Raw genomic sequence first — 56,127 nt, forward strand, 5'->3', positions numbered from 1 at the left:
ACCTCTCGCGGACGACGCACCGGCTGGCCGAGCTGCTGCCCGAGGCGCCCGCGGCGGAGCTGGTGCTGGGCAACCTCGCCGACGACGACCCGGCGGAGCTCCGACCCTGGGAGGCCCGCGTCCTGCGGCTCGCCTGACGCCGGCCGCGGCGATGCCCTTGTGGCGGCATTGCGCGCCGCAGAATGTCTCTCCCAGGGATAGTGCCGCGACGCTTGACCCTCGACCCGGTCGAGGCCCGACGGTGCTGGACGTGGAGGAGCGCATGCGGGGGATCGGCCAGATGGCGCGCGACAGCGGCCTGACGGTGAGCGCCCTGCGGTTCTACGACGGCGCCGGCGTGCTCGTGCCGGCACACGTTGACCCGTGGACGAACTACCGCTGGTACGGAGACGACCAGGTCGTCGTCGCGCGGTTGCTCGCCCGGCTGCGACGGGTGGGTCTGCCGCTCGCCGAGATCAGCCGGGTGCTCGAGCACCGGAACGACCTCGCCGTCGTCGACGCCGTGCTGGAGGCGCACCTGAGGCGTCTCGAGGACGGCCTGGCCGATGCCCGCCGTGAGCTCCTCTCCGCCCGTTCCCTACTGGTTCAGGAGAGCCCGATGACCTCGATCGCCACCACCGCCCCCGCGCTGCTCGCGGCCCTGCGCGCCGTCCGCTTCGCCGTCGGCACCGACCCGGAGCTGCCGATGCTCACCGGCGTCCTCCTCGACGCCGACCCCGATGCCGTGCGGGTGGTTGCCACCGACCGCTACCGGCTGGTCGTGCGGCAGCTGCCCGGCGCGGTGCTCGACGGAGCTCGGATCAGCGTGATCGTGCCGGTCGCCCTGGTCGACGAGCTGCTGAGCAGCACGGCGAGCGGTCCGGTGACCGTGCGCGTTGACGGGGACGACGTCGTCGTGCAGGGGTCGGACCTCGCGCTGCGGGGCCGCCGGGTGGACGCCGACTTCCCCGACTACCGGCCACTGGTCCGCGAGCCGGGCAGCGCGCAGATGGAGCTCGACGTCGCCCGCTTCCGCGACGAGCTCGCCGCCGCGCCCACCCGCGCGGTGCCGACGGGACCCGACGGCGCGGAGGAGACCGCGACCGTGCTCACCCTGGGCGAGGTCGAAGTGGGCGTGAACCGCGAGTTCCTGCTGCAGGCGCTCGACGCCGACGACGCCGGCCAGCTCGTGCTGGACCTCGACGGGCCGCTCGCGCCGCTGGCCATCCGCGACCCCAGCCGCCCCGGCGACGTCAGTCTGCTGATGCCCATCCGCCTCCCCGCCTGACGATTGCGGGGTGCGTCAGGAGAGCGGAGAGCGGGGCAACAGGCGGTCGCTGATGATCCGCTTCTGGATCTCGCTGGTGCCCTCGAAGATCGTGGTGAGGCGGGCGTCGCGCCAGTGCCGCTCCACCTGCCGCTCGGTGGTGTAGCCGTTGCCGCCGTGCAGCTGCATGGCCTGGTTGGTCACCCGGATCGACATCTCGGTGGCCTCGAGCTTCACCATCGAGGCCTCCTTGTGCACCGGGAGCCCGAGGTCGAGCAGGTGGGCGACCTGCCGGTAGAACGCCCGGGACTGCTCGATCTGCGACGCCATCTCGGCGATGTTGAACCGCAGCGCCTGGAAGTCCGCGATCGGGTGGCCGAACTGCTCGCGCTCCTGGAGGTACCGGATCGAGTCCTCCAGCGCCGCGCGGGCGAGCCCGACCGCCCGGGCGGCGGTGTGCACGCGCGCGGTGTTGAGGAACTTCTGCGCCTCGGCGAAGCCCGCCTGCTTGGCCGCCTCACCCTCGGCGTCGCTCTCCTCGCGGGCGGCCCGGGCCTCGTCGATGACGTTCTCGCGCGGGATGCGGACGCCGTCGAAGGTGAGGTCCCAGGTGAGGAAGCCGTGGTAGCCGATCTTGTCGATCGGGTGCCCGGACAGCCCCTCCGGGAACGAGCCGCGCTCCTTCTCGAGCAGCAGGTTGATCAGGCCGGCCGAGCGGGACTCCCCGGGCTCCGGATCGCGCTCACGCACGAGGACCTGGATGAAGTCGGCGGCCTTCGCGTTGCCGCACCAGCGCTTGTGCCCGGTGACGACCCACTCGTCGCCGTCCAGGACGGCGCGGGTGGAGACCCCGGCCAGGTCGGACCCGGCGTCGGGCTCGGACAGCGCGATCGCGCCGATCCACTCACCGCGCGCGCTGCGGCCCAGCAGCTCGTGCCGGCGGTCGGCGTCGGGCACGGCGGTGCCCAGCCCCTGGGAGCGGGCCAGGATGCTGGCCGTCGACATCCAGGCGCGGGCCAGCTCCTCGCTGACCATGCAGTACTCGAACACGCCCAGCCCGAGGCCGCCCTGCTCGGCGGGCACCGTGATGCCGAAGTAGCCGAGCTCGGCCAGCCGGGACAGCAGCGACGCCGGGATCTCGCCCTTCTGCGGGTCCAGCTCGTCGGCGACCGGGAGGACCTCGTCCATGGCGAACCGGCGGGCCTGCTCCTGGAGCTTCTCCCGCTCGGGGGTGTGCCACGGCGGCAGCAGCGCCGGCGGCTGCGGCTCCCAGATCTCGTTCTCGGTCTCGTCCGAGCTCGACGTCATCGTCGGGTCTCCACTCGCTCGCGGCGGATGATCGCACTCACCTTGGCGACTGGACCTTCCCGCCGCACGTCGTCGTCACCCGTCCGGTGAGCAGGCTCACCCCGGTCGCTGAGCCGGACCGGCCGACGGAGAACCGCGCCGTGGCGCGGCTCCACGTCAGCCGGTGCTGGTCGAGCCGCGCCCCTGGGCGAGGCGGATGAAGTGCTCGACCAGCGCGGCGTCGTCGACGGTGCCGGTGTTGACGGCCTTCGCCGGGTCCACGCCCTGGAACAGCCGCTTGAGCGGCACCTCCAGCCGCTTGCCGGTGCGGGTATGCGGCACGCCGGGCACGGCGATCACCTCGTCGGGCACGTGCCGCGGGCTCGCCTGCTCCCGGATCGCCGAGCGCAGGCGGGCCACCAGGTCGTCGGTCAGCTCCTCCTCCGGCGCGAGCTGCACGAACAGCGGCATCCAGTAGCCGCCGTCGGAGAGCTCGACGCCGAGGACGACGCAGTCGACCACCTCGGGGAAGGCCTCCACGGCGGCGTAGATGTCGGCGGTGCCCATGCGCACGCCGCCGCGGTTGAGCGTGGAGTCGGAGCGGCCGGTGATGATGCAGGTGCCACGCTCGGTGATCTCCAACCAGTCGCCGTGCCGCCAGACGCCGGGCCACGGCTCGAAGTAGGCCGCCCGGTACCGCGCGCCATCGGGGTCGTTCCAGAAGTACAGCGGCATCGAGGGCATCGGCTCGGTCACGACCAGCTCGCCGAGCTCGCCGGTCACCGGCTCGCCGTCGTCGTTCCACGAGGCCACGGCCACCCCGAGGTTGGGCCGCTGCAGTTCGCCCGCCGTCACCGGCAGCAGCGGGCTGGACCCGATGAAGCCGGTCGCGACGTCGGTGCCGCCGGATGCCGAGGTCAGCTGCAGGTCCGTGCCGACGGCGTCGTAGACCCAGGAGTAGGTCGCGACCGGAAGCGGCGAGCCGGTGCAGCCGAGGACGCGGATCGAGGAGAGGTCGTGGTCCTCGCCCGGCCGGACCCCGGCCTTCTGCACCGCGGCGAGGTAGCCGGGGCTGGTGCCCAGGTGCGTGAGGCGGAGTTTCGCGGCGAGGGCGAACTGCGCGTCGACCACCGGGTAGGCCGGCGCCCCGTCGTGGACGACGGCCGTGGCGCCCGACAGCAGCGAGGACACCACGACGTTCCACATCATCCAGGCGGTCGAGGTGTACCAGTAGAAGCGGTCGCCGGGGCTCAGATCGCTGTGCAAGGTGCCCGACTTGCGCTGCTCCAGCACCACGCCGCCGTGACCGTGCACGATCCCCTTCGGCAGCCCCGTCGTGCCCGAGGAATAGAGGATCCACAGCGGGTGGTCGAAGGGCGTCGGCTCGAACACCGGCTCCTGCTCGTCGGCCACGGCCTCGGCCCACGGGAGCGCACCGTCGGGCACGTCGTCCGGGAAGAGCCGGGGGACGGCGATCGTCGTCCGCACCGTCGGCAGCGCGGCCCGGAGCTCCGCCACGACGTCCCGCCGGTCGTGCGCCCGCCCGTTGAACCGGTAGCCGTCGACGGCGACCAGCACCGTGGGCTCGATCTGGGCGAACCGATCCAGGACCGCGCGGGTGCCGAAGTCCGGCGCGCAGGCCGACCACACCGCGCCGATCGAGGCCGCGCCTAGGAACGCGACGATCGCCTCGGGCACGTTGGGCAGGTAGCCGACCACCCGATCACCGGAGCGGACGCCCAGCCGGCGCAGCGTCGCGGCGAAGGCGCCCACCTGCCCGCGCAGCGTCGCCCAGGAGATCTCCCGCGGCTCGCAGTCCTCCGCGACCGCGATGACCGCGGGATAGGCGTCGGTGGCCGAGCGGAGCGCCTGCTCGGCGTAGTTCACCGTCGTCCCGGGGAACCAGACCGCTCCCGGCATGCTCCGGTCGGGCAGCACCCGGTCGTCGGGGACATCGGGCAGCACGCCCGTCCAGGTCGCGAGGTCGCCCCAGAACTGGTCGAGGTTCTCCACCGACCAGCGCCACAGGGCGTCGTAGTCGGGAGGATCGCCGAAGGAGACGCCGCGGCGCTCCTCCACCCAGCGGGCGAAGGTCGCCATCCGGGTGTGCCGCATGCGGTCGGGGTCCGGTCGCCAGAGCTCCTCGGGGGTCTCGCTCACCCCCGCACCATGCCATCCTCTGTCCGCGCCGACCACGCCGTCCCGACCCCCGAGGAGCGCCCGTGTCGCCCGAACACGCCGACGAGCGCAACGTGCTCGGCGGCCCGCTGGAGCCGTGCGGCACCGATCCGGTCACCGGCTTCTACCGCGACGGGCACTGCAGCACCGGCCCCGACGACGTCGGCCGGCACACCGTCTGCGCCGTCGTCTCCGCGGAATTCCTCGCGATGCAGCGGGAACTGGGCAACGACCTGTCCACCCCACGGCCGGAGTACGGCTTTCCGGGACTGCGGCCGGGCGACCGCTGGTGCGTCGTCGCCGTCCGCTGGCTGCAGGCCTACCAGGCGGGGGTCGCCTCGGGTGTCGTGCTCGCCGCCACGAACGCCCGCTCGCTGGAGATCGTGCCGATGGAAGCGCTCCGGCAGCACGCCGTCGACGTCCCCGACGACATCCGCGGCCTGGAATGAACGCCGCACGGGAGGCGCTGCCGCCGGCATGAGTGACCTCCTCGACGTCCCCGTGACCACCCTCCAGGGCGAGCCGACGACGTTCGGCGCGCTCACCGGCGGTCGCCCCGCCCTCGTGGTCAACGTGGCCAGCAAGTGCGGGCTCACCCCGCAGTACACGGCGCTCGAGGCGCTGCACGAGGAGTACGGCAGCCGCGGCTTCACCGTCGTCGGCGTGCCCTGCAACCAGTTCATGGGTCAGGAGCCGGGCACCGCGGAGGAGATCGAGCAGTTCTGCTCGGCGACCTACGGCGTCACGTTCCCGATGACTGAGAAGGTCGACGTCAACGGCGCGGACGCCCATCCGCTGTTCCAGCAGCTCACCGCCGTCCCCGACCTGGACGGCGCCGCGGGTGATGTCTCCTGGAACTTCGAGAAGTGGGTCGTCTCGGGCTCGGGTGACGTGGTGGCCCGCTTCCGGCCGCGGACGCTGCCCGACGCTCCCGAGGTGCGCGCCGCGATCGAGTCGGTCCTCCCCGCCTGACACGGGGGGCGAGGGCGAGGCACCCGGCCTACCGTCGGGCCATGAGCGACGCCGACCTCCGCTTCTGGTTCGACCCGGTCTGCCCCTTCGCCTGGATGACCAGCAAGTGGGTCCGCATGGTGAGCGAGCAGCGGCAGTACGCCGTCGAGTGGCGGTTCATCTCGCTGCGGCTGCTCAACGCGCACATCGACTACGACGCGCACTTCCCGCCCGAGTACGAGGCCGGGCACACCTCGGGGCTCCGCCTGCTGCGGGTCGCCGCCCGCGTCCGGGCCGAGCACGGCCCCGAGGCCGTCGGCCCCCTGTACGCCGCGCTGGGCGGGCAGATCTTCGAGACGGCGAACGAGCCCGGTCACGAGGTCCGCCGCGGCACCCGCGATTTCCTCGAGCCGCTGCTCGCCGACCTGGGGCTCCCGACCGACCTCGCCGCAGCCCTGGACGACGACTCCTGGGATGCCCAGATCCAGGCGGAGACCGACGAGGCGCTGGCCCTGACCGGCAAGGACGTCGGGACGCCGATCCTGCAGTTCCGCCCGCCGGACGGCGTCGCCTTCTTCGGCCCGGTGATCAGCCGGCTGCCCGCCGAGGCCGAGGCGGTGCAGCTGTGGGACCACGTGATCGGGCTGGCCTCGTTCCCCGGGTTCGCCGAGCTCAAGCGCAGCCTGCGCGAGCGGCCGCAGCTGGTCGGGTTCGGCTGGCGGCCGGAGGAGCAGCAGGCCCAGGAGGACTGGCACGGCGGCAGCCGGCGGCAGAAGAAGTGACGGCGCCGGTGGAGACCCCTCCTCGGTGGAGGTAAGGTAAGCCTTATCTGACCTGCACCACCGTCCGTTCCGGGAGCTGCTCGTGGCCACCACGGTCGACGTCCCGGTCCGGGACGCAGCCCGCCCGCCCGCGCGCTCCCCGGGCGGCCGGCGGCTGGCCACCCTGCTCGTCCTGCTCGTGCTGGTCGTCGCGGCCGCGCTGGCCAGCATCGCCGTCGGCACCCGGTCCATCGGCCTGGGCGAGGTGTGGCGGTCGCTGCTCGACAGCGACCTGGCCACCGAGGAAGCGGTGATCGTCCGCCAGCTCCGGGTCCCGCGGACCGTGCTCGGCCTGCTGGTGGGGCTGGCGCTGGGCCTCGCGGGCGCGCTGATGCAGGGCCACACCCGCAACCCCCTCGGCGACCCCGGCCTGCTCGGCATCACCGCCGGCGCCAGCCTCGCCGTCGTCCTGGCCATCTCGGTGCTGGGGCTGAGCTCGCCGTCGGGCTACGTCTGGTTCGCCTTCGCCGGCGCCCTGGCCGGCACCGTGCTGGTCTACGCGATCGGCTCGGCCGGCCGCGGCGCGGCCACCCCGCTCACCCTCGCCCTGGCCGGCGCGGCGCTGTCGGCGCTGTTCTTCGCCCTGGTCCGGGCCATCCTGGTCAGCGACCAGCAGACCCTGGACAGCTTCCGGTTCTGGGTCGTGGGCTCCCTGGCGGGCCGCGGCGCCGAGGTCGCCTGGCAGGTGGGCCCGTTCATCGCCGCCGGCCTGGTGCTCGCGCTGGCCAACGCGCCGGCGCTGAACCTGCTGGGCCTGGGCGAGGACGTCGCCCGCGGTCTGGGCCAGCGGATCTGGCTGGCCCGCGTCGGCGGCCTGGGCGCCATCACGCTGCTGTGCGGCGCGGCCACCGCGGCCTGCGGGCCCATCGCGTTCGTCGGCCTCGTGGTGCCGCACATCGTGCGGGCGCTCACCGGCCCCGACCACCGGTGGCTCCTGCCGTGCTCGGGCCTGCTCGGCGCCGCGCTGCTGCTGGGCGCGGACGTGATCGGCCGGGTGGTCGCCCGGCCGGCCGAGCTGCAGGTCGGCATCGTCCTGGCGCTGCTCGGCGCACCCTTCTTCATCGCCCTCGTGCGCCGGACCCGGGCGGCCGGGCTGTGACCGCCGTGACCCAGGTGCGCGGCGGTCGGGCGGTGCGCGTCGGCCCGGTGTCGGCGTCGCTGCGCTGGCGCGACGCTGCGGTGCCGGTGCTCGCCTTCGCCGCCCTGGTGATCCTGTCCGCGGTCAGCATGGGTCGCGGCGACTTCCCCCTCGCCGTGCCCGACGTCCTGCGCACCCTGGTCGGCCTCGGGAAGGGGCCGCAGGAGTTCATCGTCCTGGAGCTGCGCGCCCCGCGGGTCGTCGTCGGCGTGCTGGTCGGGCTGGCGTTCGGCGTGGCCGGCGCGCTCTTCCAGACCTTCGCCCGCAACCCGCTGGCCTCCCCCGACACGCTGGGCATCACCACCGGCGCCTCCGCCGGGGCGGTGGCCGCCATCGTCCTGACCGGCGGGACGTCGACCGGCGCGGTCCTCGGCGGGCTGGGCATCCCGGTGGCGGCGCTGCTGGGGGCATTGCTGTCCGGGCTGCTGCTCTTCGCGCTCACCTGGCGGGCCGGCGTCGACGGGTACCGGCTCGTGCTGGTCGGCATCGCCCTCTGGTCGATCGGCACGGCGCTGGTCGACTGGCTGCTCACCAATGCCGAGATCTACGACGCGGCGTCGGCCTACGTCTGGATCACCGGCTCGCTCAACGCCCGCACCTGGGACCACGCGCTCCCGCTCGCGCTGGCGCTCGCCGTGCTGCTGCCCCTCGCGCTGGCCGCCACCCGCACGCTGGCGGTGATGCAGTTCGGCGACGACACCGCCCGCGGGCTCGGGGTGCGGCTGTCCGGCGCGCAGGCCGCCGTCGTCCTGATCGCGGTGGGGCTGGTGGCCTTCGCCGTCTCCGCCGCCGGGCCGATCGCGTTCGTCGCGCTGATCGTCCCGCAGGTCGCCGTGCGGCTCACCGGCGGATCCCGCCCTCCGCTGCTGGCCTCCGGCCTGGTCGGTGCGCTGCTCGTCGTGGGGGCCGACCTGGTCACCCGCACGGTGCTGCCCGAGGCGCTGCCCGTCGGCATCCTCACCGCCGCCATCGGCGCCCCCTACCTGCTCTGGCTCCTGGTCCGCGGAAGGCGGGGAAGCACGCTGTGACGATCGAGACCGGACTCGCGCCCCCCACCACGGCTACGGCGCCCGTGCGGCTGGCCGCCGAGCACGTGCGGCTGGCCTACGACGACCGCGTCGTCGTAGACGACCTGGACCTGGAGCTCACCGAGGGCTCGTTCACCGCGATCGTCGGGCCCAACGGCTGCGGCAAGTCCACGCTGCTGCGCGCACTCGGCCGGCTACTGCGCCCCACCGCGGGCCAGGTGCTGCTGGACGGCCGGGCGATCTCCCGGACGCCGACCCGCGAGGTGGCCAAGATCCTGGGCCTGCTGCCCCAGACGCCGGTGGCTCCGGAGGGCCTCACCGTCGGCGACCTGGTGGCGCGTGGCCGGCACCCGCACCAGACCTGGCTGCGCCAGTGGTCCCGCGACGACGAGGCCGTCGTCGCCGAGGCGCTGGCCTGGACCGACATGACCGAGCTGGCCTCCCGGCCGGTGGACGCGCTGTCCGGCGGCCAGCGGCAGCGGGCCTGGATCTCGATGGCGCTGGCCCAGGGCACCGATCTGCTGCTGCTCGACGAGCCCACCACCTACCTCGACCTCTCCCACCAGATCGACGTGCTCGAGCTGGTCGAGCGGCTGCACGCCGAGCGGGGCCGAACCGTCGTGGTGGTGTTGCACGACCTGAACCTGGCGGCGCGCTACGCGGAGCGCCTGGTGGCCATGAAGGACGGCGCGCTCGTCGCCTCCGGCACGCCCGACGAGGTGCTCACCGAGCAGCTGCTGGCCGACGTGTTCGACCTCGAGGCCCGGGTCCTGCCCGACCCCGTGGCGGGCACCCCGATGGTCGTGCCGGTGCGACGCCTGCGCTGACGCCCTCCTGCGGGTGGGGCAGGACGCGGCCAGCTGCACCCGTGGACGTGCATCGGCCCGGACCACGTCGCCCAGGCCGCCTCCATGGCGGAGCTCGCCGGCTACCTGACCGCGTGGGAGGACGTCAGCGCTTGAAAGAGGACCCCGTTCACCTCACCGCTCGCACGCTCGCGGCGAGCCTCTGGACGGGGCCGCCCTGCCCCCTCGTCAGGACGACAGCGGGGCCGGGGACTCAGGCAGCAGCGGCGGCTCGGCGCGATCGGCCGAGCCCGCCCGCGCGGTCTGGGCCAGCGCGATCCCGGTGAGGACGACGACGCCGCCGGCCACCTGCCAGCCGGTGAGCACCTGCTCCACCCACAGCCAGGCGACGACGGAGGCGAACACCGGCTCCACGGTCGCGACCAGCCCCGCCGTCGTCGGCGGCAGGTGCGGCAGCGCGCTGATGGAGAGCCAGAACGGCGCCACCGCGCCCAGGACGCAGATCCACCCGACCAGCACCCACAGCGGCGCCCGCAGATCGCCGATCGAGACCGGCACCGCCTCGGCCAGCACCCCGGCGTCGAAGACCCACCAGGGCGCGGCCACCGCCCAGAACAGCGCCGCGGCCACGAAGCTCCAGCAGGTGAGCGTCACCGGGTCGCGGCCGGTCGTGCCGCGCTCGCCGACCAGGTAGTAGGTGGCCAGGCACAGTGCCGCCCCGAAGGCAGCCACGACCCCGAGCCCGTCCAGCGAGCCACCGCCCTGCCAGACCTGGGCCACGAGCACGAGGCCGGCCAGCGAGAGCAGCAGCGCGAGCCACAGCCGGCTGCGCACCGCCTCCCGCCGGACGAGCCACACGTACAGCGCGATGAAGACCGGCGCGGTCATCTCGAAGACGAGCGCGATGCCGACCGGCAACCGTCCGATCGCCACGTAGTACAGGAACTGGGTCATCGCCACGCCGACCACGCCGAACACGGCCAGCAGCGGCAGCTCCCGGCGCCGCACCCGCAGCCGGTCGCGCGAGAACACGGCCAGCGCCGCGAGCAGCACCAGCGCGGCGCCGGTGCACCGCAGCGCGGTCAGCCGAGTGGGCGGGATCCCGGCCTCCAGCGCCAGCGTGGACACTGTGCCGTTGATCGCGAACAGCCCGGCGGAAGCCAGCGTGAAGGCGTAGCCCAGGACGGGGCGGGCGGTGCGGGACACCGGCGCACGGTAGCGGGCAACCCGACCCGAGGCACCTACCTCCCCGGGTGTTCACAGGCACCGCCGGTACAACGGGGAGGACACCCCATCCGGGAGGAGTACATCCGTGCCGCACCGACCGCCGTGGTCCGACCGCCGTCGCCGCACGCTCATGCTGCTGGCGCTGGGCATCGTGCTGGGCGGGCTCGGCGGTCTCGGTCTGCCCGCCGAGTACGGCGTCACCGCCGGGATCCTCGCCGCCCTGTGCGCGTTCCTGCTGGTCGCGGCCACGGTCGTCTTCCTCGCCGTCCCCGGGCCCGGTACCGCCGGCACCCTCGCGCGGTCGGTACCGGTGGCCGGGTCCGCCTTCGTCGTCGCCGTGCTGCTCCTCTTCTCCACCTCCGCGGACCTGCGGCTGCTCTGGTCGGGTGTCGCCGTCGCGGCGGCCGGCTGGACGGCGTACGCGGTCCGGGAGACCCGGCGCGGCGACGTCGGAGGCTGACGCCAGACTGCAGGGCATGGAGCTGCCCCGCGCCCTCTACCTGCCCGACGGCGACGACCCGACGGGGACGGCCTTCACCGCCACCGCGCTGACGATCGGCCCGTGGGACGTCGGCCTGCAGCACGCCGGCCCCCCGGCGGCGCTGCTGCTGCGCGAGGCCGAGCGGGCCGGCGGCATCGCGGGCGGGCAGACGGTGCGGCTGGCCTACGACATCTTCGGGCCGGTCCCGGTCGGCCCGGTGCGGCTGACCAGCACCGTCGTCCGGCCGGGCCGCCGGGTGGAGCTGATCGAGGCGGTCCTCGACGCCGGCGACGGCCGACCGCTCATGCGGCTGTCGGCCTGGCGGATGCGCACCCGGGAGGGCGCCGAGGCGAGCGCGCAGCCGCACCCCTGCCCCCGCCGACCGGAGGAGAGCCGCGCCGAGACCGCGGCCTTCTTCACGACCGAGGTCGCCTACCATCGGGCGCTGGACTGGCGGTTCGCCGAGGGCAGCTTCAACGCGCCGGGTGCGGCCACCGCCTGGACCCGACCGGAGTGCGAGCTGGTGGCCGGTGAGCCGATGACCCCGCTGCAGCACCTGCTGGTGATGACCGACGCGGCCAGCGGCATCTCCGCGACGCTGGACTGGACCGAGGCGACGTTCGCCAACGTCGACCTGGCGCTCGCGCTGCACCGCCCGCCGCAGGGCGAGTGGCTGGGCATGGCGGCCGAGACCGTGCTGGGCGGTGCCGGCGCGGCCCAGTGCTTCGCGGTCCTCTTCGACGCCGACGGCCCGATCGGCCGCTCCAGCCAGTCGCTGTTCGTGGAGCCGCGCGCCGCGGCGTGACCCATCTCGCCCGGAACCTGCCGGTCCCACTGGCATCGGACGGCCGGCGTCGGGAAGGGTGGTGGAGTCGACTTCCCCCGACGATCGGAGTGCTCCGCCCGTGGACGCGTTGAGAGATCTGCAGGACTGGTTGTCCGGCCGAGGTCTCGAGGTCGTGCTGATCATCCTCGGCTCGGTGCTGCTCGCCCGGTTCATCTCCTGGGGCGGCAACCGGATCACCGACCGGATCGACCGCAACGCCACCGGAGGCGACGCCCTGGTCCGCTCGGAGGCGGCCAAGCACCGGCACTCGCTCACGCAGGTGATCCAGTGGGCGGCGATCGTGCTCATCTACTCGATCGCGGTGTTCTTCGTGCTGGACCGGCTCGGTGTCCCGGTGACCGGCCTGGTCGCCCCGGCCACGGTGCTCGGCGTGGGGCTGGGTTTCGGCGCCCAGCGGATCGTCGGCGACGTGCTCGCCGGCTTCTTCATCATCACCGAGCGGCAGTACGGCTTCGGCGACGTCGTCTCCATCCAGGTGGTGGGCGGTGGCGACCCGGCGGCGGGCACGGTCGAGGACGTGACCCTGCGCGTGACGCGGGTCCGCTCGGCCAACGGCGAGGTCGTCACGGTGCCGAACGGGCAGATCGTCAAGGTCGTCAACCTCTCGCGCGACTGGGCGCGCGCCGTCGTCGACGTCCCCGTGCCCTCGTCGGTTGACGTGAACCGGGTGAACGAGATCCTGCGCGAGGTGGGCCGGGAGGCGTTCCGCGACCCGGCGATGCGGCCGCTGCTGCTCGACCCGCCGACGGTCATGGGCGTGGAGACCCTGGGCCTGGACGAGGTCAACGTCCGGGTGGTGGCCCGCACGCTGCCGGGCAAGCAGTTCGAGGTGGGCCGTGACCTGCGCGCCCGCGTCGTCCTCGCCTTCCGCCGGCAGGGCCTCCAGGTGAGGCAGCCGACCGGGCCCGAGGCCCCGAGCGACGGATCGACCGCGGTGCAGGAGGGGGTCCGATGAGCAGCCCGGAGCAGTCGACGCCGACCGGGGACGCCGCGACGCCGACGGTGAGCACCGCACCCGCGGCCGCGCCGCAGCACCGCTGGTGGTCCTCGATCCCCTCCCACCTCGGGCGCGCCCGCACGTCCACGGTCGTGCTGGCCGTGCTGTTCGTGGGCATCTTCGCCCTCTACCTCCAGGTGAAGCCGCCGGCGCCCGGCTCCCCCGTCACCGGGAACACCTCCGTGGAGCAGCCCGCCGCACCGACGACCGCGCCGCCTCCGACGCCGCCGGCTCCCACCGAACCCGAGCCGACGATCGAGCCGGAGGAGGAGGAGCAGGAGGAGCAGGAGACGACGACGCCGACCCGCACGACGGCACCGACGCCGCGCACCACTCCGCCCACCACCGAGCCCGAGCAGACCACGGAGCCGGAGGAGCCGGTGTCCACCGCGCCGGAGGAGGAGTCCCCCGGCGGGGCGAGCGCCCCCACCACGGTGAGCCCGCCGCGCTGAGGCTCAGAACGAGGTGACGACGGCGATGCCGGGCCGCCGCCCGACCTCGGCCAGGGCGGCGCCGGCCTCGTCGAGCCCGAGCTCGCGGGTGATCAGCGGTCGCGGGTCGAGCCGGCCCGCCGCGATCAGGCCGAGCAGCTCGGGATAGGCGTGGGCGGCCATGCCGTGGCTGCCCAGCACCTGCAGCTCCAGGGCGATGACGCGCTCCATCGGCACGTCGGCCCGCCCCTGGTCCGGCGGCAGCAGCCCGACCTGCACGTGGCGTCCGCGCGGGCGCAGGCCGTGGATCGAGGAGGCGCAGGTGGCCGGGGCGCCCAGGGCGTCGAGGGAGACGTGCGCGCCGCCGCCGGTCAGCTCCAGGATCGCGGCCGGGACGTCGCCGGCGCCGTCCACGGTGTGCTCGGCACCGAGTGCGCGGGCCAGCTCCAGCGCGCCGGGGGCGACGTCCACGGCGATGACGCGGGCGCCGGCAGCGGCGGCGATCTGCACCGCGGAGAGGCCGACGCCCCCGCAGCCGTGCACTGCGACCCACTCCCCCGGCCGCACCCGGCCCACCTGGACGACCGCCCGGAAGGCGGTCGCGTACCGGCAGCCGAGCGCCGCCGCGGTGGCGAGGTCCAGCTCCTCGGGTATCGCGACCAGGTTGACGTCGGCCGCGTCCAGGGCGACGAACTCGGCGAGCGAGCCCCAGTGCGTGAAGCCGGGCTGCGTCTGGCGGGCGCACACCTGGTGCTCCCCCGCGGCGCACTGCGCGCACCGACCGCAGGCGTTGACGAAGGGCACGGTCACCCGGTCGCCCACGCGCCAGGTGCTGACGCCCTCACCCACGGCAGCCACCGTGCCGGCCAGCTCGTGCCCGGGCACGTGCGGCAGGACGACGTCGGGATCGTGGCCCTGCCAGGCATGCCAGTCGCTCCGGCAGATCCCGCTGGCGCCGACCTGCACCACCACGCCGCCCGGTCGCGGCTCCGGATCGGGGACGTCCCGGACCGAGAGCGGGCCGCTGAAGGACTCGAAGAGAAGTGCGCGCACACCCCCAGCCTGCCCGTCATGATGCTGATGTTTCACGTGTGACAACGCGGCCCTAGTATCGGCAGTGGCTCACGAGAGGCAGCGACAAGCACCTGGCTGGCTGCCCGGCAACCTCAACTCCGTCTGAGGTGCTCCAGGGGAAGAGCCGGCTGGTCGGCGTCCGCCGTCCGGCAAGGACGGAGTTCCTGCGCGCCGCGGGATCTCCCGCGAGCGTGAAGGAGACGGCGCATGACCGACCCGCAGAGCTGGAGCTTCGAGACCCGGCAGATCCACGCCGGCACGAGCCCCGACCCCACGACCGGCGCCCGCGCGCTGCCGATCTACGCGACCACCGCCTACCAGTTCCGCGACAGCAAGCACGCCGCGGACCTCTTCGCGCTGGCCGAGATGGGCAACATCTACACGCGGATCATGAATCCGACGCAGGACGCGCTGGAGCAGCGCGTGGCCTCGCTCGAGGGCGGCGTCGCGGCCCTGGCGGTGTCCAGTGGCCAGTCGGCCACCACGCTGGCGATCCTCAACGTCGCCGAGGCCGGTGACCACGTCGTCGCGTCCGCCTCGCTCTACGGCGGCACCTACAACCTGCTGCACCACTCGCTGCTGAAGATGGGCATCTCCGTCTCGTTCGTCGAGGACCCCGACGATCCGGAGAACTGGCAGTCGCTGGTCCAGGAGAACACCCGGGCGTTCTACGCCGAGACGATCGGCAACCCGAAGGGCGACCTCCTCGACATCGAGGCCGTCGCCGGCGTCGCCCACCGCAACGGGGTGCCGCTGATCGTCGACAACACCATCGCCACACCGTTCCTCATCCGGCCCTTCGAGCACGGTGCCGACGTCGTCGTGCACTCCGCCACCAAGTACCTGGGCGGGCACGGCACCGTCATCGCCGGCCTCATCGTCGACGGCGGCTCGTTCGACTGGACCGGCGGCAGGCACCCGATGTTCACCACACCGGATCCGACCTACCACGGCGTGGTCTACGCCGACCTGGGCGCGCCCGCCTTCGCGCTCAAGGCCCGCGTGCAACTGCTGCGCGACCTGGGTCCCGCCGTCTCGCCGTTCAACGCCTTCCTCGTCGTCCAGGGCATCGAGACGCTCTCCCTGCGCATGGAGCGGCACGTCCAGAACACCCTGCGCGTGGCGCAGTTCCTCGAGGCGCACGACGCGGTGGAGCGGGTGAACTACCCGGGGCTGGAGTCCTCCCCCTGGCACGCGGCGCAGCAGAAGTACGCGCCCAAGGGCGCCGGCGCCGTGCTGACCTTCGAGCTGCACGGCGGGCGCGAGGCCGGCCAGCGGTTCGTGGAGGCCCTCGAGCTGCACAGCCACGTGGCCAACATCGGCGACGTGCGCAGCCTGGTCATCCACCCGGCGTCGACGACGCACTCGCAGCTGACGCCCGAGGAGCAGCTGACGACCGGCGTCACCCCGGGACTGGTGCGCCTGGCCGTCGGCCTGGAGGGGATCGAGGACATCCTCGCCGACCTCGAGGCCGGTTTCCGGGCCGCCAAGTCGGCCTAGGTGCGGAGCGCCTGATGGGCGGGTGGGTCGAGGGGGATCCGGTCGGCGACCGGGTCTTCCTCGACCTGCCCGCGTTCCGCCCCGAGCGCGGCGGCCTCCTGCCCTCGGTCCGGGTCGCCTACGAGACGTGGGGAACGCTCGCCCCCGACGGCGGCAACGCGGTGCTGGTGGAGCATGCGCTCACCGGGGACAGCCACGTCGTCGGCGACGCCGGACCCGGGCACGCCACGCCCGGCTGGTGGACGGGGATCGTCGGGCCCGGCGCGGCGCTGGACACCGACCGGTACTTCGTCGTCTGCGCCAACGTCCTCGGTGGCTGCCAGGGAACGACTGGGCCCTCCTCGCCCGCACCGGACGGCCGGCCGTGGGGCTCGCGGTTCCCGGAGATCACCGTGGGCGACCAGGTGCGGGTCGAGACGGCGCTCGCCGACGCGCTCGGCATCGACCGCTGGGCCTGCGTCGCGGGCGGCTCGATGGGTGGCATGCGGGCGCTGGAGTGGGCCGTCGCCGCGCCCGAGCGGGTCGGTGCCCTGTTCTTCCTGGCCTCGGCGGCGGTCGCCTCGGCCGACCAGATCGGCACCCAGACCACCCAGCAGGCGGCCGTGCGCGCCGATCCGCGCTGGGCCGGGGGCGACTACCCGCCGTCCGGTCAGCCCGCCGACGGCCTCGGGACCGCCCGCCGGATCGCGCACCTCACCTACCGTAGCGGCCTGGAGCTCGAGGCGCGGTTCGGCTCGGGTGTGCAGGACGACGGGCGCTACGCCGTCGCCTCCTACCTCGACCACCACGCCGACAAGCTGGCCCGACGGTTCGACGCCGGCAGCTACGTCGTCCTCACCGAGGCGATGAACAGCTGGGACGTCGGCCGCGGCCGGGGCGGGGTCGAGACGGCGCTGGGCCGCGTGACCGCGCGCGCGGTGGTCGCCGGCGTCGACACCGACCGCCTGTACCCGCCCGATCAGCAACGGCGGGTGGCCGAGGCGCTCGGTGTCCCGCTGCGGCTGATCGCCTCGCCGTACGGGCACGACGGGTTCCTTCTCGAAACCGGCGCGGTGGACGGGCTGCTGCGCGAGCTGCTCGACCGGCGAGACTGAGCGCGTGGACGACGACCTCCGGGCCCTGCGCTCGGCCTGCGACCGCGCCCTGGCCGGGCACGGCGAGTGGCGACCGGAGACCCTGCTGGCCGCGATCCCCGCGGACACGGTGCCCGACCGCTACGGCGACGGCGGTGTCGTGGCCGAGCTGGAGGCGGAGGTCGCCGAGGTGCTCGGCAAGCCGGGCGCGGTGTACCTGCCCAGCGGCGTGATGGCGCAGCAGGCGGCGCTGCGGGTGCACGCCGACCGCCGCGGGCGGCGCACCGTCGTCTGCCATCCCGAGAGCCATTTGATCGCGCACGAGGAGCAGGCCTTCGAACGGCTGCACGGCATGGTGCTGCGGCCGGCCGGCAACCGGTACGGGCTGCTGCTGCGCGCCGATCTCGACGCGATCGCCGAGCAGCCCGCGGCACTGCTGGTGGAGCTGCCGCAGCGCGACCTCGGCGGTCAGCTGCCGCCGTGGGCCGACCTGGTCGAGCAGGTCGGCTGGGCCCGGCAGCGCGGGGCTGCCGCACACCTGGACGGCGCCCGGCTGTGGGAGGCCTCCGCCGGGTACGACCGCTCCCCTGCCGACGTCGCCGGGCTGTTCGACACCGTCTACGTGAGCTTCTACAAGGGCCTGGGCGCGCTGGCCGGGTGCTGCCTGGCCGGACCCGACGACGTCGTCGCCGAGGTCCGCGAGTGGCGACGGCGGCTCGGCGGCACCCTGTTCGGGATGTGGCCGGGCGCCGCGTCCGCGCTCACCGGTCTGCGCGGCCGGCTGCCGTTGATGCCCGCCTACCTGGAGCGGGCCCGCGAGATCGCCGACGCCGTGCGCGACCTGCCCGGCGTCACCGTCGTCCCCGATCCGCCGCAGACGCCGATGCTGCACCTGCTGCTGCGGACCACCCCGGAGGCCTTTCCCGCCGCGGCCCGCCGGCTGGCAGCCGACGAGGGGTTGTGGACCTGGCCGCAGGCGGCGCGCACCGGCGACCCGGGCGTGGTGCGGGTGGAGCTGCCGGTGGGCGACGCCACGCTCGCCCTCACGGTCGGGGAGATCCGGACCGCCGTCGCCGCGCTGATCGCTCACGGCTAGCGTCGGCCGGGTGAGCTTCGACGTCGCCGCCCTGCGCGCCTGCTTCCCCTCGCTCGCCAGCGGCACCGCGCACTTCGACGGCCCCGGCGGCACCCAGGTCCCCGAGGCCGTCGCGGGAGCGGTGGCCACGACGCTGACCTCGCCGATCAGCAACCGCGGCTCGGTGACCGCCGCCGAGCGGTTCGCCGACGAGACCGTGCTCGCCGCGCGGAGCGCGATGGCCGATCTGCTGGGCGCCGACCCGGGCGGGGTCGTGTTCGGCCGCAGCGCCACCGCGCTGACCTTCGACCTGGCCCGCACGCTGGCCGCCGGCTGGGGCCCCGGGGACGAGGTCGTGGTCACCCGGCTGGACCACGACGCCAACATCCGGCCGTGGGTGCTGGCCGCCGAGGCCGCCGGGGCCACCGTGCGCTGGGCGGCCTTCGACCCGGCCACCGGCGAGCTGACCGCCGACGACGTCTCCGCGGTCCTCACCGCCCGGACCCGGCTGGTCGCGGTCACCGGCGCCTCCAACCTGATCGGCACCCGGCCGCCGCTGGCCGAGATCGCGGAGCGGGTGCACGCGGCCGGCGCGCTCCTCGCGGTCGACGGGGTGCATCTCACCGCGCACTCGCCGGTGGACCTCGCGGCCCTGGGGGCGGACTTCTACACCTCCTCCCCGTACAAGTTCCTCGGCCCGCACTGCGGCGTGCTGGCCGCGGCCCCGGCCACGCTGGAACGGCTCCGCCCGGCCAAGCTGCTTCCCTCGACCGACGCCGTCCCGGAGCGCTTCGAGCAGGGCACCCTGCCCTACGAGCTGCTCGCCGGGACGACGGCGGCAGTCGACTTCCTGGCTGCCGTGGTCCCGGGCCCCGGTCCGCGGCGGGAGCAGCTGGTCGCGTCCATGACCGCCATCGAGGAGCACGAGGACCGGCTGCGCGAGCGCCTGGAGGACGGTCTGGCCGCGCTGCCCGGCGCCCGCCTGTGGTCCCGGGCGGCACACCGCACGCCCACGCTGCTGGTCACGTTCGAGGGCCGGGACGCCACGGCGGCCTACCGCTTCCTGGCCGCCCGCGGGGTCAACGCCCCGGCGGGCAACTTCTACGCGATCGAGGCCAGCCGGTGGCTCGGCCTCGGCGACACCGGCGGCCTGCGGGTGGGACTCGCGCCCTACAGCGACGCCGACGACATCGACCGGCTCGTCACCGGCCTGCGGGAGTGGCTCGCCGGCTGATCAGAGCCGGCGCACCTGCCGCGCTGCGTCCAGCCGGTCGGTGTAGCTGATCGCGTTGCCCTGGATGTGCAGCTGGTCGTCATCGGTCGCCTCGCGCAGCACCTTCGCGGGGACGCCGGCAATGAGCGAGCGGGGCGGGAACACCTTGCCCTGGGTGACGACGGCGCCCGCGGCCACGATCGAGCCGGACCCGATGTGCGCGCCGTTCATCACGATGCTGCCCATGCCGACGAGCACGTCGTCGTCGATGCGGCAGCCGTGCAGGACGACCCGGTGCCCGACGGACACCCGCTCCCCCACGACCAGCGGGAACCCGGGGTCGGAGTGCAGGGTGGAGCCGTCCTGGATGTTGGAGTCCGCGCCGATCGAGATGGTCTCGGCGTCGGCCCGGGCGATCGCGCCGTACCAGATGCTCGCCCGCGGGCCCATGGTCACCGCGCCCACCACCACCGCCGTGGGCGCGACGAACGCCGTGTCGTCGATCTGCGGGGTACCGGACTCCAGGGCTCCGACGAATGCGTCCATCGGGCGAACCTAGATCAGCCCGTGCGCGTGCACCGCCTCGGCCACCTGCAGGAATCCCGCCACGTTGGCGCCGAGCACCAGGTCGCCGGGTGAGCCGTACTCCTCGGCCGTCTCGTGGCAGCGCGAGTGGATGTCCCGCATGATCTCGGCCAGCCGGGCCTCGCTGTGCTCGAAGGTCCAGCGGTCGCGGGAGGCGTTCTGCTGCATCTCCAGCGCCGAGGTCGCCACGCCTCCGGCGTTGGCCGCCTTGCCGGGCGCGAAGGCCACGCCGGCCTCGCGGAAGGCCTTCACCGCCGCCGGGGTCGCGGGCATGTTCGCCCCCTCGACCACGTAGCGGCAGCCGTTCCCCGCCAGGGTGCCCGCGGCGTCGCCGTCGAGCTCGTTCTGCGTGGCGCTGGGGATCGCGACGTCGCAGGGGACGTCCCAGATGCTGCCGCCGGCCACGAAGCTCGCGGAGCCGCGCCGCTCGGCGTAGTCGGCGATCCGCCCGCGCTCGACCTCCTTGACCTGCTTGAGCAGGTCGAGGTCGATGCCCTTCTCGTCCACCACGTAGCCGCTGGAGTCCGAGCAGGCCACGGCGGTCCCACCCATCTGGTGCACCTTCTCGATGCCGTAGACGGCGACGTTCCCGGAGCCGCTGACCACGACCCGCTTGCCGTCGAAGGACTCCCCGCGAACGTCCATCATCGCCTCGGCGAAGAAGGCGGCCCCGTAACCGGTGGCCTCGGTGCGCACCAGGGCGCCGCCCCAGCCCAGCCCCTTGCCCGTGAGGACGCCGGACTCGTAGCGGTTGGTGATCCGCTTGTACTGGCCGAAGAGATAGCCGATCTCCCGAGCGCCGACCCCGATGTCGCCGGCCGGGACGTCGGTGTACTCGCCGAGGTGCCGGTAGAGCTCGGTCATGAACGACTGGCAGAACCGCATGACCTCGGCGTCCGAGCGGCCCTTGGGGTCGAAGTCCGAGCCGCCCTTGCCGCCGCCGATGGGCATGCCGGTGAGCGCGTTCTTGAAGATCTGCTCGAAGCCGAGGAACTTGACGATGCCGAGGTTCACCGACGGGTGGAACCGCAGACCACCCTTGTACGGACCGAGTGCGGAGTTGAACTCGACCCGGAAGCCGCGGTTGATCTGCACCTCGCCCGAGTCGTCCTGCCACGGCACCCGGAAGATGATCTGCCGCTCGGGCTCGCAGATCCGCTCGATCGTCTTCATCTCGGCGTACTCGCTGTGTCGGCCGAGGACGACGGCCAGCGAGTCGAGCACCTCGCGGACGGCCTGGTGGAACTCGTCCTCGCCCGGGTTGCGGCGCAGGACCGCGTCGTAGATCTCCTGCACCTTCGCCGGCACGTCCACGTGCATCCAGGGCCTCCTGCTGCTGATCGTCGCGGGCTCTCAACGTACGTGGGGTGCGCGGGGAGCGCCCTCGGTGCCGGTCCTCAGCCGGTGATCTCGGCGAGCGCGCGCGGGATCTCCGCCGGCAGCTCGCGCGCCAGGAAGCCCAGCCGGCCGACGGAGGAGGAGAGCCGCTCGCCGGTCCGGCCGTGCAGGAAGGCGGCCCAGACGGCGGCCTGCGCCGGGTCGGCGCCGCGGGCCAGCAGGCCACCGGTGATGCCGGCTCGGACGTCGCCGGAGCCGGAGACACCCAGGCCCTGCTCCCCGCTCTCGTCCCGCCACACGGTGCCGTCCGGGGCGGCGATCCAGGAGACCGCCCCGCCCAGCCCCACGACGGCCTGGGCACGGTCGGCGAGCTCGAGCGCCGAGGCTGCCGGGTCCTTCTCGATCACGTCGTCCCCGACGTGCAGGGCGTAGGCCAGTTCCGTGGGGTTCGGGGTGAACACCACCCGGCCGTCCAGGTGGTGCACGGAAGCGTCGTTCGCGGTGACGCAGGCCAACCCCAGGGCATCCAGCGCCAGCGGTCCGGTCAGGTGCGGCAGCAGCCGCTCCCCGAACGCCTGGGTCTCCTCCGTGTCGGCCATCCCCGGGCCGATGAGGACGGCGTCGGCGGCCTCGGCGAGGTCGCGGACGGTGTCGGCGGCCTTCGCGCTGACGGCTCCGCCCGGCGTCTCGGGAAGGGCACGGACGAGCGCCTCGGGCAGAGCGGTCGCGACGAACGGGGCAAGGGACTCCACCGTGGCGACCTGCAGCTTGCCCGCACCCGCCCGCATCGCGGCCTCGGCGGCCAGCAGGACCGCACCCAGGGTCTCGGTGCTGCCACCGACCACCAGGATGGAGCCGCGGGCGTTCTTGCTGCCCCCGGGCTCCGGCAGCGGCCAGGCCCGCAGCAGATCGGGCGTGACGTGGATCGGCTCAGGCACATGGCGCGGCATCGGGCTCCTCGGTGACGTTCTCGGACTGGTCGAGCAGGTGGTCCACGACGTTGAACACGCGCAGATGGAGCGTGCCGTCGTCGTCGGCCTCGTACCGGGTGAGGGAGGCATTGGCCACCTGGTGGTGGGCGTCGATCTCGAGCAGCTCCTGCTCGGTGAGCTCCTCCAGCACGTAGCGGAACACCATGACGACGGCCTGGTGGGCGACGACCAGCAGCCGCTGCCCGTCGTGCCGGAGCGCCTCGGTGGCCAGCAGGCTGCGGATGCGCAGGGCGACGTCGGCCCAGCTCTCGCCACCGGGCGGGCGGTAGTAGAACTTGCCCAGCAGGTCCCGGCGTCGCGCCTCGTCCGGGAACTGCTCCCGGATGCCGGCGCCGGTCATCCCGTCGAAGGCGCCGAAGTCGCGCTCACGCAGCCGCTCGTCGGCGCGCACGGGCAGGTCCAGCTCCGCGGTGGCCAGCTCCGCGGTGGCCAGGGCGCGCGTGAACGGCGAACTGAGGACGGCCGTGGGCCGCTCCTCGGCGGGCAGCGCCGCGAGGTACCGGCCGAGGGCCTCGGCCTGCGAGCGGCCGGTACCCGACAGCGGGACGTCGGGGTCGCGGACGTCGAGCTGGAGGCGCCCGGCGCCGTCGGCGCGGGCCTGGGCGTCGGCGACGTTCCCGAGGCTCTCCCCGTGCCGGACCAGCCACACCGCAGCCGGTCCCGGTCCCCGGTCGCCCACGCGGTCCCCCTCCTCCGTCCCCACCTCCGCCGGGCGGTCCCCGCACGCCGGTAGCCGCCGCACCGGGGCTCGAAACCGTCGGATCCGCACAGCAGGATGACGGCGTGACCGAACCTCCGGATCTGCAGGTGCTGGCGTTCGCCGACCAGGCCGCACTCGAGGAGTGGCTGGAGGAGCACTCCGCCACCGCTCCGGGCCTCTACGTCAAGATCGCGAAGAAGGGTTCCGGAGTGCCGTCGGTCGACTGGGCCGGGATGGTCGAGGTGCTGCTGTGTTTCGGCTGGATCGACGGCCGGGCGAACCGGCTCGACGACTCCTGGTATCTGCAGCGGGTCACGCCGCGACGGCCGCGCAGCGTGTGGTCCCTCAAGAACGTGGAGACCGTCGCCCGGCTCACGGAGGAGGGCCGGATGCGGCCGGCAGGTCTCGCGGCGGTCGAGGCGGCGAAGGCGGACGGGCGCTGGGAGCGGGCCTACGCCGGACCGGCCACCATCACGGTGCCCGACGACCTGGCGGCGGCTCTGGACGCCGCGCCCGCGGTCCGCGCGGCGTTCGACGCGCTCAGCGCTGCCGAGCGCTACGCGGTGCTGTGGCGGGTGCAGACCGCGGCGACCGCGCAGACCCGGGCGAAGCGGATCGCGGCCGCGCTGCGGTCGCTGGCCGACGTCAGCCGGTGAGGCGGACGCCGTACCGGAAGCCACCCTGGTCGACCGTGGTGACCGACAGCGGCGTTCCGTAGGTGCGGGCGTGCACGATCTGCCCGTTCCCGATGTAGAGCGCGACGTGGCTGATCGGCGTGTAGTAGAAGACGAGGTCGCCGGGCTGCAGCTCGGCCCGGGAGACCTGTCGGCCGATCTGCGCCTGGGCCCGGCTGCTGCGCGGGAGCGTCACGCCGGCGGCGGCGTAGGCGTAGGACGTCAGGCCGGAGCAGTCGAACGCGCCGGGGCCGGCGGCGCCCATGCGATAGGGCAGACCCACCTTGGAGAGCGCGACCTGGATCGCGGTCGCCGCGGCACCGCTCGGGGCCACCGGCAGGTCGGAGGCGTCCGGGGTGGCCAGCCTCGGACCGGCGACCAGCGTCGAGACGCGGTCCTGCTCGGCGGCCGACAGGCGGGCGAGGTCGGACTGGTACTCGGAGGCGCGGCGCTCGACCTCGGCCTGCTGCTGCTTGAGCTGCTCGAGGCCGGCCTGGGCGTTCGCGGTGGCCTGGTCGGCGGCGGCCTGGGCCTGCTCGGCGGCGGAGCGGGCCGCGGACACCTCGGCGATGACGCTGTTGGTGTGGGCGGCGATCATGTCCAGCGTCGCCATCTGCTGCACGAGGTCCTCGGCGGAGGCGCTGGTGAGGAACGCGGCGACGCGCGACTCCTGCTCGCGGAAGGTGCTCTTCGCGATCGCGCGGATCTGCGGCTCGTGGACGGCGAGGGCCTGACGGGCGGTCTCGGCCTGCGCGGCGGCGGTGGCGGCGGCGGTCTGCTGGGCAGCGACGATGTCCTCCGCCTCGTGCACCTGCGCCTCGATGACGGTCAACTGCTGCGCCGCCTTGGCGACGAGGTCAGCGGCCTCGGCCACGCTCCCGGGGGCGGCGGTGGCCGCCGTCGGGCTGAGCGTCGCCGTCGCGGCCGCCATCAGCGCGGCGCCGACCGCGAGGACGGCGCGCGAGCGGCGACGAGGAGTTCTGCGCTGCGACTGCACCGTGGCCTCCGATCACCTGCGCCGGGCCCGGGGAAGGGGCCTCAACCATGCGCGTCAGCACGGAACGTAGGGAGGCAGTGTCGGCAGGTAGTGGTCGGCGCGCCCAACGCAAGACCTACGACCACCTCATCCAGCACATGGGCCCCACGAGTGCGCAGCCGTCCCGCGCGCGGCGGTCAGCGGGCGCGCGGTCCTCGCGCCGTGCCGTCGGGGCGGCGGTCCGGCGCGAGCGGCACGAACCGGTCCGCGAGCGCGCCGGTGACGAAGGAGTAGACAGCCTTGTGGCCGACGTCGACGACCTGGTCGCGACGGGACCAGGTCCAGGGCGGTGCGCCGACCCCCGTCGCGTTCTCCAGGGTCTGGTCTGTGGCCAGCCGCACGGAGGTGTGCCAGGCCGACGCCCGCCAGCCGCGCAGACCCGAGGCGGCCCAGATGCCACGAAGGGCCCCGGCGGCGGCGCCGGTGCCCCAGTGCATGACGTGGTTGCGCACCGGCGGGCGGGCGGAGCCCGGCAGGCGGCGGCGGGTGGTGAGCGCGGTGAGGGTGCGCGCCGGCACGTAGCTGTCCGGACGCCCGGTGACGGCCTGCTCCGCCTTCTCCCCGAGCGTCATCGCGGCGACGCCGGCCAGACCGGCGAGAGCACCCCTCAGGGCAGCGCGTCCCAACATGGGCACACGCCTACCCCATCGGGAACGTGCTGGAACGGCCTTCTCGCAGGGCCCCGGCCCGAGCACGTGAGGTGCAGGAACGGCCCCGTCGCAGGGCCCCGGCGCGAGCGCAGCGAGTGCCGGGGGGCGACGGGGTCCTTCAATCAGCCGGCGAGGGGCTCCTGGGCCTCCAGCCCGGCGAGGGACTGGAAGTCGCGGAGGATCGCCGAGAGCTCCTCGGAGGTCCACGGCTCGCAGCAGTCGCACCCGTCCTCGCGGAAACTGGCCAGACCGATGGAGCCACCGGCCTGGTCCTCGACGATGGCGAGGTGGCCGGCGGACGGGTGGCGGTGGCAGGCGCAGCCCGCGGCGCAGAGGCCGAGGCCCCAGCCGGAGATGACGACGGTGTGCCCGTCGTCGCGGACCTTGCCCACCTGGAAGACGGACGGCTTGCGGCTCCTGCTCACGGAGTTCTCCCCTCGAACGGTCCCCGGGAAGCGGGGCCCGGTGCGATGAACGGAAAATTCGAGCTACGGAAGGTTTCGGCAGATCCAGGTCTGGGGTAAAGCTCTCCGACCGCTCATTCCGCAACCGAGCGTAATTCCTCGTTCACGTGTCGTCGCCGTCAGTTTCCGCCAGCCGTGCCGAGATCCACTTGTGGGAACTGTGACGGAACGCCCCCACCCCGATCAGCTCGCGGGGCTGACGCTGCTCATGTTGAAGTCCGGCACCCGCAGCGTCGGCATGGCCGTGCGCGTGAACCAGTCGTTCCACTCCCGCGGGAGTGTCCGCTCGGTGACGCCTGCCTGGACCGCCCGCCCGAGCAGGTCGACCGGCGACTCGTTGAACCGGAAGTTGTTGACCGCCCCGGTGACCTCGCCGCCCTCCACGAGGAAGACGCCGTCCCGGGTGAGCCCGGTCAGCAGGAGCGTCTGCGGGTCGACCTCGCGGATGTACCAGAGCGTCGTCAGCAGCAGGCCGCGGTCGGTCGCCGCGATCATCTCCTCCTGCGTGGCCGTGGCCGTCGGGTCCTCGAGGATCAGGTTGTCGACGGCCGCCGTCGCCGGGGCCGTGGTCCTCAGCGCCCAGGCGCGCGGGCGGACCAGGTTGGCGAGCACCCCGCCCGAGATCCAGTCCACCGCCGGCGTCGCCATGCCGTTGTCGAACACCGACGCCCCACCCGAGGAGGCGGCGACGACCTGGAACGGCGAGGCCTCCAGGCCGGGGTGGCGCGGATCGCTGCGCAGCGTCAGCGGCAGCTGCGTCAGCCGATCGCCTATGCGGTTGCCCCCGCCGGGCCGGGCGAAGACGTTGCGCCCCTCGTCGGCGTCGCGGGCCTCCATGGTCCAGTAGAGGTAGATCATCAGGTCGCTCACGGCCGACGGCGGCAGCAGCGTCTCGTAGCGGCCGGCGGGCAGGTCGACGCGCCGCTGCGACCAGGCCATCTTCTTCTGCACGTCGGCCGCGAGGTCCGCGACCGACACGTCGGCGAAGTCCCGCGTGCTCGTGCCGGCCCACACCGAGCGGCTGAAGTCGGGGGTCTTGCCGTTGAGCTCCACCCGCCCGGTGGGCTGGTCGTGCCGCAGGCGCAGGCCGGTGGAGCTGCCCAGGTAGGTGGTGCGCATCGTGTGCTCGGCGAAGCCGTAGAGCAGCTCGCCGCGGTCACCCGCCTCGCCGAACGCCTGTCCCAGCGCCGGTGCGAAGTCGGCGAACACGCCGATCGAGGTGCCGGCGGGGTCGGCGTCCCAGTCTCCGGAGCCCGGCGGCACCCCGCCGTCGGGATCAGGGCCGATGAGCGGCATGGCGTCCTCGGCCGGTCCGGCGTCGCGGGCGGACTGCTCGCTGGCGGCGACGAGATCGGCGATGTCGGGCGTTCCGCTCCGGGTCACCGTGCCGGCCGCCATGCCGGTGCCGCCGTCGACGAACGAGACGACGACAATCTGCCGGGAGCGCATGGCCCCGTTGGTGGTGAGGCTGTTGCCGGCCCACCGCAGGTTGGCCTCGGAGCCGTCGACGACGACGGTGACCTGCCCGTCGGCGGTGGACGCGGCCAGCGCCTGCTCGACCAGGTCCTGCGCGCGGTGCTGCGTCATCGCTCGACTCCGGTCTCGTTCCGCTCCTCGGTCGCTGGCGCTCCCTGCGATGCTCGCTCGACCGTCGCCCTCGGCATCATCGCCCGGCCTCCTCGACCGTGTTGAGGATGGTCACGTTCTCGAACAGCGCGGTCGGGCAACCGTGGCTGACCGCCGCGGTCTGGCCGGGCTGGGCCTTGCCGCAGTTGAAGGCGCCCCCGAGGACGTAGGTCTGCGGGCCGCCGACGACGCGCATGGAGCCCCAGAAGTCAGTCGTCGTCGCCTGGTAGGCGACGTCGCGCAGCTGTCCGGCCAGCCTGCCGCCCTCGATCCGGTAGAACCGCTGGCCGGTGAACTGGAAGTTGTAGCGCTGCATGTCGATCGACCAGCTCTTGTCGCCGACCACGTAGACGCCGCGCTCGACCCCGGCGATGACGTCCTCGGTGGACGGTCCGTCGGGGGCCGGCTGCAGCGACACGTTGGCCATCCGCTGCACCGGCACGTGCCCCGGCGAATCGGCGAACGAGCAGCCGTTGGAGCGCTCCATGCCCTGCAGTCGGGCCATGTTCCGGTCGACCTGGTAGCCCACGAGGACGCCGTCGCGGACGATGTCCCACTGCTGGGCGGCGACGCCCTCGTCGTCCCAGCCGACGCTGGACAGCCCGTGCAGGGCGGTGCGGTCGCCGGTGACGTTCATCAGCGGTGACCCGTACTGCAGCGTGCCGAGCAGGTCGGGCGTCGCGAACGAGGTGCCGGCGTAGGCCGCCTCGTAGCCCAGCGCCCGGTCGAGCTCGGTGGCGTGGCCGATGGACTCGTGGATCGTGAGCCACAGGTTCGACGGATCGACGACGAGGTCGTAGCGGCCCGCGGTCACAGACGGGGCCTTGGTCTTCTCCCGCAGCAGCTCCGGGATCTCGGCCAGTTCCGTACGCCAGTCCCAGCCCGTGCCGGTCAGGTACTCCCAGCCGCGGCCGGCCGGCGGGGCGAGAGTGCGCATGCTCTCGAAGGACCCGGTGGCCCGGTCAACGGTGAGCGCGGTGAAGTCGGGGTGGATGCGCACGCGCTGCTGGGTGGTGCGGGTGCCGGCCGTGTCCGCGTAGTACTTCTGTTCCTTCACGAGCATGCAGGCGGCCTGCACGTGCTCCACACCGTCGGCGGCGAGCAGCTGCTCGGAGAGCTCGGTGAGCAGCCCGGACTTCTCGGCGTCGGGCACCGTGAACGGGTCGACGTCGTAGGCCGAGACGTAGGTGACGTCGGCGTACACCGGCTCGGGCGCGAGCTCGACGCGGTCGCGGTTCAGGGCCGCGGCCACCTGCGCGACGGCGACCGCCTCCTCGGCCAGGCGCACCGCCTCGGCCGCGGTGAGGACGACGCCGGCGGCGAAGCCCCAGGTGCCCTCGTGCACCACCCGGACGGCGAGGCCCAGGTCCTCCCCGTCGGTGAAGGACTCGGGGCGGGCGTCCCGGAGGCTGATCGTCTGGGTGCGGATGCGCTCGACGCGGAGATCGGCGTGCTCGCAGCCGAGATCGACCGCCCGGGTCAGGGCGGCGTCGGTGAGGGCGGACAGCGGCAGCGCGAGGAACGCCTCGTCGACGGCGCGGAGAGCTGGCACGGCCTCCTGTCTACCAGCGTCGCGGTAGGGGTGAGGTCGCAGCGCCGGGGTAAGCGCCTGCGCATGGCGGACCTGGACGACCGGCGCGCGGGCGACGTGACGATGACCTTCGGCGGCAACGCCACGATGTTGCTGCGCATCGGGGCGTTCACCCTGCTCACCGACCCGAGCTTCCTGCACCGCGGTCAGCGGGCCTACCTCGGCAAGGGCCTGTGGACCCGGCGGCTCACGGACCCGGCGCTGCAGCCGACCCAGCTGCCGCCGCTGGACGCGATCCTGCTGTCGCATCTGCACGGCGACCACTGGGACGACATCGCCACCCGTCACCTGGACAAGGAGACGCCCGTCGTCACCACCCAGGAGGCGGCGAAGGCGCTCAACCGCAAGGGCTTCGCCGCGACGTCGGACCTGCGGCCGTGGCAGCAGCACGTGCTCGCCCAGGGCACGGACGAGGAGCTGCGCATCACCTCGGTGCCCGGCGTGCACGGGCCGGGGCCGCTGGCGAAGGTGCTGCCCCCGGTCATGGGCAGCGTCCTGGAGCTGGTGCGCGGCGGGGAGGTGAGCTGGCGCGGGTACATCAGCGGCGACACGCTGTTCCGGCCGTTCCTCGGCGAGGTGCTGGAGCGGTGCGGGCCGCTGGACGTCGTCATCCCGCACCTCGGCGGGACCAAGGCGCTCGGGCTGACGGTGACGATGGACGGCCGGCAGGGCGCGGACCTCGTCGAGCTGCTCAAGCCGCCGGTGACCGTGCCGGTGCACTACGACGACTACGACCGGTTCGCCTCGCCGCTGGGGGACTTCGTCGCCGAGGTGGCCCGCCGGCGGCTGCCCGGCACGGTCCGGCCCGCGTACCGCGGCGAGACCATCAGCCTGCGGGCGTAGCTCTCCGATCATCCCGCGGGCCGACGCGCGAGGATGTCGCCCTGCCAGAGGCTCGACGCATGGCGAGCAGAGCGACGAAGACGGTGCTGGGCGGGGCGTTCGTGGCGGCGATGGTGGCGGCGACTGGCCCGACCTCGGCGCGGGGCAGGCGCTGCTGTGCGACGGCTGGGTGACCGTCGTCCTGGAGGACCGGCTCTACACCTGGACCGACGACGCACTGCTCGCCGCCTGGTGACCGGTTCCGGCCAGGAGCGCGTCCAGCTGGGCGTCGACCACGTGGCCGAGGAAGCTCAGCCCGCGGCGAGACGGGCCGAGCGCACGGCGACCTCGGTGCGCAGCGCGTCGACGTCGACCCTGGTGCTCGCGCCGTCCCGCACGACGGCGCGGCCGCCCACCCACACGTCGCGGACGTGCCGCCCGGCGCCGGACCAGACGAGGTGGGCCAGCACGTCGCCGGGATCGCCGACCGGCTCGAAGGCGAGGTCACGGGTGTCGACGTGCACGAGATCGGCGCGGCGTCCGGCCTCGAGCTGCCCGAGATCCGGACGGCCGACGGCGTCGGCAGCGCCACCGGTGGCGAGCCAGAACGCCTCGGCCGCGGTGAGCGCGGTCGCGGACCGCTCGCGGAGCCGAGCCATGCCGGCGGCGAGCCGGAGGTCGGCGAACAGGTCGAGGGAGTCGTTGGAGGCAGGCCCGTCGGTACCCAGGCCCACCCGGATGCCCCGGTCGAGCATGGGGCGCAGGGGTGCGACGCCGCTGGCCAGCTTGGCGTTGCTGGCCGGGCAGTGAGCGACGGCGACGTCGTACTCCTGCCAGAGCTCCTGGTCGGCGTCGTCCATGTGCACGCAGTGGGCGGCGAGGACCCGGCCACCCAGCACGTCGTACGAGGCGAGGAGTGCCGGCACCGACAGTCCGTGCGCGGCGAGGAGCTCCTCGCCCTCGGTGGCGGTCTCGGCGACGTGCAGGTGCAGCAGCAGGCCGTGCTCGCGGGCGGCGCGGGCCGCGTCGGCGAGCACCGGGAGCGGCACGGTGTAGGCCGCGTGCGGTCCGATCCCGTACTCGAGGTGCCGTCGTCCGGGGCGCTCGCGGCCAGGGCGACGGCGGCCTCGAGCTGCTCGGCCACCGGAGGCATCCCGGGCAGCGGGAGCAGCGGCGTCGCGATGATGGCCCTGGCGCCGGTGGCGGTGACCGCGGCGGCGATCCGCTCGGGCTGGAAGTACATCTCCACGGTGGTGGTGATGCCGTTCCCCAGCATCTCCGCCGATGCCGCCGTCATGGCCACCTCGACGTCCTCGGGAGTGAGCCGGGCCTCGCGCGGCCACATGACCTCGCGCAGCCAGCGGTCCAGCGGCAGCCCCTCGCCCTGGCTGCGGAACAGCACCATCGCGGCGTGCGAGTGGGCGTTGACCAGCCCGGGGGTCAGCACCCCGGGCAGCGCGAGGACGTCGGCGTCCGCGGCGTCGGGCGCCTCCCCGGCCGGGCCCACCCAGGTGATCCGCCCGTCGGCGACGTCCACGACGGCGTCCGGGACGACGGTCCCGGCGCGGTCGCCGAGAACGGCGGCCCGGGCGGTGAAGCGCTGGCGCATGCCTGCCGACGGTAGTGCCGTTCGCAGACCGCGTCGCGGCAGCGCACCGCACCGCACCGCACCCGCCGATACCGTGGGCGGCATGGACCTCCTCGCCGCAGCCACCGACGAGGGTGGGATCACCGGTTTCCTGCTTCGGCTCGTGGAGATGCTGGGCCCGGTCGGCGTGGGCCTGAGCATCCTGGCCGAGACCGTCATCCCGCCGATCCCCAGCGAAGCGGTGCTGGGTCTGGCCGGCGTCCTGATCAACCAGGGGCGGATGTCGGTCGTCCCGGTGATCCTGTTCGCCACGCTGGGCTCGATCCTCGGCGCGATCTTCTTCTACTACGTCGGACGGGCGCTCGGCCCGCGCCGGTCGCACGCCTTCCTCGACCGGTTGCCGCTGGTCGAGACCGAGGACGTGGACCGGACCTTCGCCTGGTTCGAGCGGCACGGGCGGTCGGCGGTGTTCTTCGGCCGGATGGTGCCGATCGTGCGCAGCTTCATCTCCGTGCCGGCCGGGGTGGTGCGCATGCCGTTCGGCCAGTTCCTGCTGTTCAGCGCGGCTGGCAGCCTCATCTGGAACAGCGTGCTGATCGGCCTGGGCGTGGCGGCCGGGGACTTCATCGAGAAGAACCTCAAGTACCTGGACTACGTCGTCGTGGCGGGGGTGGTGCTCGTGGTGGCCTGGCTGGTCTACCGGAAGGTCAGCGGGAGGATGCACCGGCCCCCGACGGCCGGCGCCGACCTCCCGCCGGACGAGCGCGACCAGCCGGCATGACCCGCCGCCGCCCGGAGGTCGTGGCCTTCGACGTCAACGAGACGCTGCTGGACCCGTCCCCGGTGCGTGCCGCACTGGTGGAGGCCGGGCAGCCCGGATCGCTCCTGGGCACGGTGTTCGCCGCGCACGGCTGGGACGTGCTGGGCGCGCAGCGGGCCGGGCTGACCGGGGCCTGGTTCCCGCGCAGCGACCGGGCGTACCCGGCGGTGTACGAGCCGGCGCACGTGCGGGCCCAGGACCTGGCGGGTGCGGTGGACGCGCTGCTGGCCCTGCCGGCATGAGTGCGGCCGAGACGCTGGCGGTCGAGACCCCGCACGGGCCGGCCCGCGTGCTCACCGCCGGCGACGGCGGCGCGGGCACCCTCGTGCTGGGCCACGGGGCGGGCGGCGGCTCGGAGTCCGAGGACCTGGCGATGCTGGCGGCCGAGGCCGTCGACGCCGGCTGGCTGGTGCACCGGGTGGACCAGCCCTGGCGCGTGGCGGGCAAGCGGATCGCGCCGGCCCCGCCGCGGCTGGACGAGGCATGGCACGTGGTCCTGGACCGCTTGCGGGTGCTGGACCGACTGCCCGGGCGGCTGGTGCTGGGCGGCCGGAGCGCGGGCGCGCGGGTGGCCTGCCGGACGGCGGCGGACCAGGGAGCGGTCGGGGTGCTGTCGCTGGCGTTTCCGCTGCACCCGCCGGGGAGGCCGGAGAAGAGCCGCGCACCCGAGCTGGTCGCCGTGCCGGTGCCGCTGGTCGTCGTGCAGGGCGAGACCGACGCGATGGGACGGCCCGAGCACGTGGCCGCAGCGCTGCAGGGCCACCCGGGCGCGTCGGTGTACGCCGTGCCCGGCGACCACTCGCTGAAGAAGAACCCGCACCTGGTGGCCGCTGCGGCGATGTCCTGGCTCACCGAGGTCCTCCCCGCCTGAGCCCACGCTCGGGAGAACCACCCACCGTCCTTCAGAACGGCGGCGGCTCCGCCCCGGCCGACGACCCGGATCGCCCCGACCCGGCGTGGAGCGGCTCTGCGCCGCACGGTGGATCGAGCGATCGAGCGCCGTCGAGTGCCATCGCCATCCCTGGTGGGCGGGTGACCCGGCGCACGCCGCTCGGGGTGGTCACGGTGAGCACCCCGTCGTCGTCCATCTCGAAGCGCCAGCCGGGTGCGTGGGTCTCCAACCGGTGGTGCCGGCGGCACAGGCAGCAGAGGTTCTCACAGCTGGTCGCGCCGCCCTCGGCGTGCGGAACCACGTGGTCGAGGTCGGCCCATCCGGCGTGGTTGCCACAGCCGGGATGGCGGCAGGTGCGGTCGCGGACGGTGGTGAAGCGGCGCTGCGGCGCCGACGGTCGGTACCGGTCCGTCCCGGGCGGCCGGTCGACGACCGGGCAGCGGCAGTGCCCATCCGGGTGGATCGTGCAGCCCCGCCGGGCGAGGCGTTCCAGCTCGCTGCGGGTGACGCTGGCCCGCAGCGCGCCGGTGACCGGGTCGACGACGGCGATGTCCAGAGAGCCACCTGCGGGCGCGCGCAGGCCACCGGGGCAGAGCGCGTCGAGCCGCTGCAGCAGTTCGCGGAGCTGCGCCGCCGTGACCGGCTGCCCGTCGACCTCGGCCGGCGAGGAGCCGGTCACCGGACCTACCTCAGCGGCGCCCTCCGCGGTGCACCGGGGTTCGAGCGCGGGCAGGGGCGCGACCACGGTGAGGTGGGCCGTGACCGGTGGGCGACGGGTGTCCCAGGGCCGCAGCACCAGATCGGCGAGGACTCCGGCCCGCAGCTGCCCGATCGGCCGGTCGTCGCCGTCCGGGCGTAGTGGTCGACGGTGTCGCGAAGCGCGGCCGCCAGGGGCTGGGGCAGGAACGCGGACAGCTCGGCCATGCCGTCACGACCCGCGCGCACGGTGACGTCGGCGCAGCGCTCCGCCTGGCGGCGCCGGCGTTCGGCCGCTGCTTCGTCCCGCCGCAGCAGCTCGGCACGGGCCGCCGCCCGGAGACCCGACACGGACAGCCGGTCCGCACGGAGCAGCACGGCGACCTCCACCTGGGACAGCACCTCGGGCTCCACCTCGCCAGTGACCGGTCCCAGCTCCGCGGCCGGCGCACGCGCACGGGGCCAGTCCAGCCGGCCGTCGGCGAGCGCGGCCCAGGTCGCCGGGAGGTGCCGGAGGAGGACCAGACTCTGGTCGGCGAGCGCGCTCGCCGCCGTGCGAGAGCAGTTCAGGACCTGCGCGAGCTCGTCGGCGAAGAACTCGCTCACCCCCGGAGCGGCCTCGCGCCCAGCTCCGGGCAGCCACTCGGGCGACGCCGCGCCGGGCTCGCCGACCTGCCGATCCAGGGTGTCGGGCCGACGGGCGGCGAGCTCTCCCACCAGCTCGGCCCGGGGTACGACAGTTCTGGAGCGTTCCGCGCACGTGACCAGCGGTTCTTCCGAGGATCGCCGGGCCGCTCACGAGTGGCGGAGCCGGCACGGGGGCACGCCGCCGACGGGCCGACCACGCGTAGCGCACAGCGCCGGGCGCCCCGCCCGGGCCGTACGGGTGGGTGACGTCAGCGGCGACGGCGGCGGCGCACGAGGAGCGCCACCAGGAGCACCACCCCGGCGATCCCGGCCGCCGGCGCGGCGTACCGGGACAGCGCCGCACCACCGGCGACCTCGAGCAGGTCGATCGGCTCGGGCTCGGCCGGCTTCGGGCGGCTCGTCGGCGCCTGGGCGGACGACGCGGCGGGACCGGCGGACGGCACGCTGCGCAGCGGCGCCCCGGTTGCCGGGCGGACCGGCGGCGCCGTCGGGCCCTTCGGCGGCGTGCTGGGCGCCTTCGCGCCGGGGGCGGTGTCCCGGGCGGCGGGCACGGAGTCCGTCGCCGCCGGGGCGGAGTCCGTCGCCGCCGGGGCGGAGTCCGTCGCCGCCGGGGCGGAGTCCGTCGCCGCCGGGGCGGAGTCCGTCGCCGCCGGGGCGGTGTCCGTCGCCGCCGGGGCGGTGTCCGTCGGCTCCGGCACCGCGCTCACCGGGGCCGTGGCCTTCTTCTTGGCCGCCGCCTTCGCCGGCGTGGCCTTCGCCGGCGCCGCCTTCGCGGGAGCCGGATCGGCGGCGGCGGGGGCCTTCGTCCCCGCCTCGTCGGAGTCGCCGGCCGACGTCACCTTGTCCGTCGTGGCGGCCGCGGCCTTCTTCGTCGCCGCAGCGGCCTTCTTGACCGCCTTGCCGGTCGCGCCATCCCCGGCCGCCTGCTCGGCTGAGGCGGCGATCTCCTCGACGGCTCCCGAGGCGGTGGCCACCGCCTTCTGCGCCGCTGTCTCCCGCTCGGCATGGCCCTGCGCGTCGCCCTCGCCCAGCTGGGCGGCGAGCTTGTCGGCGAACTGCCCGAGCAGCTTGTTGCCGACGTCGGTCATCACCCCACGGCCGAACTGCGCCGGGCGGCCGGTGATGTTCAGGTCGGTGAGCACGTCGACCCGGGTGACCGATCCTTCGGCCTTGAGCACGGCCGTCACGGTCGCCGCGGCCGTGCCGTTGCCCCGCTGATCCTTGCCGCGCGCGTCGATGACCGCGCGGTGCGCCGCCTCGTCCTTCTCGATGAACGAGGCCTTGCCCTGGTACGTGAGGTTGATCGGCCCCAGCTTCACCTTGACCCGGCCGGTGAAGTCGTCACCCGTCACCGAGTCCAGCGCGGCCCCGGGCATGCAGGGAGCGATCCGCTCGATGTCCAGCAGCACCCGCCACGCCTCGTCGACGGGGACCGGGACGGTGAACGAGTTCTCCAGCTGCACTGCCGTCCTCCTGGTGACGTACTGGAACGGCCCCCTTGCAGGGACCCGGCGCGAGCCTGCGAGTGCTGGGGGGCAAGGGGGTCCTTCGACAAGCTACAGCCCGGCGGCGGTGCTCACCGCCCGGCGCGTCAGCACCCTGGCCAGGTGCTGCCGGTAGTCGGCCTGCGCGTTCAGATCGCTGCTGGGCTCGGTGCCGTCGGCCGCGCGCTCGGATGCCGCGGCCACGGCCTCCGCCGTCGCCTCGGCCCCCGCGAGGGCCTCCTCGACCTGCCGGGCACGGAGCGGCGTCGGCCCCATGTTGGTCAGCCCGACGCGGGCCTCGGTGATCCGGCCGTTCTCCCGCCGCACCACCGCGGCGACCGCCACGATCGACCACGCCTGCGCCACCCGGTTGAACTTCTCGTAGTGCATGCCCCACGAGCCGGCCAGCTTCGGCACCCGGACCTCGACCAGCAGCTCGCCCTCGCCGACCGCAGTGGTCAGGTAGTCGAGGAAGAACTCGCTCGCCGGCACGGTGCGCCGTCCGCCCGGTCCGACGATCACGAACTCCGCGTCCAGCGCCAGCGCCACCGCCGGCAGGTCACCGGCGGGATCGGCGTGCACCAGGGCGCCGCCGAAGGTCCCGCGGTGCCGCACCTGCCGGTCGGCCACGGTGCCGGTCGCCTCGGCGATCAGCGGCGCGTGCTCGGCGATCAGCGGGTCGGCGAGGACGTCGGAGTGCGTCGTCATCGCGCCGATGACGATCGCGTCGCCGTCGTCCCGGACGCCTCGCAAGCCCTCGACCTTGCCGAGGTCGACGACGGTCTCCGGTGCGGCCAGCCGCAGCCGCATGACGGGGATGAGCGACTGCCCGCCGGCCAGGACCTTGACGTCCTCGCCGCCGTCGGCGATCGCCTGCAAGGCCTCATCGACCGTCGTCGGGCGGGCGTAGGCGAACGGCGCGGGGATCACAGGGCACCTCCGGAGGTGGACGGGGCGTCGGACGAGTCGACGGCCTGGGCGTTGCTCCGGGCCGGAGCCCGATCCCCGCCGTCCCCGCCCTGATGGATCGCTCGCCAGACGCGTTCGGGTGTCAGCGGCATGCGGATGTCCTGCACGCCCAGGTGCCGGACGGCGTCCAGCGCGGCGTTGACGACGGCGGGGGTGGAGGCGATGCAGCCGGCCTCGCCCACGCCCTTGGCGCCGATCGGGTTGCCGGGGGCGGCGTGCACCGTGTTGCCGGTGTCGAAGTGCGGCAGGTCCGAGGCCGCCGGCACGAGGTAGTCGACGAACGTGCCGGTGGTGAGGTTGCCGTCGTCGTCGTAGATGGCCTCCTCGTACAGCGCCTGCGCGATGCCCTGCGCCAGCCCGCCGTGCACCTGCCCCTCGACGATCAGCGGGTTGACGATCGTGCCGACGTCGTCGACGGAGGCGTACTTGCGGATCTTCACGAACCCGGTCTCGGTGTCCACCTCCATGGCGCACAGGTGGGTGCCATGCGGGAAGGAGAAGTTCTCCGGGTCGAACGTCGCCTCGGCGTCGATCGAGGGCTCGATGCCCTCCGGGTAGTCGTGCGCCGCGAAGATCGCCAGCGCGATCTCCTGGATGCCCAGGCCGGTGCCCGGCGTCCCGCGCACGGAGAACTTCCCGCCGGAGAACTCCAGGTCGTCCTCGCTCGCCTCGAGCAGGTGCGCGGCGATCCTCCGCGCCTTGGCGATCACCTTGTCCGCCGCCTTGACCACGGCCGAGCCGCCGACGACCAGCGACCGCGACCCGTAGGTGTCCAGCCCGCGGGAGGAGATCGCGGTGTCGCCGTGCAGCACCTCGACGTCCTCGAAGGGCACCCCCAGGGAGTCGGCGACGAGCTGGCTCCACGCCGTCTCGTGGCCCTGGCCGTGCGGCGTCGAGCCGGTGACCACCTCGACCTTGCCGGTGGGCAGCATCCGGATCGATGCCGACTCCCAGCCGCCCGCGCCGAAGGCCAGCGAGCCCAGCACCCGCGAGGGGGCCAGGCCGCACATCTCGGTGAAGGTGGAGATGCCGATGCCCAGCTGCACAGGGTCGTTCGACTCCCGGCGACGGCGCTGCTCCTCGCGCAGCTCGTCGTACCCGAGCAGCTCCAGCGCCTGCTGGGTCGCCGTCTCGTAGTCCCCGCTGTCGTAGGCCAGCCCGGCCACGGTCGTGAAGGGGAACTCGGCGGCGTCGATCCAGTTCTTGCGCCGCAGCTCCAGCGGGTCCATGCCGAGCTCCACCGCGAGCTCGTCCATGATCCGCTCGATCGCGAAGGTCGCCTCGGGCCGACCGGCGCCGCGGTAGGCGTCGGTGGGCACCTTGTTGGTGAACACCCCGTCGCACTCGAAGCGGTAGGCCGGGAACTTGTAGATCCCCGGGTACATGAAGGCGCCCAGCGCCGGGACGCCTGGCGTGATCAGGCGCAGGTAGGCGCCCATGTCTGCCAGCAGCCGGACCCGCAGGCCCAGGATGTTCCCCTCCCGGTCGGCGGCGACGTCCACGTACTGGATCTGGTCGCGGCCGTGGTGGGCGGTCATCAGCGACTCGCTGCGGGTCTCGGTCCACTTGACCGGCTTGCCCAGCCGACGGGCGATCAGCAGGCAGAGGATCTCCTCCGGGTTCACCTGCAGCTTGCCGCCGAACCCGCCGCCGACGTCGGGGGCGATGACCCGCAGCTTGTGCTCCGGGATCCCGGTGACCATCGCGGCCATCACCCGCAGGATGTGCGGGATCTGGGTGGACGACCACAACGTGTAGTTGTCGCCCTGCGGCTGGACGACGGCCGAGCGCGGCTCCATGAAGGCGGGGATCAGCCGCTGCTGCACGAAGCGCCGGCTGACGACGACGTCGGCGCCGGAGAACGCCTGCTCGGTGTCGCCGCCGGTGCCCGTCTCGCCGGCGTCGAAGACGAAGTGGTAGCTGGTGTTGGACTCCAGGTGGTCGTGCACGAGGTCGGCGCCCTCGGCGACCGCCTGCTCCATGTCGAGCACCACCGGCAGCGGCTCGTAGTCGATGTCGGCGAGCTCGACGGCGTCCTGCGCGGCGGCCTTGGACCGCGCCACGATCACCGCGACCGCCTCGCCGACGTGGTTCACCTGGTCGACGGCGATCGAGGGGTGACCGGGATTGACCATGTCGGGGGTCACCGGCCACGCGCACGGCAGCGAGCCCTGCTCGTCGGCCAGGTCGCGTCCGGTGAACACCGCGACGACTCCCGGGGCCTCCCGGGCCGCGGTGACGTCGACGTTCGTGATCCGCGCGTGCGCCACGGGTGACCGGACGACGGCCAGGTGCAGCATGCCCGGCAGGACCATGTTGTCGGTCCACGTGGTGCGGCCGGTGATCAGCCGGGCGTCCTCCTTGCGGCGGCGCGCCTTGCCGATCTCCTTGTCCGGGCCCGGAGTGCCGGTGCGCTCCTCGACCGCGGTCATGCCTGCCCCACCACGTGCGGAGCGGCGGCGGTGTCGACCTGGGCGGGCACGACGTGTCCGTCGGCACCCCCTCGCATCTCGGCGGCAGCGTGCCGGACCGCCCGGACGATGTTCTGGTATCCGGTGCAGCGGCAGAGGTTGCCCTCGATGCCCTCGCGCACCTCGTCGTCGCTGGGGTCGGGGTTGTCCTCGAGCAGGTCGATCGAGGCCATGATCATCCCCGGCGTGCAGTAGCCGCACTGGAGGCCGTGCATCTCGTTGAAGGCCTTCTGCACGGGGTGCAGGTCGCCGCCGCTGGCGACGCCCTCGATCGTCGTCACCTCGCAGCCGTCGGCCTGGACGGCCAACACGGTGCAGCTCTTCACCGCCTCGCCGTCGAGGTGCACGGTGCAGGCGCCGCAGTTGCTGGTGTCGCACCCGACGACCGTCCCGACCTTCCCGAGCTGCTCCCGCAGGTAGTGGACCAGCAGGGTCCGCGGTTCGACGTCGTCGGCATACGTCGCGCCGTCCACGCGCACGGTGATGGGGGTCATCAGTCCTCCGCCTCGTTGCAGGGGTCGATGGCGCCCGCGGCTGACCGTGGGGCCCGACCCGGAGTCTGCACCCAGGAGGGTGACTTAGGCCACGCTCACCTGCGCGGGTTCGGGAGCCGGGGCCGCGGTCCGCTCCCGGCGGCGCAGCACCACCGAGGCGGCCAGCGGGAGCAGGCCCGCCGCAGCCAGGCCCGCGCCGACGACGCTGGGCGCGCGGTACCCGAGGCCTGCCGCGATCACCAGGCCGCCGGCCCACGCGCCCAGGGCGTTCGCGAGGTTCAGCGCCGAGTGGTTGAGGGCCGCCCCGAGCATCTGGGCCTCGCCCGCGGTCTCCATGAGCCGGAGCTGCAGGAGGATCGCCAGCGTCGAGCCGCTGACCGACACCAGGAAGACGCCCACCACCAGGCCGGGCGACCACGGCGCCACCAGGGCGACCACGGCGAGCATCGCCATCAGTGCCACCAGGGCCCCGACCACCGAGCGGAACAGGGACCAGTCGCCGAGCCGCCCGGCCAGCGCCGTCCCGATGACCCCGCCGATCCCGTACACGAACAGGACCACGGGCACCGTGCCGCGGGACAGCCCGGCGACGTCGGTGACGACCGGCGCGATGTAGCTGTAGAGCGCGAACATGCCGCCGAACCCGACGATCCCGACGCCGAGGGTGAGCAGCACCTGCGGCCGGCGCAGGGCCCCCAGCTCGCCGCGGACGGTCGCCTCGGGGCGTCCCGGCATCGTCGGGACGACGGCGAGCACGGCGGCCACGGTCGCCGCCGCCAGAACGACGACCAACCAGTACGCCGACCGCCAGCCGACGGCCTGGCCCAGCCAGGTGGCGGCCGGGACGCCGGCGACGAGCGCGACGGACAGACCGAGCATCACCGAGCTGACCGCCCGCCCGCGCAGGTGCGGGGCGACCAGCGAGGCGGCGACCAGGGAGGCGACGCCGAAGTAGGCGCCGTGCGGCAGCCCCGCCAGGAACCGGGCGGCGAGCAGGGAGCCGTAGCCCGGGGCGAGCGCGGTCAGCGCGTTGCCGACGACGAGGGCGGCCATGAGACCGACCAGGAGGGCCCGGCGGGGCAGCCGGGCGCTGAGGGCGGCGATCACCGGAGCCCCGACCACCACGCCGATCGCGTAGGCGGAGATGACGTGACCGGCGGTGGGGATGTCGATGCCCACGCCCTGCGCGATGTCGGGCAGCAGCCCCATCGTGACGAACTCGGTGGTGCCGATCGCGAAACCGCCGAGCGCCAGGGCGACGACGGCGGCCACCAGCCGTTCGGTGGACAGCGGCGAACGCTCGGCGAGTGGCAGTGCGGTCACTCCGGGTGTGAAGCCGGGAGCCGGCCGACGCATTCCCGGCGATGCGTCGCCGGCGGACGGTCAGCCGAGACGGTGTCCGTCCACCGTGGAGAAGAGGTGGACGTGCCCGGGGTTCGGAACGACGTGCAGGGTGTCGCCCTTCGCGGGTGGGCGCCGACCGTCCACCCGAGCGATCATCGGGTGCTCCTCGCCGTCCACCGTCGTCGTGCCGTAGACGTAGGCGTCGGCTCCGAGCTCCTCCACGACCCCGACAGTCAGGGGGAGACCGTGCTCCGATGGCAGGAGATCCTCCGGGCGGACCCCGACCGTGACGCGGTTCTGGCCGGCCTCACCGAGGACGGAGCGCTCCACCGGGTGGACCGTGTCCCCGAAGCGCACACCGCCGTCCACGGCGGTCAGCTCCAGCAGGTTCATGGCGGGCGACCCGATGAACCCTGCGACGAACACGTTGCGTGGGCGGTCGTAGAGGTCCCTCGGCGATCCGACCTGCTGGAGGAGGCCGTCCTTGAGCACCGCCACCCGGTCACCCATCGTCATGGCCTCGACCTGGTCGTGGGTGACGTAGACGGTCGTGACACCGAGCCGGCGCTGGAGCTGGGCGATCTGAGTGCGGGTCTGCACGCGGAGCTTCGCGTCGAGGTTGGACAGCGGCTCGTCCATGAGGAACACCTGCGGCTGCCGGACGATCGCCCGCCCCATCGCGACCCGCTGCCGCTGACCGCCCGAGAGTGCCTTGGGCTTGCGGTCGAGGAACTGCTCCAGGTCCAGGATCGCGGCGGCCTCCTCCACCCGGCGTCGGATCTCGTCCTTGGGGAGCCCGGCGATCTTCAGGGCGAAGCCCATGTTGTCCGCGACGGTCATGTGCGGATACAGCGCGTAGTTCTGGAAGACCATCGCGATGTCCCGGTCCTTGGGCGCTGCGTGTGTGACGTCGCGGTCACCGATGAGAATGCGCCCCGAGTCGACCTCCTCCAGCCCAGCCAGCATCCGGAGCGAGGTGGACTTCCCGCAGCCGGAGGGGCCGACGAGGACGAGGAACTCGCCGTCCTCGACTTGCAGGTCCAGCTGGTCGACGGCGGGATCGTCGCTGCCCGGATACACGCGGGTGGCTCGATCGAAGGTCACGGTGGCCATGGGATGTCCTCTCACCGGCAGGTACGTGCCGGGCGTTCCGACGTGAGGGGGAAACAGGGGTGGGGCCGAGGCCCCGGTTACTCGACGAGACCGCCGCTGAGTCCGCGGGCCAGCCAGCGGCGCACGAGGACACCGAAGATCACCGGGGGCAGGACCCCCAGCACGCTGGCGGCGAACATCTGGCCCCAGTCGACCTGGAAGGCGCCGAAGTACCCGGGGATGGTTGTCGTGAAGGGGTTCGCGTCCTCCCGCGTGAGCACGAAGGCATAGAAGAACTCGTTCCACGTGAGGATGAAGACGAGAGTGGCGGTGGCGATCAGACCCGGCACCACCATGCGCAACGACACACGCCAGAAGACGCCCCACTCGGAGAGGCCGTCCATGAGGCCTGCCTCCTCCACCTCGGCGGGGACGTCGAGGAAGAAGCCGTGCATCATCCAGATCCCGAACGCCAGGTTGTAGACGATGTACACCAGGATGATGCCGACGTAGGTGTCGACCAGCTGCACCTTGGTCGCCAGGAGATACAAGGGCAGGGCGAATACCACCGCGGGCCCCATGCGCGTCCCCAGCACGAAGAACAGGAAGTTCTCCTTGTGCCGGGACCGCATCCGGGCCAGCGCATGCCCGGCGATCGCCGACAGCAGGACAACGGCGACGGTGGTGACCACCGCGATGATGAAGCTGTTGAGCAGCGTGCCCAGGAATCCATCCGACAGCACCTGGGAGAACGACCCGGTGAAGGGTGCCCGGAACCAGTCGATCGGCATGCTGCGCCAGTCCGCCGCCGGCGTGAGCGCTACCCGCAGCATGAGCAGCAGGGGCACGACCGCGACGAGGACCACGAGAACCATGAGGACGTAGCCGACGGCACGGGAGAGCCCCGCGCGGACCGGCCGGCGGCTGGGTCGCGCTGCCATGGGCGGGGAAGACGCCGCTGCGGGCGCACCGGTGGACGGGTTCACTGAGCCACCCCCTGACTCGCGCGCATCCACCGGACGATCACGGTGCTGATCACGCTGATCAACACCAGCATCGTGAACCCGACGGCGGCGGCGTAGCCCATCTCGTAGTACTGGAAGGCATACCGGTACAGGTAGATCGGAAGAGTCTCCGACGACGTCCCGGGACCGCCGTTGGTCATGATGAAGATCTTGTCGAACTCACGGAAGCTGTCCATGAAGCGAATCAACGCCACGAGCGCGAGCAGTGGCCGGATCATCGGCAGCGTGAAGTGCCACAGCTCCTGACGCGCGTTGACGCCGTCGAGTCGCGCGGCCTCGAGGACCTCCCGCGGGAGCGTTTCCATCGCCGCAGCCGTCACGATCGCGACGAAGGGCACCCACTGCCACGCGTCAACGACGGCGACCGTGACCAGCGCCGTCGTCGGATTGGCCAGGAACGGGGTGACGTCGAGGCCGACGAAACCGAGCAGCCAGTCGATGAAGCCGCCGGACTCGAACATGAACCGGAACACCGCTCCCACCACCAGCGGGGCGAGCACCATCGGGACGATGAGCAGCGCGCGCAGTACCGATGTCCCGCGCAGCCGCCGCCGGATCAACAGCGCGATCCCGATGCCGATCGGAATACTCACCGCCATCGAGACGCCGGAGAACACGATGGAGTTCAGCGCCGCGGTCCAGAACCGGTCCTCCCCCGCTAGCCGGGCGAAGTTGTCCACCCCGACGTAGCGATTCCCGGTCACGTCCGTCAGCGAGTACCGCTGGAACATCAGGTTGATGACGTAACCGGTCGGGAACACCAGCACGACGGCGAAGAGAAGCATGGCCGGCAGCAGCGCCACCGTCGTATACCGCTTGCTGGTTCTCATCGCGTCGCACCCCCTGCCAGCAGCCAGCGCCGCGGGTTCGCGTGGGTCATGAGTCGCTGTACCTCCTGTGAGATCCCGAAGCGCTCCAGCGCCGGGAGGAAGGTGGTGACGAGATAGGTGGGATCGGAGAACGTGTGGCCGGCAATGTCCTCGGGGCCGGTGAACCGCTGCACGCTGTCGTGCCCCAGCAGCACGCGCTCGGCGAGCCCCTCGTGGTGCAGTCGCCGGACGAGCCCCGCCCAGTGGTCGAGGTCGTGCGCGTCGTGGCCCAGCCGGTCGAACCCGACGTAGGCCCCCCGGCGGGCAATCTCGATTGCATACTCTGCAGGCTCGTCCCCGGAGCAGACATGGGAGACCAGCACCGACGAGGCGCGCACGCCGGCGTCGGCGAAGAGGTCCAGCTGCTCCAGCCCCAGCCCACCGGTCGTGTGGCTCACGATGGGCGCACCCGTCTGGCGGTGCGCGTCAGCGCCTGCGATCAGCAGCTTCTCCTCGTGCGGCGTCATGGCACCGGCACTCGTGGCCACCTTGATGGCGCCGCACGGAACCGTCTCGTCGGTCAGTTCGGCGACGAACCGGCGGGCCAGCTCCCCGGCGGACGCGTCCACGACCCAGCGCGGCTGGGGGTGCCACTGTTCGCAGAAGGATCCGGTGCTGGCCACGATGGACACCCCACCGGCCCGGCTGAGGTCCGCCAGCAGGGCGAGGTCCCGCCCGTACCCCGGCGGCGTGCAGTCGACAACCGTGCCGACGCCGGCCTGCCGCAGATCACGCAGCACCCGGATGCACCGGGCGCGGAGCTCGTCGTCGACAGGCGTCGCCTGGCCGCTCATCTGGCCGTAGTCGATCACCAGGTGTTCGTGGGGCAGCACGATGCCCGGCGCGGCGGCGTCCCACTGCCCAGTGACGCTACGCGGCATCCTTCGGCCCTCCCCCCGCGAACGACGACCCGAAGTCGAAGGTGGCGGTGAGTCCGCCGTCGACCACGACGTTGGCGCCGGTGATCGCCATGGCCCCGGGGCCGGCCAGGTGCGCCACCGACGGCGCGATGTCCTCGGCGGTCAGCAGCCGGCCGATGGGGTGGCGTTCTATCAACCGCTGCCGCGCCTGCTTTCCGTCGGGCAACGACGCGAAGTGCCGCGCGAGCAACGGGGTGTCGGTGGAGCCGGGGCACACCGAGTTGACGCGCACGCCGTGTGGCGCCAGCTCGACGGCCAAAGCCCTGGTGACCGCCACCACCGCGCCCTTCGATGCGACGTAGGCGGCCGCGGCGTCCTGGCCGACGAGGGCGGACACCGACGCGACGTTCACCACGCACCCCCGCGCCGCGACGAGCAGGTCCCACATCTCGCGAGTGCCGATCAGCACCGAGAGGACGTTGGTCTCCAGGACCCGCCGCAGGTCGGCGTCCGACGTCTCGACGAGAGGCGCGATGTGCGCCGTGCCGGCGTTGTGCACCAGCACGTCCAGGCGGCCGTACCGGTCTCGCACGTGCTGCGCCATGCAGCGCCAGTCAGCCGTCGAGGTGACGTCGGCTGCGACGGCGCCGAACCCCTCCCGCTCGGCGACGTCGATCAGCGACGGGTCCCGGTCGGCGATCAGGACGTCGCCGTGCTGCTTCAACAGGCGCGCCGTCGCCAGTCCGATGCCGCTGGCACCGCCGGTCACGAGCGCGAGCTGTGCACCCATGCCGTCACCTCCTCCACCAGCGCCGGACCCGTTCCGGCGCGCTCTGCGAACGACCCCACGCTCGGCTCGCCGTCGGTTGAGGCGTCCTCGGTGGGGCGGGACAACGTCTCCTTGGTGCCGGCGCCCGTCAGCACGCAGACGGTCTCGGGATCTGCCAGCCCGAGGCGGGCAAGGACGGCCGGAGCAGCGCAGGAGGCGAGCTCCACGTCCAGCCCGTCGTACCGGGCGAAGGCCTCCCGCATGAGGAGCATCTCCTCGTCGGTGGCCGCGCCGACCACGCCGCCCGAGGCACGGATCCTGCCCAGGGCGTAGCTCGCCTCATCGGCGTAACCGGTGAGCCGGTCGGCGATGGCGAGGGCGGCGGTGGGTGCCGGGCCCGTCCAGGGGAGGACCTCGTCGGCCCCCTCGTCGAACGCCCGGGCGATGGGCGCGCAGCCCGCTGCCTGCCCCGCCACGAGTTCGATCGGTGGCCGGCCGGCCTCGGCCAACCCGGTACCGGCTCCCAGGAGGACCGGCCCGACGCTGATCGACGCGGCGAGGCGGACGACCCGCTGGGACCCGAGCTGGGCGTGCACCTCGTGCCCGATGCCCCGGCACGCCCACTCGCAGCCGGCCGCACCGAAGGTCGAGGCCAGATTGGGCAGTCCGAAGGCGGTCGCCAGCCGGGAGGCCAGCCCGTGGACGGCCGCCGGCCCCTCCCCGGCACGGACGACCGCGCCGCCGCGAAGTCTCACCATCGCCACGGCCGCCGGTGAGACCGCGTCCGGAACGAGGACCAGCAGGGGCAGCCCCTCCCGTGCGCATGCCGCGGCCGCCGCGACCGCGGCGTTGCCCGAGGACGCGACCACCGCGCCCCGAGCGCCCACCTCGATCGCCTCCCGGACCAGCACCCGCATGACGCGGTCCTTGAACGACCCGCTGGGGTTCTGCCCCTCGACCTTGAGCCACGCGCCCGAGAGCGCGGGTACGCGGCTGCGGACGAGCGGCGTCGGTGGGCTGGCGGCTGCATCCGCGAGCTGCCACGGCTGCTCGTAGAGCGCCACGTGTCCGCACCGGGTGCAGATCCCGCGGGGCCCCTCCTGGCGATGGCCGCACCGCTGACACTCGGCGGTCATGCCGCTCCCGCCCCGCGCAGCGCGAGTCCGGTCAATCGCGGGGCCAGCCAGCGCCCGTCGTCCAGGACCGGTTCACCGTGCAGGAAGGACCATCGCACCGCATCGGGGCTCCACGGACCCACGTCCGGCCCGTCGTCCAGGGCCGCGGGGTCGATGACGAGCACGTCCCCTCGGCACCCCTCTGCCAGACGTCCCACGGGCAGCCCGAACAGGCCCGCTGCACCAGCGGTCATCCGCTTTACCATGTCGGCGACCCCGACCTCCACCACGCCGTCACGGGCCCATCGCAGGAGGCGCAGAAAGGTGCCGGCGGCCCGGGGATGCGGTACACCGGAACCCGGTATGCCGTCGGAGCCGGCGACCTGTTCTGGGGCAGCGGCGATCGCTCTGACGTTGTCGGCGTGCCCTTGTGGCACCAAGATGCAGGCCTGCCCTGCCAGCCGGCGGACAGCTTCCACGACGACCTCCCCGCTGGTGCGCCCGTCCTGCCGAGCGACCTCGGCCACCGGCCGGGTGTCCCAGCCGGCCAGCGCGGTCCCCGCCAACCCGGCCAGCAGGACCTTCTCCCAGCCCACCGCGATCGTCCGGCCCGGGCCCTCTCGGTCGAGTGCGGCAGCCACCGACGCCGCCTCCTCCGGATCGGCGAGCAGGGCGGCGATGTCCTCGCCCCGTCGCATCTGCAGGTGCTGGGGCAGCACGGTCGTCAGGAACGTGCACGCCACGGTGTACGGGTAGCTGTCCCAGCTCACCGCGACACCTGCCGACCGCAGCCGGTGGAGATGGCGCTGGGCCGTACCACCGCGACCCGGCCCGGAGACGTGGAAGTGCGAGAGATGGACCGGTCGTCCGCTCCGCGTGCCGATCGTCAACGCCTCCTCCAGGGCATCGTCGAAACCCGCGCCGTAGTCGCGGAGATGGGTCACGTAGCGGCCGCCCCCAGCCGGCATGGCGGCAGCCGCGTCGATCAGCTCCTGGGTGTCCGACCAGAGTGCCGGCGGATAGCTCAGCCCTGTGGACAGACCTACCGCGCCATCGGCCATGCCCGCCGCGACGAGGGCGGCGATCCGGGAGCGCTCCTCCGCCGTGGCGGGGCGGGGCGCACCTCCCATGACCTGCGCGCGCACGGCGCCGTGCGGGACCAGCGTCGTCACCCGCGCGAAAGCTCCCGCGTCCACGGTGCGGAGGTAGTCCCCGACGGTCCCCCACTCGCCCGGAGGCGCCTCACCGGTGATGGGAGCGAGCACGCCGGCCATCATCTGTCCCGCCGCCCCCGGGGCGGGAGCCAGGCCCAGGCCGTCCTGCCCGACGACCTCGGTCGTGACTCCGGAGCGGGCGCGCAGTTCCATGGCCGTTCCGGAGAGGACGGACAGATCGCAGTGGGAGTGGGCGTCGACGAACCCCGGCGTCACCCAGGCGCCCCCGGCGTCGATCTCCCGAGCACCCTCGCGGGCCAGTCGCGGAGCCATCTCGGTGATCCGTCCGCCCTGGATCCGCAGGTCCAGTTGCCGGCCGGCCGAGGCCGCACCGTCGAAGACGATGCCGCCTCGGATCAGGGTCCCGGCGCTCAATCGAGGTAGCCCGCACTCTCCATGATGGAGGTGAGCTCGGTCTGCGCCGTCTCGAGAGACTCCTCGACGCTCATGGAATCGGCGATCGCGCTGGAGATCTGGGCCGAGAAGGTGTCGCCGATCTTGGCGAACTCCGGGTAGAACGGCCAGTGCTCGGCCGTGCTGTTCTTCCAGGTCTCCTGCAGCTTCTCCGTGAAGTCGACCAGTCCGTTCTCCTCGGCGTACTGGGCATACTCCGGGCTCGCGAGGACGTGCAGGTTCGGCACGTCGGTCCGTCCCAGCTCGGTGAGCTCCTTCATGGTGGTGTCCCGGGAGACTCGCCACTGGAGGAACAGCCACGCGGCATTCTTGTTCTCGCTGCCGGAGGTGACTGCCAGGCCCTCGTTGTAGAGCCACTGCAGGTGGTTGCCCGCAGGTCCGGTGGGCAGCGTGTAACCGACGTTGCCGGCGACCTTCGACTGGCCCGGGTCCTCGAAGATCGTGCCGAAGCCCGAGGTGTCGAATGTCATCGCGGCCTGGCCCGAGGAGAACCGCTCACTGGCCTCGGTGAACGTGAGCGACGCCGCGTCCTCGGGACCATAGTCACGCATCAGCGTGACGAAGTCGGTCATGGCCTCGGTCATCTCCGGGCTGTCCGCCTGCGGTGTGCCGTCCTCGTCGAACAGCAGCGCGCCGTAGCCGTGGGCCCAGCCCAGCTCGGTGCCCAGCGAGGCGAAGGTGGGGGCGCCCCGGCCGGTGAACGGGATGAGGTCGGGGCGCTTTTCGGCGATCACCTCGGCGGCGGCCAGGATCTCGTCGGTGGTCTGCGGGGGCTGCAGGCCTAGCTCCTCGAACACGTCGGCGCGGTAGAAGAACATTCCCCCGAGGATGGTGTGGGGGAGCGCGTAAAGCTTGTCGTCCACTGTCATCGAGTCGAGGGCGCTCGGCGGAATGTCCTCGATCGTCAGCCACTCGTCCTTGGCGTCCTCGATGTAGGCATCGAGGGGCTCCACCCAGCCCGCCTTCACGAACTCGGGCACGTTCCAGAACGACAACGAGGTCACGTCGTAGGTGCCCGTACCGGACGTGGCGTCCAGCACCAGCTTCTGGCGGGCCGTCGGCTCGTCGTAGACCTCGAGCTCGACCTCGATGCCGGTCGCCTCCTCGAACTCGGGTAGGAACTCCTGGATCGCCTCGATCTCGTAACCCTCCTTGAGCAGCACCCGCAGCTCGGTGCCCTCGAAGGATTCGCGACCGGCGGCGGGCGCCTGCTCGGCGTCCGACCCCCCGCAGGCCGAGGCCACGAGGGCGGCCGCCAAGAGGCTGGTGGACACCCGTCCACCGCGCGCAGAGAAAGCCATGCTGAACCTCCACCGTGAACCCGACCGTTGCACATGTTGCAATGGCCATTGCATCTTTGGTGGCGGGAGCTTTACGGTTCTGCGGCCAGCTGTCAAGAGAGGAACCGCATGCAGAAGCCGACTGTGCTCATGTCGAAACCGGCCGCGCCGCTCGACGTACTGAGCGTCGGCGAAACCATGCTGATGTTCGTCCCCGATCCCCCACGGCCGCTCTCGCGTGACGCGCGGTACCGACCGACCGTGGCGGGAGCGGAGTCCAACGTCGCAGCCTTCGCCGCCGCACTGGGGGCGCGCTCGGCATGGGTGGGGCGCGTCGGTGACGACGACTTCGGCCGGTACGTCGTGGACGAGCTCACCGGCCGAGGAATCGAGGTGTGCTACGAGACCGACGAGGCCAGGCCCACCGGAGTGGCGTTCAAGGAGCCGTCCCCCACCGGAAGCCGGGTCCGGTACTACCGCCGGGGATCAGCGGCCTCGGCCATGGGCACGTCGACCGAGGCGACCGTCCGGACGTTCCACAGCCGGATCGTCCACCTGAGCGGCATCACCCCTGCCCTGTCCACAGAATGCGAGGAACTCGTCTGCCACCTGGTGGAGGATCGGCCACCCGGCGCAGTCGTCTCCTTCGACGTCAACTGGCGGCCCGTGCTCTGGCCCGACCGGGACCCCGGCGTGCTCCTGCGCATCGCCTGCGCGGCGGACGTGGTGTTCGTGGGCCTGGACGAGGCCGAGGCGCTGTGGGGGGCGCGGAACGTCCGGGAGGTCCGCCAGCTGCTGCCCGGTCCCGACGTCCTCGTGGTGAAGCAGGGCCCTGCCGGGGCCACCGCGTTCCGGGACGGCGACGAGGTGTTCGTGCCCTCCCTGGACGTCGACGTCGTGGAGCCGGTCGGCGCTGGAGACGCCCTGGCTGCGGGCTTCCTGGTGGGACTGCTGCGCGGCATGCCGGTGAAGCAGTCGCTCCGACTGGGGACCATCGTGGCCGCCTCGGCCCTCCAGGTTTCCTCGGACGTCGGACCACTGCCGTCGGAGGCGGAGATCGCCGCCCTGCTGCACGCCAGCGACGCGGCATGGGAAGATGCCAGACTGGGCCTCCACGACGGCACCACCCTGGAGGACTGAGTGTCTCAGACCGTCGGACGGGCACTGTCGATCCTGGAGTTCCTGGCCGACGAGCCCAGAAGCCTCGGGCAAATCGCCGACCACCTGAGCGTGCACAAGTCGACGGCGTCCCGACTTCTGCAGACGGTCGAGGCCCAGGGCTTCGTCCGTCGCGACGACCGGCACATCTACCGGCTCGGCCCCCGCCTGCTGAACCTGGCCTTCCGGACGCTGGCCGCCATGGACGTGCGGGTGGCCGCCGCCCCCCACCTGCGCCGGCTGGGGGAACTCACGGCGCAGACCGTCCACCTGGGCGTCCTCGACGGTGGCGAGGTCACCTACATCGACAAGCACGAGGGTTCGCAGTCGGTGCGGATGTATTCGCGCATCGGCAAGGCGGCGCCGTTGCACTGCACCGGGGTGGCCAAGGCGATCCTGGCGTTCCGGCCCGACGACGAGCGCCGCGTGCTGGCCGAACGGATCGCCTACACGCCGTTCACCAAGCGCACCATCACCACGCCCGCCGCGTTCCTGGGCGAGCTGGAGCGCATCCGCACCCGCGGTTTCGCGGTCGACGACCGGGAGCACGAGGACTTCATCCACTGCGTCGCCGCCCCCATCCGCAGCCCGGAGGGCGAGGTCTCGCACGGCCTGTCCATCTCGACGACGACGATGTCCCTGTCGCGCAAGCAGCTGCTGGAGCTCGCCCCCCTGCTGCTGGAGACGGCAGCCACAATCGAGAAGGAGCTCGGGTGAGGGCCCGCGGCCCGCGCCACCACTGGAGCCCGGCCGGCGGACTCAGCGCTGCGGTTGCTGCGCCGCGATGCGAGCGGCCACCTCGACCGACCAGAGCCCGTCCTCGAGGTCGACGACCTCCGAGCGCCTGCCCGCGCTGACACAGGCGGCGAAATGCCGGAGCTGGGTGGCCAGGGCACCCACGGGGAGGCCCGCGACGGTGGCCTCGAGATCGGTGTCAGGCAGCAGATCCCCCGCCCCCGTCGCGATGCGCAGCCCGCCCGAGGGGGTCTGCAGGTGCGCCGTCCAGCGCCGGGTCGTGACCTCCATGCGGGCATCGATGTACTGCCGGGCATGCGGCAGCGTCCATCGGTTCTCCACGGAGGCCAGCGAACCGTCGCTGAACGTCAACTGCGCCATGACCACCTGCGGGTGCGGCCGTCGCGGTTCGGTCCAGGACTGGACCGAGGAGACGTCGACCAGCTCCGCGTCCGGGGGCAGCACGGCGCGCACCAGGTCCAGGTCGTGGACCATCGCCACCAGCGCCGGATGCTCCCCACCGTGCATGTCCAGCCGCTCGACCGGCACCACCCGGACCGCGCGTACCGCGACCGCCGGCTCGATCGCGAGCCGCTCGCGCAGCTGCGCGACACCCGGGAGGAACCGGCTGACATGGGCAGGCACCACCAGCACCCCGCTGCCGGCGACCAGCTCCCGCAGCCGCTGCGCCTCCTCTCCAGCGCTCACCACGGGCTTCTCCACCAGAGCCGGGACTCCGGCCTCGACCGCGGCCCGTACGTCGGCGAGGTGGCGGTGCTGCGGGGTGGCGATGACGACGGCGTCCACCGCCCGTTCGGCAAGGAGCTCCTCGATGCCTCCCACGGCCGCGCAGCCGAGCTCCTGAGCCACCGTGAGGGCGCGCCCCCGGTCCCGGTCGGCGACGGCCACCAGCTGCACCTCGGGCAGAGCGGCGGCGACGGCCGCGTGCCGCCGACCGAAGTCCCCCACGCCCACGATCCCGATCCTCACTGCCGACGACATGCTCGGTGCCCTTCCTCGATGCTGGAGATGACATGCTCAAGACGATCCGCGGCGTCCACGCCAACGCCGCCCTGGTCGGACCGGAACTGCGCCGGCTCGATGACGTGTGGATGACCTTCTCCGACGGCCTGATCACCGACGTCGGACAGGGTCGCGGACCGGCGGGGCTGGATCGCGTTCCCGGCGTGCTGGCCCCGGGTCTGGTGGACTGCCACGTCCACCTGGCCATGTCCGGCAGCGCCGACGTGGTGGCAGAACTGTCCGGGCTGACGCCCGACGGGGTCGGTGCGGCGGTGCTGCGCAACGCCCGGGCGCAGGTCGAATCCGGCGTCACCACGGTGCGCGACCTCGGATCCCCGCACGACGCCGTCGTCGGAATGGCGGGGGAGCTGTCCGCCGGCGCCGCGGTCTCGCCGGTGGTCGTGGCGGCCGGAGCCATCAGCACGCCGACCGGGCACGGCCACTTCCTGGCCCGCCACGCCGAAGGGCCGGCCGAGTACGCGGCCGCCGTCCGTGCCGTAGCTGCCGGCGGGGCGCGAGCGGTCAAGCTCTTCGCCACCGGCGGCGTGATCACGGCCGGCACGACCCCGGGGGCACCGCAGATGACGCCCGCGGAGCTCGCCGCCGCCGTCCACGAGGCTCATCGGCACGGCCTCCGGGTGGCCGCGCACGCCCATGGCACCGAGGGCATCCTGGCCGCGCTGCACGCCGGGGTCGACTCGGTGGAGCACTTCTCCTACCTCGACGAGGAGGCGATGGCGGTGGCCCGGACGGCGGGAAGCTGGCTGGTCTCCACGCTGGTCGCGACGGCACGCTTCGTCCACGCCGAGGACCGGGGACGGGCCACTCCCGAGACCCTGGCGAAGATCCTGGCGCACGCTCCGGCAGAGGAGAGCTCCCTGCACCGGGCGGTCTCGTCCGGCTGTCGGCTGGCGGTGGGGACGGACGCGGGGACCACGTTCAATCCGCACGGCGGCGGCATGCAGGAGCAGGCCCTGCACCTGCACCGGTCGGGACTGACCACGACCGAGGTGCTGCGTGCGATGACCGTCGAGGGGGCGCGTCTGCTGCACGAGCCCGCCGGCTGGCTCCGTCCCGGCCGACGCGCCGACGTCCTGGTGCTTCGCGGCGACCCCACGCAGGATCTGGGTCATCTCTCGAATCCGCAGGGAGTCATCACCCGTGGCCGCCTGCTGACGGCTGGGCTCGCAGCGCAGTCGTGAGATCGTCTGCCCGTCCGTCGAGAACCGCGGCCACCGCCCCCATGACTTGGCGGGCCTGTGGCACGAAATCGGTCCGGGTGGGCACGTGCGCGGGGTCCGCAGCGGCCCACGACCGGCGGACGGCGGCCAGGTAGTCCCCGAGGCCCCGGCGCTCCACCTCGTCGCGGTACCAATCCCGGTTCTCCAGGTCCGTGCGTGGCAGGTCCAACCGCCCGACCTCGCGGATCTCCCGCCGCACCACGTCCTCCGAGTGCCGCCAGCCGAGGAAGGCGGCCGCCTCGTCGGGCCGGGTGCACCAACGGGTGATCCCCAGACCCTCGGCGTAGAGGAACTGCACGGGCGCGGCGGGGCCCTGCACGACGGCGTAGTCCATCCGGCCGGCCACGGACGACGAGGTCCGGTCCTCGAGGAAGAACCCCCACGCGCTGGTGTCGAGCAGGAGCGCGGCCCGCCCCTCCTGGACCAGGTTGCCCACCGCCGCATAATCCCGGCTCGTGAGGTCCGGGGGGCCCGTCACCCGCAGAGCCTCGACCAGATCGCCAATGGCCGCCGCGACGGACGCCGGCTCCGGGTCACCGGACGCCGGCAGGAGCCGGTGTCCACCGGCCCATGCCCAGCCCGCGTAGGTCTCCAGTGAGGAGAACTCCACCGACCCGCGGGCCACGAGCCCGTACATGCCCCCCTCGGGATCGGAGAGCCTGCGGGCGAGGCGGAGCACGTCCTCGGTGGTCCGCGGCGGATCCTCGCCCAGGCTCGCGACCAGGTCGGCGCGGTAGGAGAGCAGTCCGCCGGTGAGCGTGTGCGGCACGGCCCAGGGAACGCCCTCGCGGGACAACGCTCCGACGGCGGCGGAGGGAAACGGGTCCCAGTCGATCCCGCCCGCCTCGGTCCGGCCGCCGAGCGGCCGCAGCACATCGCGGTCGACCAGCTCGTCGAGGTACCAGTACGGCACCGTGACCACATCAGGCCGCTCGTCGCCCGACAGGAGCCGGTCGTGCGCCTCTCCCTCGGGCACCACCTGCAGATTCACGTCGATCCCTGTGGACTCGGTGAAGCCCTGGACGGCGCGGCCGATCACCTCCACCGTGTGCCCGGCCTTCAGCCACACCTTCAGCGCCATCCCGCACCCACTCCCGTCCGCGTTGCATCCTCTGCAACGGCCTTGGCGAAATATGCACTAGCTGTCTATCGTGCCCGTACCGCCGATGCCAGGCCTGGCCACTGATGAGAGGAAAGAAGTGACCAACCACTTCTTCGTCGACCACCTCGAGCGGATGCCGGTCGTCGCGATCCTGCGAGGCATGACCCCGGACGCCACCGTCGCCGTCGCGACGAGCTGCTGGGACGCCGGGATCGACCTCGTGGAGGTGCCGTCCCAGGGAGCCGCCGGCCTGCGAGCCCTCGAAGCGGCCGCAACCGCGGCCGCGGCTCGCGGAGCGCTCGTCGGCGCGGGAACCGTCTACACCGTGCCCGACGCCGCGCGGGCCCGTGACGCGGGCGCCGCCTTCCTCGTCGCGCCCGGGCTGGACGACGACACCGCGGCCTTCGCCGCCGAACATCGGCTGCCCTACCTGCCCGGCGTGGCCACACCCACCGAGGTCCAGCGGGCCCTGACAATGGGCCTGTCGACGCTAAAGCTGTTTCCCGCGGGGCCGCTGGGCCCGGGCTGGCTGGCCGCCCTGCGTGGCCCCTTCCCCGAGGTCGGCCTGGTCGCCGTCGGGGGCGTCTCCCCGGCCGACGCCGGCGACTACCTCGCGGCCGGAGCCGTCGGGGTGGGCATCGGCTCGGCGATCACTGAACCCGGAGCGGTCGCGCGCCTGGCAGCACTGCGCGAACGCACCGCAGCACGGACATGACCCGTACGAAAGGACCCTTGTGAGCAAGCAGGCCATCTTCACCGACAAGGCACCGGCTCCCGTTGCCTCCTACTCACACGCCGTGAAGGCCAACGGGATGCTCTTCCTCGCCGGACAGGGCGGTTTCGACGTGCGCACCGGCCAGCTGGTCGGTGACGGCATCGAGGAGCAGACCCGCCAGACCCTGCAGAACCTCCAGCACGTGCTCGAGGCGGGCGGGGCGTCGTGGGACGATGTCGTCTCGGTCCGCGTCTACGT

The 56,127-nt window shown here is 73.3% G+C and carries 57 protein-coding genes, 1 pseudogene and 1 riboswitch (2 of these 59 only partly in view); of the genes and pseudogenes, 26 read left to right on the plus strand and 32 right to left on the minus strand.

The window, feature by feature from the left end; all coding sequences use genetic code 11:
- Positions 1-137, plus strand: partial view of a glycoside hydrolase family 13 protein gene (locus C5508_RS00925; RefSeq protein ID WP_104522692.1) — the 3' portion only. It extends 1,573 nt beyond the left edge of the window; 137 of the gene's 1,710 nt are visible here — the last part of the coding sequence; its start codon lies beyond the left edge, outside the window; the stop codon is at positions 135-137.
- 113 nt (positions 138-250) lie between these two features.
- Positions 251-1,267, plus strand: a complete 1,017-nt coding sequence (locus C5508_RS00930; protein WP_198597763.1) for a DNA polymerase III subunit beta family protein — start codon at positions 251-253, stop codon at positions 1,265-1,267.
- Positions 1,268-1,282: 15 nt separating this feature from the next.
- On the opposite strand, the gene C5508_RS00935 is transcribed toward C5508_RS00930, so the two are convergent.
- Both C5508_RS00935 and C5508_RS00940 read right to left on the minus strand, forming a co-directional pair.
- On the minus strand, positions 1,283-2,554 hold the full coding sequence (locus C5508_RS00935) for an acyl-CoA dehydrogenase family protein (RefSeq protein ID WP_104522694.1): 1,272 nt from the start codon (positions 2,552-2,554) through the stop codon (positions 1,283-1,285).
- 156 nt (positions 2,555-2,710) lie between these two features.
- Positions 2,711-4,693 (minus strand): acetoacetate--CoA ligase, encoded by a 1,983-nt coding sequence (locus C5508_RS00940; RefSeq protein WP_232796833.1) that lies wholly within the window; start codon positions 4,691-4,693, stop codon positions 2,711-2,713.
- 62 nt (positions 4,694-4,755) lie between these two features.
- Between C5508_RS00940 and C5508_RS00945 the strand changes: the two genes are divergently transcribed.
- From C5508_RS00945 to C5508_RS00970, 6 genes are all read left to right on the plus strand, one after another.
- Positions 4,756-5,160 (plus strand): DUF2237 family protein, encoded by a 405-nt coding sequence (locus C5508_RS00945; RefSeq protein ID WP_104522698.1) that lies wholly within the window; start codon positions 4,756-4,758, stop codon positions 5,158-5,160.
- A 28-nt stretch (positions 5,161-5,188) separates the two neighbouring features.
- On the plus strand, positions 5,189-5,683 hold the full coding sequence (locus C5508_RS00950; protein WP_104522700.1) for a glutathione peroxidase: 495 nt from the start codon (positions 5,189-5,191) through the stop codon (positions 5,681-5,683).
- A gap of 41 nt (positions 5,684-5,724) precedes the next feature.
- The gene (locus tag C5508_RS00955) at positions 5,725-6,444 is read left to right on the plus strand and encodes a mycothiol-dependent nitroreductase Rv2466c family protein (RefSeq protein WP_104522702.1); all 720 of its coding nucleotides are present in this window, start codon (positions 5,725-5,727) and stop codon (positions 6,442-6,444) included.
- A gap of 82 nt (positions 6,445-6,526) precedes the next feature.
- Positions 6,527-7,582, plus strand: a complete 1,056-nt coding sequence (locus C5508_RS00960) for a FecCD family ABC transporter permease (protein WP_104522704.1) — start codon at positions 6,527-6,529, stop codon at positions 7,580-7,582.
- Positions 7,579-8,649, plus strand: coding sequence for a FecCD family ABC transporter permease (locus C5508_RS00965; RefSeq protein WP_104522706.1), 1,071 nt, complete (start codon positions 7,579-7,581; stop codon positions 8,647-8,649). The genes C5508_RS00960 and C5508_RS00965 overlap by 4 nt, the downstream gene beginning before the upstream one ends.
- Complete coding sequence (locus C5508_RS00970; RefSeq protein WP_104522708.1) at positions 8,646-9,476, plus strand: ABC transporter ATP-binding protein; 831 nt, start codon at positions 8,646-8,648, stop codon at positions 9,474-9,476. The genes C5508_RS00965 and C5508_RS00970 overlap by 4 nt, the downstream gene beginning before the upstream one ends.
- A 207-nt stretch (positions 9,477-9,683) precedes the next feature.
- Here the strand turns inward: C5508_RS00970 and C5508_RS00975 are convergent, their stop codons facing one another.
- Complete coding sequence (locus C5508_RS00975; protein WP_104522710.1) at positions 9,684-10,661, minus strand: EamA family transporter; 978 nt, start codon at positions 10,659-10,661, stop codon at positions 9,684-9,686.
- Between the two features lie 106 nt (positions 10,662-10,767).
- On the opposite strand from C5508_RS00975, the gene C5508_RS00980 reads away from it, so the two are divergent.
- The 4 genes from C5508_RS00980 to C5508_RS00995 all read left to right on the plus strand — a co-directional run bounded on the left by C5508_RS00980 (position 10,768) and on the right by C5508_RS00995 (position 13,459).
- Positions 10,768-11,142 carry a hypothetical protein gene (locus C5508_RS00980; protein WP_104522712.1) on the plus strand — a complete coding sequence of 125 codons (375 nt, stop codon included), beginning with the start codon at positions 10,768-10,770 and terminating at the stop codon, positions 11,140-11,142.
- A 16-nt stretch (positions 11,143-11,158) separates the two neighbouring features.
- Entirely contained in the window at positions 11,159-11,968 is an 810-nt protein-coding gene (locus C5508_RS00985; RefSeq protein WP_104522714.1) for a thioesterase family protein, read from the plus strand.
- 100 nt (positions 11,969-12,068) lie between these two features.
- Complete coding sequence (locus tag C5508_RS00990) at positions 12,069-12,965, plus strand: mechanosensitive ion channel family protein (RefSeq protein ID WP_232796834.1); 897 nt, start codon at positions 12,069-12,071, stop codon at positions 12,963-12,965.
- Entirely contained in the window at positions 12,962-13,459 is a 498-nt protein-coding gene (locus tag C5508_RS00995) for a hypothetical protein (protein WP_104522716.1), read from the plus strand. The genes C5508_RS00990 and C5508_RS00995 overlap by 4 nt, the downstream gene beginning before the upstream one ends.
- Before the next feature lie 3 nt (positions 13,460-13,462).
- On the opposite strand, the gene C5508_RS01000 is transcribed toward C5508_RS00995, so the two are convergent.
- A complete protein-coding gene (locus C5508_RS01000; protein ID WP_104522717.1) occupies positions 13,463-14,491 on the minus strand; it encodes a zinc-dependent alcohol dehydrogenase family protein in 1,029 nt (342 codons plus the stop codon).
- Positions 14,492-14,558: 67 nt separating this feature from the next.
- A riboswitch (SAM riboswitch) is annotated at positions 14,559-14,674 on the plus strand.
- 45 nt (positions 14,675-14,719) lie between these two features.
- On the opposite strand from C5508_RS01000, the gene C5508_RS01005 reads away from it, so the two are divergent.
- From C5508_RS01005 to C5508_RS01020, 4 genes are read left to right on the plus strand one after another with little or no spacing between them, the layout of a single operon-like run.
- The gene (locus C5508_RS01005; protein WP_104522719.1) at positions 14,720-16,012 is read left to right on the plus strand and encodes a bifunctional o-acetylhomoserine/o-acetylserine sulfhydrylase; all 1,293 of its coding nucleotides are present in this window, start codon (positions 14,720-14,722) and stop codon (positions 16,010-16,012) included.
- Between the two features lie 14 nt (positions 16,013-16,026).
- A complete protein-coding gene (metX, locus tag C5508_RS01010) occupies positions 16,027-17,106 on the plus strand; it encodes a homoserine O-acetyltransferase MetX (RefSeq protein ID WP_104522721.1) in 1,080 nt (359 codons plus the stop codon).
- Between the two features lie 4 nt (positions 17,107-17,110).
- Positions 17,111-18,181 carry a threonine aldolase family protein gene (locus tag C5508_RS01015; protein ID WP_104522723.1) on the plus strand — a complete coding sequence of 357 codons (1,071 nt, stop codon included), beginning with the start codon at positions 17,111-17,113 and terminating at the stop codon, positions 18,179-18,181.
- A 10-nt stretch (positions 18,182-18,191) separates the two neighbouring features.
- Positions 18,192-19,394 carry a cysteine desulfurase-like protein gene (locus C5508_RS01020; protein ID WP_104522725.1) on the plus strand — a complete coding sequence of 401 codons (1,203 nt, stop codon included), beginning with the start codon at positions 18,192-18,194 and terminating at the stop codon, positions 19,392-19,394.
- Here C5508_RS01020 and C5508_RS01025 read toward each other — a convergent pair whose 3' ends face one another.
- The 4 genes from C5508_RS01025 to C5508_RS01040 all read right to left on the minus strand — a co-directional run bounded on the left by C5508_RS01025 (position 19,395) and on the right by C5508_RS01040 (position 22,967).
- The gene (locus C5508_RS01025) at positions 19,395-19,919 is read right to left on the minus strand and encodes a gamma carbonic anhydrase family protein (protein WP_104522727.1); all 525 of its coding nucleotides are present in this window, start codon (positions 19,917-19,919) and stop codon (positions 19,395-19,397) included.
- 9 nt (positions 19,920-19,928) lie between these two features.
- The gene (gene gdhA / locus C5508_RS01030) at positions 19,929-21,278 is read right to left on the minus strand and encodes an NADP-specific glutamate dehydrogenase (protein WP_104522729.1); all 1,350 of its coding nucleotides are present in this window, start codon (positions 21,276-21,278) and stop codon (positions 19,929-19,931) included.
- 77 nt (positions 21,279-21,355) lie between these two features.
- A complete protein-coding gene (locus tag C5508_RS01035) occupies positions 21,356-22,246 on the minus strand; it encodes an NAD(P)H-hydrate dehydratase (protein ID WP_104522731.1) in 891 nt (296 codons plus the stop codon).
- Positions 22,227-22,967, minus strand: coding sequence for a histidine phosphatase family protein (locus C5508_RS01040; RefSeq protein ID WP_104522733.1), 741 nt, complete (start codon positions 22,965-22,967; stop codon positions 22,227-22,229). The genes C5508_RS01035 and C5508_RS01040 overlap by 20 nt, the downstream gene beginning before the upstream one ends.
- A 104-nt stretch (positions 22,968-23,071) precedes the next feature.
- Here C5508_RS01040 and C5508_RS01045 point away from each other — a divergent pair, with 104 nt between their 5' ends.
- The gene (locus tag C5508_RS01045; protein WP_104522735.1) at positions 23,072-23,644 is read left to right on the plus strand and encodes a YdeI/OmpD-associated family protein; all 573 of its coding nucleotides are present in this window, start codon (positions 23,072-23,074) and stop codon (positions 23,642-23,644) included.
- Here the strand turns inward: C5508_RS01045 and C5508_RS01050 are convergent.
- The 5 genes from C5508_RS01050 to C5508_RS01070 form a co-directional block, all read right to left on the minus strand.
- Entirely contained in the window at positions 23,634-24,659 is a 1,026-nt protein-coding gene (locus C5508_RS01050; protein WP_104522737.1) for a C40 family peptidase, read from the minus strand. The genes C5508_RS01045 and C5508_RS01050 overlap by 11 nt on opposite strands.
- 176 nt (positions 24,660-24,835) lie before the next feature.
- The gene (locus C5508_RS01055) at positions 24,836-25,327 is read right to left on the minus strand and encodes a hypothetical protein (protein ID WP_104522739.1); all 492 of its coding nucleotides are present in this window, start codon (positions 25,325-25,327) and stop codon (positions 24,836-24,838) included.
- A gap of 143 nt (positions 25,328-25,470) precedes the next feature.
- Positions 25,471-25,773 carry a hypothetical protein gene (locus tag C5508_RS01060; protein ID WP_104522741.1) on the minus strand — a complete coding sequence of 101 codons (303 nt, stop codon included), beginning with the start codon at positions 25,771-25,773 and terminating at the stop codon, positions 25,471-25,473.
- Positions 25,774-25,995: 222 nt separating this feature from the next.
- Positions 25,996-27,399 carry a metallopeptidase TldD-related protein gene (locus C5508_RS01065; RefSeq protein WP_104522743.1) on the minus strand — a complete coding sequence of 468 codons (1,404 nt, stop codon included), beginning with the start codon at positions 27,397-27,399 and terminating at the stop codon, positions 25,996-25,998.
- Between the two features lie 76 nt (positions 27,400-27,475).
- Positions 27,476-28,990 carry a TldD/PmbA family protein gene (locus C5508_RS01070; protein ID WP_104522745.1) on the minus strand — a complete coding sequence of 505 codons (1,515 nt, stop codon included), beginning with the start codon at positions 28,988-28,990 and terminating at the stop codon, positions 27,476-27,478.
- 63 nt (positions 28,991-29,053) lie between these two features.
- Between C5508_RS01070 and C5508_RS01075 the strand changes: the two genes are divergently transcribed.
- On the plus strand, positions 29,054-29,872 hold the full coding sequence (locus C5508_RS01075) for an MBL fold metallo-hydrolase (protein WP_104522829.1): 819 nt from the start codon (positions 29,054-29,056) through the stop codon (positions 29,870-29,872).
- 290 nt (positions 29,873-30,162) lie between these two features.
- Here the strand turns inward: C5508_RS01075 and C5508_RS01080 are convergent, their stop codons facing one another.
- Both C5508_RS01080 and C5508_RS20565 read right to left on the minus strand, forming a co-directional pair.
- Entirely contained in the window at positions 30,163-30,888 is a 726-nt protein-coding gene (locus C5508_RS01080) for an amidohydrolase family protein (RefSeq protein WP_269801735.1), read from the minus strand.
- Between the two features lie 188 nt (positions 30,889-31,076).
- A pseudogene (locus C5508_RS20565) lies at positions 31,077-31,658 on the minus strand (amidohydrolase family protein); the annotation flags it as partial.
- On the opposite strand from C5508_RS20565, the gene C5508_RS01085 reads away from it, so the two are divergent.
- The 3 genes from C5508_RS01085 to C5508_RS01095 are packed head-to-tail and all read left to right on the plus strand — an operon-like array spanning position 31,609 to position 33,130.
- Positions 31,609-32,220: a DedA family protein gene (locus C5508_RS01085; protein WP_269801736.1), complete on the plus strand. Its 612-nt coding sequence runs from the start codon at positions 31,609-31,611 to the stop codon at positions 32,218-32,220. The pseudogene C5508_RS20565 and the gene C5508_RS01085 sit on opposite strands and share 50 nt — an antisense overlap.
- On the plus strand, positions 32,217-32,501 hold the full coding sequence (locus C5508_RS01090; protein WP_104522749.1) for a hypothetical protein: 285 nt from the start codon (positions 32,217-32,219) through the stop codon (positions 32,499-32,501). The genes C5508_RS01085 and C5508_RS01090 overlap by 4 nt, the downstream gene beginning before the upstream one ends.
- Entirely contained in the window at positions 32,498-33,130 is a 633-nt protein-coding gene (locus C5508_RS01095) for an alpha/beta hydrolase family protein (RefSeq protein ID WP_104522751.1), read from the plus strand. Before C5508_RS01090 ends, C5508_RS01095 begins: the two co-directional genes overlap by 4 nt.
- 31 nt (positions 33,131-33,161) lie before the next feature.
- Here the strand turns inward: C5508_RS01095 and C5508_RS01100 are convergent, their stop codons facing one another.
- From C5508_RS01100 to C5508_RS01170, 15 genes are all read right to left on the minus strand, one after another.
- The gene (locus C5508_RS01100) at positions 33,162-33,830 is read right to left on the minus strand and encodes an HNH endonuclease signature motif containing protein (protein ID WP_157943891.1); all 669 of its coding nucleotides are present in this window, start codon (positions 33,828-33,830) and stop codon (positions 33,162-33,164) included.
- 5 nt (positions 33,831-33,835) lie between these two features.
- A complete protein-coding gene (locus C5508_RS01105) occupies positions 33,836-34,564 on the minus strand; it encodes a DUF222 domain-containing protein (protein ID WP_157943892.1) in 729 nt (242 codons plus the stop codon).
- A gap of 179 nt (positions 34,565-34,743) precedes the next feature.
- On the minus strand, positions 34,744-35,958 hold the full coding sequence (locus C5508_RS01110) for an SRPBCC domain-containing protein (RefSeq protein WP_104522757.1): 1,215 nt from the start codon (positions 35,956-35,958) through the stop codon (positions 34,744-34,746).
- Positions 35,959-36,051: 93 nt separating this feature from the next.
- Positions 36,052-36,909: an FAD binding domain-containing protein gene (locus C5508_RS01115; RefSeq protein WP_104522759.1), complete on the minus strand. Its 858-nt coding sequence runs from the start codon at positions 36,907-36,909 to the stop codon at positions 36,052-36,054.
- Positions 36,906-39,380, minus strand: a complete 2,475-nt coding sequence (locus tag C5508_RS01120; protein WP_104522761.1) for a xanthine dehydrogenase family protein molybdopterin-binding subunit — start codon at positions 39,378-39,380, stop codon at positions 36,906-36,908. Before C5508_RS01120 ends, C5508_RS01115 begins: the two co-directional genes overlap by 4 nt.
- Positions 39,377-39,913, minus strand: coding sequence for a (2Fe-2S)-binding protein (locus C5508_RS01125; RefSeq protein ID WP_104522763.1), 537 nt, complete (start codon positions 39,911-39,913; stop codon positions 39,377-39,379). Before C5508_RS01125 ends, C5508_RS01120 begins: the two co-directional genes overlap by 4 nt.
- Before the next feature lie 84 nt (positions 39,914-39,997).
- The gene (locus tag C5508_RS01130; protein ID WP_232796835.1) at positions 39,998-41,236 is read right to left on the minus strand and encodes an MFS transporter; all 1,239 of its coding nucleotides are present in this window, start codon (positions 41,234-41,236) and stop codon (positions 39,998-40,000) included.
- Between the two features lie 60 nt (positions 41,237-41,296).
- Complete coding sequence (locus C5508_RS01135; protein WP_104522767.1) at positions 41,297-42,370, minus strand: ABC transporter ATP-binding protein; 1,074 nt, start codon at positions 42,368-42,370, stop codon at positions 41,297-41,299.
- Positions 42,371-42,447: 77 nt separating this feature from the next.
- Entirely contained in the window at positions 42,448-43,290 is an 843-nt protein-coding gene (locus tag C5508_RS01140; RefSeq protein ID WP_104522769.1) for a carbohydrate ABC transporter permease, read from the minus strand.
- 41 nt (positions 43,291-43,331) lie between these two features.
- Entirely contained in the window at positions 43,332-44,204 is an 873-nt protein-coding gene (locus C5508_RS01145; RefSeq protein WP_104522771.1) for a carbohydrate ABC transporter permease, read from the minus strand.
- Positions 44,201-45,124: a phosphotriesterase family protein gene (locus tag C5508_RS01150; protein ID WP_104522773.1), complete on the minus strand. Its 924-nt coding sequence runs from the start codon at positions 45,122-45,124 to the stop codon at positions 44,201-44,203. Before C5508_RS01150 ends, C5508_RS01145 begins: the two co-directional genes overlap by 4 nt.
- Positions 45,114-45,893 carry an SDR family NAD(P)-dependent oxidoreductase gene (locus C5508_RS01155; protein WP_104522775.1) on the minus strand — a complete coding sequence of 260 codons (780 nt, stop codon included), beginning with the start codon at positions 45,891-45,893 and terminating at the stop codon, positions 45,114-45,116. The genes C5508_RS01150 and C5508_RS01155 overlap by 11 nt, the downstream gene beginning before the upstream one ends.
- Positions 45,869-46,936, minus strand: coding sequence for a pyridoxal-phosphate dependent enzyme (locus C5508_RS01160; protein ID WP_157943893.1), 1,068 nt, complete (start codon positions 46,934-46,936; stop codon positions 45,869-45,871). The genes C5508_RS01155 and C5508_RS01160 overlap by 25 nt, the downstream gene beginning before the upstream one ends.
- 68 nt (positions 46,937-47,004) lie before the next feature.
- On the minus strand, positions 47,005-48,576 hold the full coding sequence (locus tag C5508_RS01165) for an N-acyl-D-amino-acid deacylase family protein (protein ID WP_104522779.1): 1,572 nt from the start codon (positions 48,574-48,576) through the stop codon (positions 47,005-47,007).
- Positions 48,573-49,889 (minus strand): ABC transporter substrate-binding protein, encoded by a 1,317-nt coding sequence (locus tag C5508_RS01170; protein WP_157943894.1) that lies wholly within the window; start codon positions 49,887-49,889, stop codon positions 48,573-48,575. Before C5508_RS01170 ends, C5508_RS01165 begins: the two co-directional genes overlap by 4 nt.
- Before the next feature lie 135 nt (positions 49,890-50,024).
- On the opposite strand from C5508_RS01170, the gene C5508_RS01175 reads away from it, so the two are divergent.
- Together C5508_RS01175 and C5508_RS01180 are read left to right on the plus strand one after the other, a co-directional pair.
- Positions 50,025-51,035, plus strand: a complete 1,011-nt coding sequence (locus C5508_RS01175) for a sugar kinase (RefSeq protein WP_198597764.1) — start codon at positions 50,025-50,027, stop codon at positions 51,033-51,035.
- Positions 51,036-51,770: an IclR family transcriptional regulator gene (locus tag C5508_RS01180; protein ID WP_104522783.1), complete on the plus strand. Its 735-nt coding sequence runs from the start codon at positions 51,036-51,038 to the stop codon at positions 51,768-51,770.
- 42 nt (positions 51,771-51,812) lie between these two features.
- On the opposite strand, the gene C5508_RS01185 is transcribed toward C5508_RS01180, so the two are convergent.
- A complete protein-coding gene (locus C5508_RS01185; RefSeq protein WP_104522785.1) occupies positions 51,813-52,790 on the minus strand; it encodes a Gfo/Idh/MocA family protein in 978 nt (325 codons plus the stop codon).
- Positions 52,791-52,822: 32 nt separating this feature from the next.
- Here C5508_RS01185 and C5508_RS01190 point away from each other — a divergent pair, with 32 nt between their 5' ends.
- Positions 52,823-54,013, plus strand: coding sequence for an amidohydrolase family protein (locus tag C5508_RS01190; protein ID WP_104522787.1), 1,191 nt, complete (start codon positions 52,823-52,825; stop codon positions 54,011-54,013).
- On the opposite strand, the gene C5508_RS01195 is transcribed toward C5508_RS01190, so the two are convergent.
- Positions 53,967-55,133 carry an ABC transporter substrate-binding protein gene (locus C5508_RS01195; RefSeq protein ID WP_104522789.1) on the minus strand — a complete coding sequence of 389 codons (1,167 nt, stop codon included), beginning with the start codon at positions 55,131-55,133 and terminating at the stop codon, positions 53,967-53,969. The two genes, C5508_RS01190 and C5508_RS01195, sit on opposite strands and share 47 nt — an antisense overlap.
- 118 nt (positions 55,134-55,251) lie before the next feature.
- Here C5508_RS01195 and C5508_RS01200 point away from each other — a divergent pair, with 118 nt between their 5' ends.
- Positions 55,252-55,869: a bifunctional 4-hydroxy-2-oxoglutarate aldolase/2-dehydro-3-deoxy-phosphogluconate aldolase gene (locus tag C5508_RS01200; protein ID WP_198597765.1), complete on the plus strand. Its 618-nt coding sequence runs from the start codon at positions 55,252-55,254 to the stop codon at positions 55,867-55,869.
- Positions 55,870-55,888: 19 nt separating this feature from the next.
- Positions 55,889-56,127, plus strand: partial view of a RidA family protein gene (locus C5508_RS01205; RefSeq protein WP_104522791.1) — the 5' portion only. The gene runs 151 nt beyond the window's last position; the window shows 239 of its 390 coding nt (coding positions 1-239); it begins with the start codon at positions 55,889-55,891; the stop codon falls past the right edge of the window.

The organism is Blastococcus atacamensis, assembly GCF_002938425.1.
GTDB lineage: Bacteria > Actinomycetota > Actinomycetes > Mycobacteriales > Geodermatophilaceae > Blastococcus > Blastococcus atacamensis.

Coding starts and splice junctions, on each gene's coding strand:
- C5508_RS00935 (WP_104522694.1), bottom strand. CDS start 2,554: ATGACGTCGAGCTCGGACGAGACCGAGAACGAGATCTGGGAGCCGCAG.
- C5508_RS00950 (WP_104522700.1), top strand. CDS start 5,189: ATGAGTGACCTCCTCGACGTCCCCGTGACCACCCTCCAGGGCGAGCCG.
- C5508_RS00955 (WP_104522702.1), top strand. CDS start 5,725: ATGAGCGACGCCGACCTCCGCTTCTGGTTCGACCCGGTCTGCCCCTTC.
- C5508_RS00985 (WP_104522714.1), top strand. CDS start 11,159: ATGGAGCTGCCCCGCGCCCTCTACCTGCCCGACGGCGACGACCCGACG.
- C5508_RS00995 (WP_104522716.1), top strand. CDS start 12,962: ATGAGCAGCCCGGAGCAGTCGACGCCGACCGGGGACGCCGCGACGCCG.
- C5508_RS01005 (WP_104522719.1), top strand. CDS start 14,720: ATGACCGACCCGCAGAGCTGGAGCTTCGAGACCCGGCAGATCCACGCC.
- metX (WP_104522721.1), top strand. CDS start 16,027: ATGGGCGGGTGGGTCGAGGGGGATCCGGTCGGCGACCGGGTCTTCCTC.
- C5508_RS01025 (WP_104522727.1), bottom strand. CDS start 19,919: ATGGACGCATTCGTCGGAGCCCTGGAGTCCGGTACCCCGCAGATCGAC.
- gdhA (WP_104522729.1), bottom strand. CDS start 21,278: ATGCACGTGGACGTGCCGGCGAAGGTGCAGGAGATCTACGACGCGGTC.
- C5508_RS01035 (WP_104522731.1), bottom strand. CDS start 22,246: ATGCCGCGCCATGTGCCTGAGCCGATCCACGTCACGCCCGATCTGCTG.
- C5508_RS01055 (WP_104522739.1), bottom strand. CDS start 25,327: ATGTTGGGACGCGCTGCCCTGAGGGGTGCTCTCGCCGGTCTGGCCGGC.
- C5508_RS01065 (WP_104522743.1), bottom strand. CDS start 27,399: ATGACGCAGCACCGCGCGCAGGACCTGGTCGAGCAGGCGCTGGCCGCG.
- C5508_RS01075 (WP_104522829.1), top strand. CDS start 29,054: ATGGCGGACCTGGACGACCGGCGCGCGGGCGACGTGACGATGACCTTC.
- C5508_RS01085 (WP_269801736.1), top strand. CDS start 31,609: ATGCTGGGCCCGGTCGGCGTGGGCCTGAGCATCCTGGCCGAGACCGTC.
- C5508_RS01090 (WP_104522749.1), top strand. CDS start 32,217: ATGACCCGCCGCCGCCCGGAGGTCGTGGCCTTCGACGTCAACGAGACG.
- C5508_RS01095 (WP_104522751.1), top strand. CDS start 32,498: ATGAGTGCGGCCGAGACGCTGGCGGTCGAGACCCCGCACGGGCCGGCC.
- C5508_RS01120 (WP_104522761.1), bottom strand. CDS start 39,380: ATGACCGCGGTCGAGGAGCGCACCGGCACTCCGGGCCCGGACAAGGAG.
- C5508_RS01125 (WP_104522763.1), bottom strand. CDS start 39,913: ATGACCCCCATCACCGTGCGCGTGGACGGCGCGACGTATGCCGACGAC.
- C5508_RS01135 (WP_104522767.1), bottom strand. CDS start 42,370: ATGGCCACCGTGACCTTCGATCGAGCCACCCGCGTGTATCCGGGCAGC.
- C5508_RS01140 (WP_104522769.1), bottom strand. CDS start 43,290: ATGGCAGCGCGACCCAGCCGCCGGCCGGTCCGCGCGGGGCTCTCCCGT.
- C5508_RS01145 (WP_104522771.1), bottom strand. CDS start 44,204: ATGAGAACCAGCAAGCGGTATACGACGGTGGCGCTGCTGCCGGCCATG.
- C5508_RS01150 (WP_104522773.1), bottom strand. CDS start 45,124: ATGCCGCGTAGCGTCACTGGGCAGTGGGACGCCGCCGCGCCGGGCATC.
- C5508_RS01155 (WP_104522775.1), bottom strand. CDS start 45,893: ATGGGTGCACAGCTCGCGCTCGTGACCGGCGGTGCCAGCGGCATCGGA.
- C5508_RS01175 (WP_198597764.1), top strand. CDS start 50,025: ATGCAGAAGCCGACTGTGCTCATGTCGAAACCGGCCGCGCCGCTCGAC.
- C5508_RS01185 (WP_104522785.1), bottom strand. CDS start 52,790: ATGTCGTCGGCAGTGAGGATCGGGATCGTGGGCGTGGGGGACTTCGGT.
- C5508_RS01190 (WP_104522787.1), top strand. CDS start 52,823: ATGCTCAAGACGATCCGCGGCGTCCACGCCAACGCCGCCCTGGTCGGA.
- C5508_RS01195 (WP_104522789.1), bottom strand. CDS start 55,133: ATGGCGCTGAAGGTGTGGCTGAAGGCCGGGCACACGGTGGAGGTGATC.